Annotated in this window: 67 protein-coding genes and 3 pseudogenes (2 of these 70 only partly in view); 26 read left to right on the top strand and 44 right to left on the bottom strand. The window is 39.7% G+C overall.

The window, feature by feature from the left end; translation table 11 throughout:
• From M9949_03125 to M9949_03095, 7 genes are all read left to right on the top strand, one after another.
• On the top strand, positions 1 to 519 hold the 3' portion of the coding sequence (locus tag M9949_03125; GenBank protein MCO5250396.1) for an RNA polymerase sigma factor. It extends 9 nt beyond the left edge of the window; the window shows 519 of its 528 coding nt (coding positions 10–528); the start codon falls outside the window, past its left edge; its stop codon occupies positions 517 to 519.
• Positions 509 to 1,045 (top strand): hypothetical protein, encoded by a 537-nt coding sequence (locus tag M9949_03120; protein ID MCO5250395.1) that lies wholly within the window; start codon positions 509 to 511, stop codon positions 1,043 to 1,045. The genes M9949_03125 and M9949_03120 overlap by 11 nt, the downstream gene beginning before the upstream one ends.
• A 9-nt stretch (positions 1,046 to 1,054) precedes the next feature.
• A complete protein-coding gene (locus tag M9949_03115) occupies positions 1,055 to 1,579 on the top strand; it encodes a DUF4252 domain-containing protein (protein ID MCO5250394.1) in 525 nt (174 codons plus the stop codon).
• A gap of 731 nt (positions 1,580 to 2,310) precedes the next feature.
• Positions 2,311 to 3,591: a carboxypeptidase regulatory-like domain-containing protein gene (locus M9949_03110; protein MCO5250393.1), complete on the top strand. Its 1,281-nt coding sequence runs from the start codon at positions 2,311 to 2,313 to the stop codon at positions 3,589 to 3,591.
• Between the two features lie 131 nt (positions 3,592 to 3,722).
• Positions 3,723 to 4,049 carry a hypothetical protein gene (locus tag M9949_03105; protein ID MCO5250392.1) on the top strand — a complete coding sequence of 109 codons (327 nt, stop codon included), beginning with the start codon at positions 3,723 to 3,725 and terminating at the stop codon, positions 4,047 to 4,049.
• A 24-nt stretch (positions 4,050 to 4,073) separates the two neighbouring features.
• Entirely contained in the window at positions 4,074 to 4,364 is a 291-nt protein-coding gene (locus M9949_03100) for a transposase (protein MCO5250391.1), read from the top strand.
• A 17-nt stretch (positions 4,365 to 4,381) separates the two neighbouring features.
• On the top strand, positions 4,382 to 5,233 hold the full coding sequence (locus M9949_03095; protein ID MCO5250390.1) for an IS3 family transposase: 852 nt from the start codon (positions 4,382 to 4,384) through the stop codon (positions 5,231 to 5,233).
• Positions 5,234 to 5,594: 361 nt separating this feature from the next.
• Here the strand turns inward: M9949_03095 and M9949_03090 are convergent, their stop codons facing one another.
• Complete coding sequence (locus tag M9949_03090) at positions 5,595 to 7,793, bottom strand: peptidylprolyl isomerase (protein ID MCO5250389.1); 2,199 nt, start codon at positions 7,791 to 7,793, stop codon at positions 5,595 to 5,597.
• A 228-nt stretch (positions 7,794 to 8,021) separates the two neighbouring features.
• Here M9949_03090 and M9949_03085 point away from each other — a divergent pair, with 228 nt between their 5' ends.
• The 10 genes from M9949_03085 to M9949_03040 all read left to right on the top strand — a co-directional run bounded on the left by M9949_03085 (position 8,022) and on the right by M9949_03040 (position 17,436).
• On the top strand, positions 8,022 to 8,993 hold the full coding sequence (locus M9949_03085) for a T9SS type A sorting domain-containing protein (GenBank protein ID MCO5250388.1): 972 nt from the start codon (positions 8,022 to 8,024) through the stop codon (positions 8,991 to 8,993).
• 383 nt (positions 8,994 to 9,376) lie between these two features.
• Positions 9,377 to 10,228 carry an MBL fold metallo-hydrolase gene (locus M9949_03080; protein ID MCO5250387.1) on the top strand — a complete coding sequence of 284 codons (852 nt, stop codon included), beginning with the start codon at positions 9,377 to 9,379 and terminating at the stop codon, positions 10,226 to 10,228.
• Positions 10,228 to 10,623: a nitrite reductase (NAD(P)H) small subunit gene (locus M9949_03075; GenBank protein MCO5250386.1), complete on the top strand. Its 396-nt coding sequence runs from the start codon at positions 10,228 to 10,230 to the stop codon at positions 10,621 to 10,623. The genes M9949_03080 and M9949_03075 overlap by 1 nt, the downstream gene beginning before the upstream one ends.
• Entirely contained in the window at positions 10,623 to 11,588 is a 966-nt protein-coding gene (queG, locus tag M9949_03070) for a tRNA epoxyqueuosine(34) reductase QueG (GenBank protein ID MCO5250385.1), read from the top strand. Before M9949_03075 ends, queG begins: the two co-directional genes overlap by 1 nt.
• Before the next feature lie 94 nt (positions 11,589 to 11,682).
• On the top strand, positions 11,683 to 13,098 hold the full coding sequence (locus M9949_03065) for an MFS transporter (protein ID MCO5250384.1): 1,416 nt from the start codon (positions 11,683 to 11,685) through the stop codon (positions 13,096 to 13,098).
• Between the two features lie 13 nt (positions 13,099 to 13,111).
• Positions 13,112 to 14,284: a L,D-transpeptidase gene (locus tag M9949_03060; GenBank protein ID MCO5250383.1), complete on the top strand. Its 1,173-nt coding sequence runs from the start codon at positions 13,112 to 13,114 to the stop codon at positions 14,282 to 14,284.
• Positions 14,285 to 14,329: 45 nt separating this feature from the next.
• The gene (locus M9949_03055; GenBank protein MCO5250382.1) at positions 14,330 to 15,214 is read left to right on the top strand and encodes a DMT family transporter; all 885 of its coding nucleotides are present in this window, start codon (positions 14,330 to 14,332) and stop codon (positions 15,212 to 15,214) included.
• 96 nt (positions 15,215 to 15,310) lie between these two features.
• Complete coding sequence (locus M9949_03050; protein ID MCO5250381.1) at positions 15,311 to 15,541, top strand: BrnA antitoxin family protein; 231 nt, start codon at positions 15,311 to 15,313, stop codon at positions 15,539 to 15,541.
• Between the two features lie 60 nt (positions 15,542 to 15,601).
• The gene (locus tag M9949_03045) at positions 15,602 to 16,519 is read left to right on the top strand and encodes a restriction endonuclease (protein MCO5250380.1); all 918 of its coding nucleotides are present in this window, start codon (positions 15,602 to 15,604) and stop codon (positions 16,517 to 16,519) included.
• Positions 16,516 to 17,436 (top strand): Dam family site-specific DNA-(adenine-N6)-methyltransferase, encoded by a 921-nt coding sequence (locus tag M9949_03040; GenBank protein MCO5250379.1) that lies wholly within the window; start codon positions 16,516 to 16,518, stop codon positions 17,434 to 17,436. The genes M9949_03045 and M9949_03040 overlap by 4 nt, the downstream gene beginning before the upstream one ends.
• Before the next feature lie 95 nt (positions 17,437 to 17,531).
• Here M9949_03040 and M9949_03035 read toward each other — a convergent pair whose 3' ends face one another.
• From M9949_03035 to M9949_03010, 6 genes and pseudogenes are all read right to left on the bottom strand, one after another.
• Positions 17,532 to 18,344, bottom strand: coding sequence for a ZIP family metal transporter (locus tag M9949_03035; GenBank protein ID MCO5250378.1), 813 nt, complete (start codon positions 18,342 to 18,344; stop codon positions 17,532 to 17,534).
• Positions 18,345 to 18,406: 62 nt separating this feature from the next.
• A complete protein-coding gene (locus M9949_03030) occupies positions 18,407 to 18,997 on the bottom strand; it encodes a TetR/AcrR family transcriptional regulator (protein ID MCO5250377.1) in 591 nt (196 codons plus the stop codon).
• A gap of 154 nt (positions 18,998 to 19,151) precedes the next feature.
• The gene (locus M9949_03025; protein MCO5250376.1) at positions 19,152 to 20,357 is read right to left on the bottom strand and encodes a hypothetical protein; all 1,206 of its coding nucleotides are present in this window, start codon (positions 20,355 to 20,357) and stop codon (positions 19,152 to 19,154) included.
• 63 nt (positions 20,358 to 20,420) lie between these two features.
• Positions 20,421 to 21,910: pseudogene (locus M9949_03020) on the bottom strand (ammonia-forming cytochrome c nitrite reductase subunit c552).
• A 14-nt stretch (positions 21,911 to 21,924) separates the two neighbouring features.
• The gene (gene nrfH / locus M9949_03015; GenBank protein MCO5250375.1) at positions 21,925 to 22,512 is read right to left on the bottom strand and encodes a cytochrome c nitrite reductase small subunit; all 588 of its coding nucleotides are present in this window, start codon (positions 22,510 to 22,512) and stop codon (positions 21,925 to 21,927) included.
• Positions 22,513 to 22,580: 68 nt separating this feature from the next.
• Positions 22,581 to 23,018, bottom strand: a complete 438-nt coding sequence (locus tag M9949_03010; protein MCO5250374.1) for an Rrf2 family transcriptional regulator — start codon at positions 23,016 to 23,018, stop codon at positions 22,581 to 22,583.
• 115 nt (positions 23,019 to 23,133) lie between these two features.
• Here M9949_03010 and M9949_03005 point away from each other — a divergent pair, with 115 nt between their 5' ends.
• From M9949_03005 to M9949_02985, 5 genes are all read left to right on the top strand, one after another.
• Positions 23,134 to 24,003, top strand: coding sequence for a 4Fe-4S binding protein (locus tag M9949_03005; GenBank protein ID MCO5250373.1), 870 nt, complete (start codon positions 23,134 to 23,136; stop codon positions 24,001 to 24,003).
• A 14-nt stretch (positions 24,004 to 24,017) separates the two neighbouring features.
• Positions 24,018 to 24,350: a cupin domain-containing protein gene (locus tag M9949_03000; protein ID MCO5250372.1), complete on the top strand. Its 333-nt coding sequence runs from the start codon at positions 24,018 to 24,020 to the stop codon at positions 24,348 to 24,350.
• A gap of 13 nt (positions 24,351 to 24,363) precedes the next feature.
• Positions 24,364 to 25,995, top strand: coding sequence for a hydroxylamine reductase (gene hcp / locus M9949_02995; GenBank protein MCO5250371.1), 1,632 nt, complete (start codon positions 24,364 to 24,366; stop codon positions 25,993 to 25,995).
• A 127-nt stretch (positions 25,996 to 26,122) separates the two neighbouring features.
• The gene (locus M9949_02990) at positions 26,123 to 26,521 is read left to right on the top strand and encodes a nucleotidyltransferase substrate binding protein (GenBank protein ID MCO5250370.1); all 399 of its coding nucleotides are present in this window, start codon (positions 26,123 to 26,125) and stop codon (positions 26,519 to 26,521) included.
• Complete coding sequence (locus tag M9949_02985) at positions 26,518 to 26,835, top strand: nucleotidyltransferase domain-containing protein (protein MCO5250369.1); 318 nt, start codon at positions 26,518 to 26,520, stop codon at positions 26,833 to 26,835. The genes M9949_02990 and M9949_02985 overlap by 4 nt, the downstream gene beginning before the upstream one ends.
• 233 nt (positions 26,836 to 27,068) lie before the next feature.
• Here the strand turns inward: M9949_02985 and M9949_02980 are convergent, their stop codons facing one another.
• Together M9949_02980 and M9949_02975 are read right to left on the bottom strand one after the other, a co-directional pair.
• Positions 27,069 to 28,271 (bottom strand): aminotransferase class I/II-fold pyridoxal phosphate-dependent enzyme, encoded by a 1,203-nt coding sequence (locus M9949_02980; protein ID MCO5250368.1) that lies wholly within the window; start codon positions 28,269 to 28,271, stop codon positions 27,069 to 27,071.
• A 100-nt stretch (positions 28,272 to 28,371) separates the two neighbouring features.
• A complete protein-coding gene (locus tag M9949_02975) occupies positions 28,372 to 31,905 on the bottom strand; it encodes a vitamin B12-dependent ribonucleotide reductase (GenBank protein MCO5250367.1) in 3,534 nt (1,177 codons plus the stop codon).
• Between the two features lie 355 nt (positions 31,906 to 32,260).
• Here M9949_02975 and M9949_02970 point away from each other — a divergent pair, with 355 nt between their 5' ends.
• Positions 32,261 to 32,839, top strand: coding sequence for a phosphatase PAP2 family protein (locus M9949_02970; GenBank protein MCO5250366.1), 579 nt, complete (start codon positions 32,261 to 32,263; stop codon positions 32,837 to 32,839).
• On the opposite strand, the gene M9949_02965 is transcribed toward M9949_02970, so the two are convergent.
• The 35 genes and pseudogenes from M9949_02965 to fusA (M9949_02795) form a co-directional block, all read right to left on the bottom strand.
• A complete protein-coding gene (locus M9949_02965) occupies positions 32,805 to 33,509 on the bottom strand; it encodes an ABC transporter ATP-binding protein (GenBank protein MCO5250365.1) in 705 nt (234 codons plus the stop codon). The two genes, M9949_02970 and M9949_02965, sit on opposite strands and share 35 nt — an antisense overlap.
• A 59-nt stretch (positions 33,510 to 33,568) precedes the next feature.
• Positions 33,569 to 34,339 carry a 50S ribosomal protein L17 gene (rplQ, locus tag M9949_02960; protein MCO5250364.1) on the bottom strand — a complete coding sequence of 257 codons (771 nt, stop codon included), beginning with the start codon at positions 34,337 to 34,339 and terminating at the stop codon, positions 33,569 to 33,571.
• A 32-nt stretch (positions 34,340 to 34,371) separates the two neighbouring features.
• On the bottom strand, positions 34,372 to 35,388 hold the full coding sequence (locus M9949_02955) for a DNA-directed RNA polymerase subunit alpha (GenBank protein MCO5250363.1): 1,017 nt from the start codon (positions 35,386 to 35,388) through the stop codon (positions 34,372 to 34,374).
• A 48-nt stretch (positions 35,389 to 35,436) separates the two neighbouring features.
• Complete coding sequence (gene rpsK, locus M9949_02950; protein ID MCO5250362.1) at positions 35,437 to 35,817, bottom strand: 30S ribosomal protein S11; 381 nt, start codon at positions 35,815 to 35,817, stop codon at positions 35,437 to 35,439.
• Positions 35,818 to 35,861: 44 nt separating this feature from the next.
• On the bottom strand, positions 35,862 to 36,236 hold the full coding sequence (rpsM, locus tag M9949_02945) for a 30S ribosomal protein S13 (GenBank protein ID MCO5250361.1): 375 nt from the start codon (positions 36,234 to 36,236) through the stop codon (positions 35,862 to 35,864).
• Between the two features lie 17 nt (positions 36,237 to 36,253).
• Entirely contained in the window at positions 36,254 to 36,370 is a 117-nt protein-coding gene (gene ykgO / locus M9949_02940) for a type B 50S ribosomal protein L36 (protein ID MCO5250360.1), read from the bottom strand.
• 11 nt (positions 36,371 to 36,381) lie between these two features.
• Positions 36,382 to 36,600: a translation initiation factor IF-1 gene (gene infA / locus M9949_02935; GenBank protein ID MCO5250359.1), complete on the bottom strand. Its 219-nt coding sequence runs from the start codon at positions 36,598 to 36,600 to the stop codon at positions 36,382 to 36,384.
• A gap of 7 nt (positions 36,601 to 36,607) precedes the next feature.
• A complete protein-coding gene (map, locus tag M9949_02930) occupies positions 36,608 to 37,408 on the bottom strand; it encodes a type I methionyl aminopeptidase (protein ID MCO5250358.1) in 801 nt (266 codons plus the stop codon).
• A gap of 12 nt (positions 37,409 to 37,420) precedes the next feature.
• A complete protein-coding gene (gene secY / locus M9949_02925) occupies positions 37,421 to 38,773 on the bottom strand; it encodes a preprotein translocase subunit SecY (protein ID MCO5250357.1) in 1,353 nt (450 codons plus the stop codon).
• Positions 38,766 to 39,227, bottom strand: coding sequence for a 50S ribosomal protein L15 (rplO, locus tag M9949_02920; protein MCO5250356.1), 462 nt, complete (start codon positions 39,225 to 39,227; stop codon positions 38,766 to 38,768). Before rplO ends, secY begins: the two co-directional genes overlap by 8 nt.
• 18 nt (positions 39,228 to 39,245) lie before the next feature.
• Positions 39,246 to 39,431, bottom strand: coding sequence for a 50S ribosomal protein L30 (gene rpmD / locus M9949_02915; GenBank protein ID MCO5250355.1), 186 nt, complete (start codon positions 39,429 to 39,431; stop codon positions 39,246 to 39,248).
• Positions 39,432 to 39,463: 32 nt separating this feature from the next.
• On the bottom strand, positions 39,464 to 39,967 hold the full coding sequence (gene rpsE / locus M9949_02910; GenBank protein MCO5250354.1) for a 30S ribosomal protein S5: 504 nt from the start codon (positions 39,965 to 39,967) through the stop codon (positions 39,464 to 39,466).
• A gap of 17 nt (positions 39,968 to 39,984) precedes the next feature.
• The gene (rplR, locus tag M9949_02905; GenBank protein MCO5250353.1) at positions 39,985 to 40,356 is read right to left on the bottom strand and encodes a 50S ribosomal protein L18; all 372 of its coding nucleotides are present in this window, start codon (positions 40,354 to 40,356) and stop codon (positions 39,985 to 39,987) included.
• A gap of 33 nt (positions 40,357 to 40,389) precedes the next feature.
• On the bottom strand, positions 40,390 to 40,929 hold the full coding sequence (gene rplF / locus M9949_02900) for a 50S ribosomal protein L6 (GenBank protein MCO5250352.1): 540 nt from the start codon (positions 40,927 to 40,929) through the stop codon (positions 40,390 to 40,392).
• Positions 40,930 to 40,952: 23 nt separating this feature from the next.
• On the bottom strand, positions 40,953 to 41,348 hold the full coding sequence (gene rpsH / locus M9949_02895; GenBank protein ID MCO5250351.1) for a 30S ribosomal protein S8: 396 nt from the start codon (positions 41,346 to 41,348) through the stop codon (positions 40,953 to 40,955).
• A gap of 21 nt (positions 41,349 to 41,369) precedes the next feature.
• Complete coding sequence (gene rpsN, locus M9949_02890; GenBank protein ID MCO5250350.1) at positions 41,370 to 41,639, bottom strand: 30S ribosomal protein S14; 270 nt, start codon at positions 41,637 to 41,639, stop codon at positions 41,370 to 41,372.
• A 22-nt stretch (positions 41,640 to 41,661) separates the two neighbouring features.
• Positions 41,662 to 42,162, bottom strand: a complete 501-nt coding sequence (rplE, locus tag M9949_02885; GenBank protein MCO5250349.1) for a 50S ribosomal protein L5 — start codon at positions 42,160 to 42,162, stop codon at positions 41,662 to 41,664.
• Between the two features lie 187 nt (positions 42,163 to 42,349).
• The gene (rplX, locus tag M9949_02880; GenBank protein ID MCO5250348.1) at positions 42,350 to 42,664 is read right to left on the bottom strand and encodes a 50S ribosomal protein L24; all 315 of its coding nucleotides are present in this window, start codon (positions 42,662 to 42,664) and stop codon (positions 42,350 to 42,352) included.
• Positions 42,665 to 42,683: 19 nt separating this feature from the next.
• Positions 42,684 to 43,052 (bottom strand): 50S ribosomal protein L14, encoded by a 369-nt coding sequence (rplN, locus tag M9949_02875; protein ID MCO5250347.1) that lies wholly within the window; start codon positions 43,050 to 43,052, stop codon positions 42,684 to 42,686.
• A gap of 13 nt (positions 43,053 to 43,065) precedes the next feature.
• Positions 43,066 to 43,380, bottom strand: a complete 315-nt coding sequence (gene rpsQ / locus M9949_02870; protein ID MCO5250346.1) for a 30S ribosomal protein S17 — start codon at positions 43,378 to 43,380, stop codon at positions 43,066 to 43,068.
• Between the two features lie 10 nt (positions 43,381 to 43,390).
• Positions 43,391 to 43,603, bottom strand: coding sequence for a 50S ribosomal protein L29 (gene rpmC / locus M9949_02865; GenBank protein MCO5250345.1), 213 nt, complete (start codon positions 43,601 to 43,603; stop codon positions 43,391 to 43,393).
• Between the two features lies 1 nt (position 43,604).
• Positions 43,605 to 44,021 (bottom strand): 50S ribosomal protein L16, encoded by a 417-nt coding sequence (gene rplP, locus M9949_02860; GenBank protein MCO5250344.1) that lies wholly within the window; start codon positions 44,019 to 44,021, stop codon positions 43,605 to 43,607.
• A 27-nt stretch (positions 44,022 to 44,048) separates the two neighbouring features.
• A pseudogene (gene rpsC, locus M9949_02855) lies at positions 44,049 to 44,678 on the bottom strand (30S ribosomal protein S3).
• Between the two features lie 11 nt (positions 44,679 to 44,689).
• Positions 44,690 to 45,085, bottom strand: coding sequence for a 50S ribosomal protein L22 (gene rplV, locus M9949_02850; GenBank protein ID MCO5250343.1), 396 nt, complete (start codon positions 45,083 to 45,085; stop codon positions 44,690 to 44,692).
• A gap of 15 nt (positions 45,086 to 45,100) precedes the next feature.
• On the bottom strand, positions 45,101 to 45,388 hold the full coding sequence (rpsS, locus tag M9949_02845; protein MCO5250342.1) for a 30S ribosomal protein S19: 288 nt from the start codon (positions 45,386 to 45,388) through the stop codon (positions 45,101 to 45,103).
• A gap of 13 nt (positions 45,389 to 45,401) precedes the next feature.
• On the bottom strand, positions 45,402 to 46,241 hold the full coding sequence (gene rplB, locus M9949_02840) for a 50S ribosomal protein L2 (protein ID MCO5250341.1): 840 nt from the start codon (positions 46,239 to 46,241) through the stop codon (positions 45,402 to 45,404).
• A 29-nt stretch (positions 46,242 to 46,270) separates the two neighbouring features.
• Positions 46,271 to 46,576 (bottom strand): 50S ribosomal protein L23, encoded by a 306-nt coding sequence (rplW, locus tag M9949_02835; GenBank protein ID MCO5250340.1) that lies wholly within the window; start codon positions 46,574 to 46,576, stop codon positions 46,271 to 46,273.
• A gap of 15 nt (positions 46,577 to 46,591) precedes the next feature.
• Positions 46,592 to 47,218, bottom strand: coding sequence for a 50S ribosomal protein L4 (gene rplD, locus M9949_02830; GenBank protein MCO5250339.1), 627 nt, complete (start codon positions 47,216 to 47,218; stop codon positions 46,592 to 46,594).
• 8 nt (positions 47,219 to 47,226) lie between these two features.
• Positions 47,227 to 47,850, bottom strand: a complete 624-nt coding sequence (rplC, locus tag M9949_02825; GenBank protein MCO5250338.1) for a 50S ribosomal protein L3 — start codon at positions 47,848 to 47,850, stop codon at positions 47,227 to 47,229.
• A 16-nt stretch (positions 47,851 to 47,866) separates the two neighbouring features.
• Positions 47,867 to 48,175, bottom strand: a complete 309-nt coding sequence (gene rpsJ, locus M9949_02820; GenBank protein ID MCO5250337.1) for a 30S ribosomal protein S10 — start codon at positions 48,173 to 48,175, stop codon at positions 47,867 to 47,869.
• Between the two features lie 56 nt (positions 48,176 to 48,231).
• Positions 48,232 to 49,437, bottom strand: a complete 1,206-nt coding sequence (gene tuf, locus M9949_02815) for an elongation factor Tu (protein MCO5250336.1) — start codon at positions 49,435 to 49,437, stop codon at positions 48,232 to 48,234.
• A gap of 51 nt (positions 49,438 to 49,488) precedes the next feature.
• A complete protein-coding gene (gene fusA, locus M9949_02810; protein ID MCO5250335.1) occupies positions 49,489 to 51,543 on the bottom strand; it encodes an elongation factor G in 2,055 nt (684 codons plus the stop codon).
• Positions 51,544 to 51,585: 42 nt separating this feature from the next.
• A pseudogene (gene rpsG, locus M9949_02805) lies at positions 51,586 to 52,052 on the bottom strand (30S ribosomal protein S7).
• Positions 52,053 to 52,076: 24 nt separating this feature from the next.
• Positions 52,077 to 52,478, bottom strand: a complete 402-nt coding sequence (rpsL, locus tag M9949_02800) for a 30S ribosomal protein S12 (protein MCO5250334.1) — start codon at positions 52,476 to 52,478, stop codon at positions 52,077 to 52,079.
• Between the two features lie 138 nt (positions 52,479 to 52,616).
• Positions 52,617 to 54,704: an elongation factor G gene (gene fusA / locus M9949_02795; protein ID MCO5250333.1), complete on the bottom strand. Its 2,088-nt coding sequence runs from the start codon at positions 54,702 to 54,704 to the stop codon at positions 52,617 to 52,619.
• A 262-nt stretch (positions 54,705 to 54,966) separates the two neighbouring features.
• On the opposite strand from fusA (M9949_02795), the gene M9949_02790 reads away from it, so the two are divergent.
• The 3 genes from M9949_02790 to M9949_02780 all read left to right on the top strand — a co-directional run.
• Positions 54,967 to 56,661, top strand: coding sequence for a RecQ family ATP-dependent DNA helicase (locus tag M9949_02790; protein ID MCO5250332.1), 1,695 nt, complete (start codon positions 54,967 to 54,969; stop codon positions 56,659 to 56,661).
• 94 nt (positions 56,662 to 56,755) lie between these two features.
• Positions 56,756 to 57,112 (top strand): hypothetical protein, encoded by a 357-nt coding sequence (locus tag M9949_02785; GenBank protein ID MCO5250331.1) that lies wholly within the window; start codon positions 56,756 to 56,758, stop codon positions 57,110 to 57,112.
• Positions 57,113 to 57,178: 66 nt separating this feature from the next.
• A protein-coding gene (locus M9949_02780; protein ID MCO5250330.1) for an efflux RND transporter periplasmic adaptor subunit crosses the window boundary here: on the top strand, positions 57,179 to 57,671 show its start. It continues 1,013 nt past the right edge of the window; 493 of the gene's 1,506 nt are visible here — the first part of the coding sequence; the start codon lies at positions 57,179 to 57,181; its stop codon lies off the right edge, out of view.

The raw sequence follows: 57,671 nt of genomic DNA, 5'->3' as shown, positions 1-57,671 counted from the left end.
AACGAGTTTACGGCAAAGGTTATGCCGGTAAAAGACAGGTTGTTCAGATTTGCTAAGCGAATGTTGAACAATCATGACGAAGCTGAAGACGTGGTCCAGGATGTAATGATGAAATTATGGATTAACCGCGAATCTTTAGAGAAAAAACAGAGCGTGGAGGCGTTTGCTATGGCTATGACCAAAAACTTATGTATTGACAGATTCAGAAGCAAGCATTTCCAGACCGTACACTCGGGGTTAGACATTACGGAGTTAAATTTGCAGGAAAAAGATATATCGCCGCTCAGAAAAGCCGAATTAGCGGATGCAGTCGAAATTGTAGGAAAAGTAGTCGAACAATTGCCGGAGAATCTAAAGATGATTGTACAACTTAGAGACATCGAGGGACTCAGCTACCAAGAAATTGCCGAGATTATGGACATGAACATTAACACTTTGAAAGTAAATCTTTCCAGAGCAAGAAAAAAAATAAGAGAATTTTTGAATAACAATTATAATTATTACTACAATGAAGCATAACATTGATGAAATCAAGCTGTTGCTTGTAAAATTCTACGACGGCGAAAGCTCTTTGGAAGAAGAGAACGTCATCAACGAATTTTTTGAACAGTCAGAAGTTCCTAAAGAACTTATGACTGAAGCCGCACAGTTCAGATTCTACAAAGCCGAATCTGCAATTGTTGCTCCCGGAGATGACTTCGAAAAACGACTAATCAATTCGATTAACAGTTACGAAGCAACTTCGAAGATTGTAAAATCTCGCAACTATATGTACTATTCGAGTGCCGCCGCAGTCGTTCTGATAGCTGTTACCTTGTTCTTTACTGTTTTTCAGCAAAGTAAGGATTTGGAAAATGTCTATCACAACGAAAGCGACCCCGAACAAGTATATTACGAAACGGCAAAAGCTTTGCAAATAATTGCAGAGCGTATGGATGCCGCTACAAGCGACCTCGACAAATTGAATATGGTCGAGCAAGGTCTTATGGGATTGGGAACATTCTCACTTGTCAATTTTGACGATAATAATTTCAATAATAATTAAGGGGATTTCATGACAAAATTAATACACATTGCTTTTTTCTTTTTCTTTGCCACACTTTTTGGGTACGCTCAAAACGAATCGTTGGATAAATTAATCGAGAAATTTGGCTCCAAAGAGGGCTTCACTACGGTTAGTTTGAACGACCCTGCAGTAATGCTTTCGGAAATGTCGGATGTAAAAGACCAAGGAGCTCTCAAAAACGCCTTGGCAGGAGTCGAGAATCTTAAAGTGCTTTCGTTTGCCATCGGGAAATCAAAAAAGCCCGGTGAAGGTCTTTTATTTATCAAAGATGTCCGGAAATTCCAGCCAGGTGCAGGCTTTAGTACAATCATGAATATGAATGACAAAGAAAGCAACATCAAGGTAATGGTCAAAAAACAGGGCGAAAAAATCTCCGACTTCGTGATGACCGTTGCAGGACCACAAGAAGCTGTCATTATCTGGATGAACGGTACAATCAATCTCAAACAGATTTCGACCATCGGCAAATTGCTCAACATCAAGGGAGCAGACAAGATTAAAGATTTGGAGTAATTTTTTTTTTGCTTCTTTCAAATCTCAAATTTAAAGGTACGGCTTCCGTACCTTTTTTTTTGTGCGAAAACCCAAGAAACCTCACCCCGACATTCTCCGAAGGAGAGGGAGAAAGACAAACATAGCCCACGGTTTTAACCGTGGGTGATGAAAAAGCTGCTCCTTTGAATCCCTCTTGACTCCGAAGGAGTCATATGTTTATAGCAAAACGTTAATTATTTAAATTCGACCTCTACGAGGTCGCATCGAACCGAACATCAATCATCATTTCTATAAACATGTAACCTCTTCGAGGTTAAGATGTTCCGGTTTTGTTAAAGACGGGACGGAAAAAACTTTCCGGAGAAAAGATTCTCCCTAAATGTATAGACAATCGAAATTGTCAAATTTACAGAAAAAAACACTTTTTATATATATGATGACACTTCAAACCCAAAAAAGGAACAAAATATTTAGATTTTTTTTGTTTAGTCCTAAAAAAAGTTGACAAAAACCAAATACAAATCCCCCTTAATCCCCCTTTGAAAGGGGGAAAGCGAGCTTGCGAGCAGGGGGATTTTTATATTTTTCTCACCCTGAGATTTTTTTGCTGTTCATGTGTCATAGTGTATAGATAGCTGATTGTTTTTTGAAATATAGTGCATTTTGAGTTCATGAAACTGTCTAAATTCAGAATATTCATTATATTTGAAAGAAACGTTGGATTCAAACATATTTTTACGGGATTTTATATGAGAAAATTTTATACACTCGTACTGCTGGCTTGTCTATATGTGACATCGTGTATTGATGAGCCTGTTGTTGAAGCACCGATAGTTGCTGATGGCAAGATTGTTGGGTATGTGCATGATAACAAAACTCTGGAACCGCTGCAAAATGCCTTAGTATCCTCGGAACCGGCAACAGAATCGGTTCTGTCTGATAGCGAAGGATATTTTTATCTGGGCAACGCCAGTCCCGGAACATATAGAATTATCGCGACTAAGGAAGATTACTACCTTGGCAATGTCAGTATTAGTGTCAAATCCGACAAGGAAACCCGCGCCTACGTGAAGCTAACAGCCAAAGTTGATGCAAATAATGCTCCCGAGCTGCCAATCATTGAATTTCCGGCAAGTGGTGCCTTGGTCTATGACGACACAACAAATATTGTTTGGAGTTGTATAGATATTGACGGCGATAAATTGACATATGATGTCTATTGCGACACGGTCAATCCTCCGATATACAAAGTGGCAAATAGAATAAGCAAAAGCGAATTTCATGTGGAAAACCTTAAAGATTCGATGAAATATTATATTAGAATTGTAGCCTACGACATTTACGACGCAATGACAGAAAGCGACGTCTCGCATTTTACAACAAGGTTCAGAACACAATTTGATTTAAATGATGTCGAACTCTACCTATCATTCAACGGTCATACTTTAGACCAAGGGAAATATTTGCTCCAAACCGCACCTCACAATATTCAATTTGCTCAAGACCGCAACGGTGTTGAAGATGGTGCTGTCTATTTTAATGGTACATCGTCGAAAATATCAATACCGAGCGATTTGACAAATATTGGCGAAGATTATACCATAATGTTCTGGATATTTCCTGATAACTCAATGGGTAAAACTAATAAAACCGATAACAATATCTTTGGTAAATGGGGACCGATAGCTCCGGCAAATGCAAGCTATGTTTTCTACATTTACAGCACAAATACATTTTATTTCAGAGTGTGTGATGGCGAAAGTTACGAAAGTCATGTAAAGGCGCCAATACCCGCAAAAGCTATTTGGACGCATATTGCCATAGTTTCAAATAAGGGGAGAATGGTTTTATATGTAAATGGAAATATGATTTCAGAAATTGTATCCGGTAATCCGCAAAAATCCGGGCTACCATTGGTAATAGGCGCAAGCGACGACGGCTCCTCATATTTCAGAGGTAGAATTGATGAATTTTATATGCTCTCGAAACCACTTGACCATGTATCAATCAAAAAGATGATGCAGTATTAGATTTGGGGAAACAGAGTGAGAGATGGGTCTGAACTATGAATTGTATGATTGATATGATTTTTATGATTACATTTTGTTCCGTCAGGTGTAACACCTGACGGGACGAAGAAAGTATATAATACGGAGTAGTTATGAATTTAAATTTTTTGCTTTTTATTTTATTAGTTACACTAATCGCTTCATGTGATGAACTTGTAAATTCTTGTGATAGCAAGCAATTTATAATATTTGGAAATGATTATGGTATAATGAGCGATCCTAACAGTTATTCTAAATTAAATAAGACCCAAAAAGGAAACATAATAGACGGAGATATAGTAAAATATGGAAACAACTCGGATTTTATTGTAGCTATTCAAAAACCTGTTTATGAAATTAAAGATAAACTACGTGAAGAATACCGACCTGACCTTCCCCCAATAGAGTGGACATTAGGAAAAGAGATGAAAACTAGTTAGATTTGAGAAAAACGGAGGTCAAAAATGGAAAAAGTAAAAAGAACATACGACAAAGAATTTAAAATAAATACTGTAAAACTGATATTAAGCAAACAAAAGCGAATATCGGAATTATCAAGAGAACTTGGTATAAACGAAAATACCTTGCATCTCTGGAAGCAACGGTATTTGAAAGATGCTGAAGGTGCATTCCCCGGTAAAGGACACCAAAGCCCTATAGATTCAGAGCTTACAAGGCTTAAGCGAGAGAATCGGGTTTTAAAAGAGGAGCGAGACATATTAAAAAAAGCACTCGGCATATTTTCAAAAGAATAGAAGATAAATACTCCTTTGTGGAAAAGCACTGCTCAGAATATGCAGTATTGAGAATATGCCGGGCAATAGGAGTATCAACGAGCGGGTACTATAAATACAAGCAAGGTAAAACAAGCAATCGAAAGAATGCAGACAAATTAATTAATAAAGAAATAAAGGAGATATTTGAAAAGAGCCGCCAAGTTTACGGGTCGCCCAGAATAACACAGGCATTGCGTCGTAAAGGCATCATGATAGGTAAGAACAAGGTTGCAAGACTGATGCGAGAGCAATCTTTAAAATCAGTCGTAAAGCGAAAATTTAAAGCAACTACCAATTCAAATCATAGTCTTCCGGTGGCTGAGAATCAATTAAAACAGAATTTTACAACAATAAGCCCAAATAAAGTATGGGCATCGGATATAACATATATCTGGACACGAGAAGGCTGGCTTTATCTAGTCGTTGTAATTGACATATTTACAAGACAGATAATCAGCTGGCGAGTTGACACAAGATTAAGCAAAGCGTTTGTACATTCTGCGATAGAAAAGTCAATCACGGAAAGGAAGCCCAAGCAAGGATTGATTTTTCACTCAGATAGAGGTGTGCAATACGCAAGCAACGAGGTACGCAATCTGCTTGAAAATAATCATATATCGCAAAGTATGAGTAGAAAAGGCAATTGTTATGACAATGCAATAACAGAAACATTTTTCCATACATTAAAAATGGAATTAGTTTACCAAACACGATTTAAAACAAGGAGTGAAGCTGAGATGATGATATTCGAGTATATTGAAGTGTTCTATAACAGACATAGGATGCATTCCAGTTTGAATTATTTATCTCCGCTAGAATTTGAACAACAATTTTTTAGTAACAAATAATCTCTTATATTTGTGTACACAAAACTGGGGGAAGATCAACCTTTAAAATTTGATGTTAAAAAAACTTTAGTAAGACAAAGCAAACTTTACTATTACTGGATTGTGGAAATACATACTGATAAAGTACATGGTCCAATGAATCTTGAAGAATTTGCTATCAAATGCAGGGAATTAGGTGTCCCAAGAGATATTAAATTGATAAAATTAAGTGATAATTGATAATGAGAGCAGAATGAAGCATACAAAAGAAAACGCAAAAAACGCGAAGAAGCCCCATGTCTTGTCCTGAAATAAGTTGACAAAAAAAAAGGGGTTGATTTGCATCAACCCCGTTTTTGTATATTGAAATGCTGTCCAAATCTTAATATTCGGGATAGAATTTGCTACGACTGTCAACAATTTTAGCGTCTTCTTTCACTTTTTGGAACCATTGGAAAAATACAGCACCCTTTGTGGCAACTTGCAATTCAGCTTTGTATTCTTTCATTGCCGCTGTGATTTCTTCGTCTGTTGGCTTGGTGACATTTTCGACTGATATAATATAATAGCCGTTTTCGCCGCGGAAAGGACCAATCAGTTTGTTAGTTTCGGAATTAAAGACTGTTGCAGCAAAAGCCGCATCTTGACCAAATCCGGGAACAGTAGGAGTGTTATTGAAAGCACTCAAAGTTTGAATTTTACCGGCTAATTCTGTATCTTGTTCAGCAGCAGCTTGAAGCCCGCCGAGTGCTTTAATTCTATCAAAATATGGAGCAATTTGTTCGGCAAGCATGTCTAATTGTTTCTTTTTGATAATCTTGCGTGAAATTTCTTCGCGGACATCATCCAAAGCTTTGATGCCAATTTCCTTAGCATCAGCAACTTGCGCCAAAACAACACCGTATCTTTCCATTTCGACAGGTTCGATTACAAAGCCAACCTCTTCAGAGAAAGAAATATCGGATAAGCGTTTTGAGCCTAACACAGGAATGTTGGCTTCAAAATATTGGCTTTCTTTCACTTCCAATCCCAATCTTACTGCTACTGTATCGAAGGAGAGACCGTCTTGAACTTGGCTCTTGATTGAATGAGCGTCACGGAATAACTGAGATTTCGTGGCTGTACTCAATGTTGGCGACAATCTCAACTCGCTATATTTGAGTTCTTCTGAGCGTTTATCGTCAACTTTGATTATATGAAATCCGAACTGAGATTCGACCGGACCGACAATATCTCCGACTTTAGCAGCAAATGCAGCAGCTTCGAACTCAGGCACCATGCGTCCTTTGCCGAAAAATCCAAGGTCGCCGCCACGTTGTCCGGAGCCCGGGTCTTTTGAATATTGCATTGCAAGAATAGCAAAATTATTAGGATTGCTTCTCGCATCACGCAATATGCGATTAGCTTCAGCTCTTGCACTATCTTTGTTATTGTCAAAATTTATCAGAATATGACTTGCTTTGACCACTTCGTTTTCGCCACTTCGGACATCATCTACTCTTAAGAAGTAAGTTCCATCGGGGCGATTAATCGGACCGGCTACTTGACCGGGTTTGAGTATGCTCAATATGCCATAAACTTGCGGGTCAATTTCTTCGACCATCAAATAGTTGTGAGTCGTACCATTATACTCGCTCAATTTAATATCGAATATGCTATCTTTTGCGGCATCAGTTCCGGCTGCCATCAATTCATCAGATACGTTTTTAGCTCTGCGTTCCGAACGAGCCGAATCCTCAGTCGAAGGTACTAAAGGCATCACAATATATTTAATTTTGCGTTGTGGTTTCTGTTTGTATAATTTTTTGTTCTTGTTATAATACTCTTCGATTTCCTCTTTTTTGGCTTCCATAGCTTGTTGGGGCAAATCTCTGATTGTCAATGGAAAAAATCTCACATCTGCAGTACTGTTTTCTTGGACGAATTTCATACGTGCATATTCCGAAGAAATAATTGAACTACTTGTTGCTACTGCAGCCGTCAATTCTTCTTGTTTCAAAACTTGCTCAACGTATTTTTGGATACGGAACAAATCTTTACGGAAATTGCTTACTGCTAATTCTTTTTCAGCAACCGGAATTTGAGTTGGGTCGCCACCCATATAATTAACATAATTTTCAGGTTTGGTAACCAGTTCAAGATATGTAGCACGCATGAAGTTGCCGGCACTATCCGAAAACATTTGCTTTAGGAAATCGGGCGGATTGTCTATCAATTGCTCTCTTATTTGATTATCGGTAATCATTATACCGAAATTCTTGATTTGTTGTTCGAGTAGAGCTTCATCAACCAAAGCTTGCCAAACACGTTGGCGGATAGCATTTGCATCTGACGTTTGACCTGATTTTTCGGCTTCACGCTTTGCATTTTCTTCCTCGTCTTTGATTCTCTGTTCATACTCAAGGTAATAAATTGGTGTCCCGTTTACTGTTGCAATTACTTGAGTTGTCGGATCACCGGTTGTACCTCTGACACCTTCAATTACTGTAGGGTCACCGATAGTAAAAAAGGCAACCAGTAAAACCGCAAAAACTCCAAATACATACGGCGACATTCTTCTTATGTTTTGTAACGTTCCCATCAGTTCGTTATCTCCATTTTATAATAATTTTATAATCTTTCTAACAAAAGCATTTTAATTCAATCTACAAAACTAATACATAGTAGCTTAATAACCAATTGTTATTAGACTAAATATAAAAAAAATATTTTTATTGAGTAAATTTGAAAAAATAATTTGGATAGTATATAATAATTTTGTATATTACTTTTAGCAGAAAACAAAAGCTCAATAAGTGGAGGAACAGAAATGAAAATCTCTATGTATGCACCCAAAGCTATAATCGCAATAGCACTTAGCTTAGTTCTGACATTGACACTAAACAGCCAAGAGCGACCACAAATCAACTTAAATTCTTCACAGAATGAGATGAATACTGATTTGAACGTTGGTTTCATCACTTTCGATTTTGACTTGTCCCAACAAAATTTCCTACAATTATACACCGAACATTACGAATTTGACTACTACGTCCCGAACAATAAAGGAATTTCAATTACACTTGAAGAGATAGAATTCGAGCTGCTATACGACAAAGACTACACTTTTCTCGAAGACGTTTATAATAAGTTCTATGAAATGAATTCGCAGCAGAGCGGGGTTCATTTTGACTTTTCGCGAATTGACTTTACCGATTTTTACAAGACCAAAAGCATTGATGAATTTGAAAAGCTGCTCGAGAAGTCAAAAACGGAATTCAATCTTGCGAACATTGACTTTGCATCCTTCATGAAAAACGGATTCGACGAAAGCAAATTTGGTGTTTATAATATCTTTGCTTTCAATCTCAACGACCAAGACTTCAAACATTTGTATTGCACTGCTTTCGATAAGGCTTTAGTAGCCACAAAAGGTGAATTCAAACTTTGCAGAGAGATGATTGAAGATGCAATCAAATCACAATTCTCGTCAGAGCAATTGGCGATGGTCGAAAAATTTTCGCAAATCGAAAACGATACAGAGAAGGTTTACCTGAGAGTCAGCCCTAATCCTGTTTCTTCGGTTGCAAATATTTTTTATGAAGTTGAAACAATATCTCAAATCGTTATTCGTGTTTATTCATGTGTTGGTTATGAGGAGGCTGTAATAGTAAATGAGTATTCAGCTCCGGGCTCAAAACAAGTGAGTTTTAACGTATCGAGTTTAAGTAACGGCGTTTATGTGTTGCAAATGATTATGGATTCGAGGGCTTTCAGCACTAGACTTATAGTAGCTAATTAAAAATCGCCGCATAGTATTTTGGGTTCAGACTTTTTGGATTTATGTTTTACGTTTTTTGGATTTATGTTTCACATATATTAGAATCTTGTTTATGTACTTTTGAATCATGTCTCATGTTTTTAGATTTATGTTTCATTTTTCTATATTTATGTTTCATTTTTTTGGATTTTGTTTTACGTATTTGCTTTTTTTCTCTATTACAGAATACTATGCGGTTTTTTATTTCTTGTAATAGTTGAATTGAAATCTCAAAGATTGATTTAAAATAGGTTTTAATAGGTTAACCGTACAGTATGAAAATGCTGTACGGTTTTTCTTTTATATGATAAATTCGAGATTGTTTCGTTGTACTATACATATTTGTTAACCAATCGAGAACGAAATTGAAAATAGGCAAATTTGAATTAAAGTCACTTGATACTGGCTTGTTTGCATTAGATGGCGGGGCTATGTTCGGAGTGATACCAAAAAATCTTTGGTCTAAGAAATACAATCAGGGCGACGAGTTCAACCGCATTCCACTCGCATCGCGCCCTTTAGTCATCACTTTTGACGATAAAAAAATATTAGTTGACAACGGCAACGGAACAAAATATGACGATAAGTTCGTTTCGATGTACAACATTGACCTTGAAAAATCCGAGATTCGCAACACACTGACCCAATCCACAGGCATTAAAGCCGAAGAAATCACCGATGTAATTCTGACTCATTTGCACTTCGACCATTGCGGTGGTTCGACTGAAATGGTAAATGGTGAGGCTCAACCAGTATTCGGCAATGCCAAATATTATGTTCAGAAAAAGCATCTCGAATGGGCAAAATCACCTTCGGTTAAAGATAGAGCTTCGTTCATGCCAGAAAATTACCAACCCTTAATAAATGAAAATGTCTTGGAATTTACTGACGGTGAAGGAGAAATTTTCCCCGGTATCAGCGTAATACCAATTCATGGGCATACAAGTTTTATGCAAATGATAAAGATTACCGATGGGGGCGAGACCTTGCTCTATTGTGCCGACTTAGCTCCTACAACGGCTCATTTGGGAATTGCATACGGAATGGGCTACGATAATTTCCCGCTTACGACAATCGAGGAAAAGAAGAAATACTTCACTCAAGCGGCTGAGGAAAATTGGATTATTTTTTTCGAGCATGACGCATTCACTCAAGCGGTCAGAATCGAAAACGGACCCAAAGGATTCGTTGTCAGAGAAAAAGTGCAAGGATTTTGATGGATATCGAACTAAATCACCCCAAAACTGTTAACATCGGTGGCGAAAGCTTCGTTGAGATTTGCCGCGTTGATGAAATCATCGACAACAAGGGCAGAAAAATCCAATTTACGGGCGACGATGATTTCCAACTTGCACTGTTTAAAATTGACGGAATTTACTATTGCGTTGATAATATTTGCCCTCATCGCCATGCAGACCGTATTCACGAGGGAATCATCAAAGATTTGACCGTGATGTGTCCTTTGCATGGATGGACATATTCGCTTGATACAGGGAAAAACGTTGATATACGGCAAGGAATCAAGAATTTGAACACTTATAAAGTGGAAATTATTGACGATATGATTTATGTCCAAAAGCCAAGTTTCCAAATCCCACTTTGGAGACGATAATGTCGTTCGAAACAATCCTCAAAAACAAGATAAAGTTTCACGCTTCAGAGCTTGGTTTTTTGGATTTGAAAATCGCACAAGCTACAGAATTACTCGCCGAATCGGCTAATATGCAAAAATGGTTAGAAGACGGTATGCACGCAGATATGCAGTGGCTCGAACGAAACCAAGACAAGAGACGCAACATTGGGCTTGTGCTCGAAAATGCAAAATCTGTAATAGTATTGAGCCATTCTTACTTCACAGGTGTTGATTATCCGCAATCCGAAATCGAAGCCGGTAAAGCAGGAAAAATTTCAAGATATGCTTGGGGCGATGATTACCACGATGTTTTGATGCCGAAAATTAAACAAATCGAATCGGTCATAAGCCAAGATTTCCCCGATTCAAAGAATCTTTGCTACATAGATACCGGTCCAATACTCGAAAAACAGTGGGCTGCAAGAGCAGGAATCGGATGGCAAGGCAAAAACAGCCTTGTGCTATCGCCGGATTACGGCTCATACTTTTTTCTGTGTGTAATCATTTCTACAGTCGAATTCGAGCCGGATACTGCAATTGCGGACAAATGCGGAACATGTGTCAAATGTATAAAAGCCTGCCCGACAGATGCAATTGTTGCGGACGCAGTCATTGATTCGCGAAAATGCTTGTCGTATTGGACAATCGAAGCAAAGCATCATATAGATATTCCGACCGAGATTTCCGAAAAAATGGAGGGCTGGATTTTCGGTTGTGATATTTGCCAAGAAGTTTGCCCTTGGAATAAAAACAAGCCCAAAATAACAGACTTCGCATCCTTTTTGCCACGCGGAGGCAGTACAGTATTGCATCATGACGAAGTTGTACAGATGACCCAAGTCCAATTTAGCGAGAGATTTCGGAAATCGCCAATCAAAAGGTTAAAACTGCTCGGTTTGATACGAAATTCAAAAACTTTAAATTTATCGGATAATATAAAATAATCAAAAAAAATTAATTCTTGATTTCACACTTTTTATTAATTTAGTAAGCCGAAAATTTTGGAATCGGCTTTTTATTATAAAAATTAGTAAAATTATGAATTCAGAATTAAAAAAGAAGACTTCATTTCGGGATTTCCCCCCCACGTATTGGGTAGTTATAGTATTTGAATTTTTCGAGCGAGGCGCCTATTACGGCGTTATGAGTATTTTATCAGTATATTTGACTGATATGCTCGGTTTCTCCAAAACCGAAGTTGGAACGATTAAAAGTACAATTCAACCCTTGCTTTACTTCTTGCCGATTTTATCGGGTGCAATCGCCGACAGATTGGGCTATCGTAAAACTTTGATGGTGGCATTCACACTGCTTGGTATCGGATATTATCTCACTGCACAGGTAACTGATTATCTTGCAGTATTTGTATTTTTAATCATAATGGCTTTCGGCGCCGGTACTTTTAAACCGATTATTTCGGGTACAATTGCAAAAGTCACAGACGAAGGCAATAGCGCCCTTGGATTTGGCATTTTTTATTGGTCAATCAATCTTGGTGCTTTTATTTTTCCATTAGTAGTTGTACCCTGGCTCAAATCAATGGATTGGTCTTATGTGTTGATTATGGCAGCAATTGTAACTTCATTAATGCTTATACCAACATTGTTCTTGTATAAAGAGCCCGAAAGAGAAAAAATTGACGATTCGGATAATTCCATATTTGCAATTTTCGGCGATATTGGAAAGAAAATCGGCTTAGTTTTCATGGACTGGCGCTTTATGCTTTTCATCTTTATCTACTCATGGTTTTGGATTTTATACTTCCAAATGTTTGATTCAGTCTTGTGGTACGTCCAACAATTTGTTGACGCTACGGCTCTGAATAACTTCGTACATTCCGTTACGGGATTGGATTGGAAATTTGATGTAGAGCACGTTACCGTTGTGAATGCTTTTACGATTATCGTGTTGCAACTGTTAGTTTCATCAATAGTTAAAAATACAAAGGCTCTTCCCACCTTAATTGTAGGGATTTCGATGGGAACTGTTGGTATGGCAATATTGGCTTTCAGCAATAATATTTGGGTCTTCTTAGCCGGTATAATCTTGTTTTCAATCGGCGAAATGACCGCACATCCTAAATATATATCGTATTTGGGTCTGATTGCTCCCAAAGATAAAAAAGCTACTTATATGGGATTTGGATTTTTGTATGGATTCTTCGGTTCATTCGTCGGTGGCTATTTAGGTGCATGGTTATACGTTAAGTTAGTTGACAATCCGATGATTGCATTCGTTCGTAATAGTGTGCCTAGTGCTAATATAAGCGATGATATTAAAATTCCTAAATTAATAGAAATAGCCGAAGGTGCAGGAATCACGAAAGATCAAGTTTCAGCACATGCACATACTGCAGAATTGTGGTTGCTTTTCAGCGGAATAGGTGTATTTTGCATAATAGGATTGCTTTTGTATCAAAAATTCATAGGTGCGCGTGAGTCATCTAACTTTTAAAATGGGAAATAGTTTGAATTTAATAAAATCTGTGCTTCTTTTAACAATAGTTATCATTCTTTCTTCTTGTTCCGAAAGCCGTAAAGGAGAATCGGAAGAATATGAAGATGAAATTAGTGAAAAATTAGACAAAGCTCATAGAGATTCGGTCGAATTAGCTGAATTAATCGCTAAACACGATATATACCCGCTTATAGAGTACGAGCATATTGTGATTCGCGACAATAAGCATTTGGGTGAAATTCGTGAACAGTTCAAATTAGACAAGGAGAACCCATCTATAAACAAAGCATTCTTGACGCTTAATCGAAAAGAGAGGCGCTTCGTGAAAGTTGGAGATACAATTGTCGTCCCTAAGGAATATTTCGATGACATGTGCGCATATTCGGTTTTTCCGCAATATTATCACGGAGCTCGCGATATACCCAAGTTAATTCTGGTATCTAATCGTTGGCAAGCTTATGCTTGTTATGAAAATGGTGTGCAAGTGAGGTTTGCTGCTGCAAATACCGGCAAAGAAAAAACACCAACTTTTCCCGGGAGATACGCTTTAGTTTGGAAACAATTAGTTCGGAAATCATCTTTAGACAGCACTTGGATTATGCCATTCACATGGAATTTTCACCGTTATGCCGGAAGTGCCTTCCATAAATTTGATATGCCGGGCTATGCTGCATCGCATTCATGCGTAAGGCAATTTCTTGACGATGCTGAATGGCTCTACAATTGGGGGCAACGCGGCAAATTGGATTCGAATAATCATTTCATCCACTTGACCGGAACACCGGTTCTGATACTTGATGTATTCGATTTTACACGTCCGAAAACCGGTCCATGGTTCGCACTCAAATCCAATAAAGATTTTATAATTAAGGTGCCCGAAAACCCGATGGAATTTGAAGAGGCATATATTCCGATACAGCAAATACCTAAAACTTCACGCGGAATTTTACCTGACAGAAACAGATACATTGTTGCCGAAGATACTTTGCGAGCCAGAGGTCATATCCGAGAAGGAGTGAAATTGACAGAATCTGTTGACTTCAACGAAGTAAGACGCAAGAAAAAAGCTGCAAAACTAAAAAGCGAAGCAGAGAAAGCAAAAGAAGCCGAAGAAGCAGATTCGAAATATGACTCAGACCCTGAATTCAACCGGCAAGCGCAAGATTCTAATTCAGTTAGATAAATTGCGTACTTTTGTAGTTTATAATTTTTCCGGAAGCTACAATTAGTGAAATCTTGGAAAGCAGAGTTGATGCTATTCTCGGCAACCTTAATTTGGGGAGCTACATTTATTTTCACAAAGGTTGGGCTTGACGATTGCCCGCCATCACTATTTGTAATTTTGCGATTTTGCATTGCTCTGCTTCTTTCATTAGCATTTTTCGGAAAGCATCTCAAATCAATTGACCGCGTAATTTTCAAACGAGGAGCAATTCTCGGTTTGCTTTTCGGAGGTGGATTTTTGCTCCAAACATATGGATTGAGCTATACAACTGTATCCAAATCCGCATTTATTACCGGCATGACTGTCCCGATTACTCCATTCGTATTTTACCTGATACAACGAAAACCAATTCAGTTATGGTCAAAAATTGGTGTCGGAGTGTCGTCAATCGGCTTGTACATTTTTACCGACCCAAGCATAGACAACATCAATTTCGGCGATTTCCTCACGCTGCTCTCCACATTCTTTTGGGCGTTTTACATCACATTGATGGATAAATATACCAAGAACAATCGCGGATTCAATCTTACGGCTGCTTACGTTGTAATGCAATTCGTAGCCGCAACACCGCTTGCGGTAATTTCCTTTTTCATACTTGATTTTGGCGATGTTTATTTCAATCCTACAAAAGACCTCTTCATCGCACTCGCTTTCAATGGCATTCTTGCATCATTTTTTGTGACCTTCATACATACCGGCGTCCAAAAATACACGACACCTATCAAAGCGGCATTGATATTCTCACTCGAACCCGTAATCGCCGGGTTCATAGCAGCACTTACACTGCAGGAATACTTAAACCTTCGCGAATATATCGGTGCTTCAATCATGATGGCAGGACTTTTCATTTCCGAAATCGGCGGCTTCTTTGAAAAACGGCGGAAATAAAATTGAGTAAACTCTATTCAAATATAAATTTAAAGCTAACGTTTTTTCCAAGTATAAGGGCTGATTCAGATGCAAGAATAGAGGAGATTAAAATATATGAAAGCTCAAGAATTTGACAAAAAATTTGACGATGGGGAAGACCTCACGTCTTATTTGGATATTAAAAAGTCGAAAAAAACATCTCGTGAGATGAAACGAGTAAATGTTGATTTGCCACTTTGGATGATTGCTAAACTCGATGATGAAGCAAATCGGCTCGGAGTTACTCGCCAATCAATAATCAAAGTATGGCTTGCAGACAAGTTAGAAAGTAATTTGCAAGAGTAAGATTTTATATTTTAATACTAATGCTCGGTAAAGTTCTACATTTTTAACTACATTTGAATTATGAATTTAGACGAAAAAAATAAATATAAAAATGACTTCAAAAGTGAGCTTGACAAATTTGCCGACAAGCTTGAAAAATATGTTTCGACTGACAATGGCGACTGGACAGTAAAAGGATTTATTGACGTATACAAAAACATCTATACAATTTCTTCAGACACCAAAATCGTTTCTAAAATTCTTGAAATACATATTTTCCCTCAAATCTTACAGTTTGCCGATAGTATCGGTTACAATATTATTCTTGCTGAGAAGCAAAATTGGTATCCCGACCTTACTTTTGTAAACAAGAAGAACGAGGACGTCAAATTCGCTCTTGACATCAAAACAACTTTCAGACGAAACAACAAAACAGCTGGTTTTACACTTGGAAGTCACGGTGGCTATTTCAAGGAAAGAGACAAAGACAAAAACATACAGTTTCCATACAGCCAATACACAGGTCATTATTGTTTAGGTGTAATTTACACTCGGACGGACTTTGCAGATGACATTTCAAACACTGAAATTTATCAAGTTAAAGAACTTCAAGAGGAATATGAAACACCAAACAAAAAAGTTGGACAACGGGAAGTAACAACTGTAAAGAATTTGAAATCTATAACCTCAGTAATCAAGAACTTCGACTTTTTCGCAGCAGAGAAATGGAAAATTGCAAGCGACAAACAAGGTTCCGGGAACACTGCAAATATTGGCTCAATTTTGGACATTGACGACTTGAAAAATGAGAATGGAATTTTCAGTCAGTTGGGTGAAGAATGGTTTGACGAATATTGGATAAATCACGGTACTGCCACGATGGTAAAAGACGGTGTCGCTACCAAAATCACGACACTTAAAGCTTTCTTGGAGTTTAAAGGAAGAACTGACCTTTGGGATAAAATTGTTTCAAGAACCTCAAGGGCAAAATCGAAATGAAAGTATTCGTCCCACCAATAAAAAGTCAGGGAATAAAAACTAAGTTAGTCCCTTGGATTATGGAACTTGCACCAAAGGTTAATGGCAAATGGATTGAGCCATTTTTGGGAACCGGAGTAGTAGCTTTCAATTCCGGCTACAAAAAGGCAATTCTTAACGACACGAATCCTCATATCATTAATTTCTACAAAGGTGTTCAGCAAAAGACAATCACTGCACCTTTGATGAAACACTACCTCGAAAAAGAAGGCGAGCTTTTATTCAAAGCCGACAATAATGGCTATGAGCATTATCTGAAAGTCAGGACAAGGTTCAATAGTGGAGAATTTTCACCTTATGACTTTATTTTTCTTTCCCGTGCAGGTTTCAATGGTATGATGAGGTTTGGTAGTAAAGGAAATTGGAACATTCCGTTTTGCAAAAAACCTGAAAGATTTGCTCAAGCATATATTACTAAAATAACTAACCAACTTGCGACAGTTTCGCAAATTATTCAGCCCGAACCGGACTGGACTTTTTACAACAAGTCATTTGAACATATTATTCCACTTGCGACAAAAGACGATGTTATTTATTGCGACCCACCATACTATGGCAGACACGTTGATTATTACAACGGATGGACAGAACAAGATGAAGAACTTTTGTTTAAGCTATTGACTGAAACAAAAGCAAAGTTTATCCTTTCAACTTGGCATCATAATGACTGGCGCGAGAATGAAATGATAAATAAATTTTGGAGTAATTTCAACATTGTAACTAAAGACCATTTTTATCATAACGGTCCTAATATCGAAAACAGACGTACAGTTGTAGAAGCGTTAGTTTGTAATTTCGATACAGACCACATCACTTCACATAATCACGGCTTGAAAAAGAGACCTGAACAATTAGCATTGCAACTTGTAGTAGCTTAATTCCGCCTATTCAAAATCACATCAAAACTTTCTCCGCACATTTTGCGGAGATTATTTTGTTTTTGCGGAGAATAATGAATCCCCCCTACCCATCCCTACCCCAAAGCGACATCCAAAAGCATCATTATAGCAAAACCGAGCATCGCGCCAATCGTTGAAGTGTCGGTGTCGTTTCCTTGCTGCGATTCGGGAATCAACTCCTCCACAACAACGAAAATCATAGCTCCTGCGGCAAAAGACAATGCAAAAGGCAATATTGAGGAGAATGAAATAACAGCCAAAGCGCCAATCACGGCGGCAATCGGTTCGACAATTGCAGATGATTGACCATACATGAAAGCTTTGAGACGTGAAAAGCCTTCGCGACGCAATGGAACGGATACCGCAGCACCTTCAGGGAAATTCTGCAATCCGATACCCAAAGCTAAAGCCAAAGCTCCGGTCATTGAAGCGCCCGGCATATCCGTTGCTAAAGCCCCAAATGCAACACCGATTGCAAGTCCTTCGGGAATATTATGCAATGTAATTGCCAAAACGAGCAATATACTCCTGTGCCACGAGGTTTTTATACCCTCTGCTTGAGTCGGGGGCAAACCCAAATGCAAGTGAGGCAATATTTTATCAATTAAAAATAGTGCCAAACCTCCGCTCAGAAAGCCTGCTACAGCCGGAACCCAAGGAATCATTCCCATTGCTTCAGCCATTTCGATTGCGGGATTGAGCAATGACCAAAATGATGCAGCTATCATGACTCCGGCTGCAAATCCCAACATAGCATTCAGTACGCGTTTGTTAATACTTTTGAAAAAGAATACTGTGGCGGCACCCAAAGCTGTTATGCTCCATGTAAAAAGTGATGCGTACAATGCCAACATCACAGGGTCTTGACGACTTGCCCATTCTAACATAATATTTCACCGTTTTTTTTTCGTAACGTAATATAAATATTTCAAATGACAATATTTTTGAATTAAAAATTCAAAATTTCATTTAATAATGATTCAGTTCTTTGCGAAAATTCATCAAATGATTGAGGATTATGCCGATTAAGATAAAAAATCAACATTCCCACAACCATGTTTTTTGTTATTTCAGCTTTCACTCGGGCTTGCTGTTTGCTCAAAGCACCTTGCTCAACTAAATACTTCCATTCATCACGGCATAATTTATCCAAAAAGGAATAAATCATCTCGAAAGTAGGCTTTTTGTTGCCGACATCATTAGCTCGTTCCAAAAAGAATAATTCGAAAATTCCCGGATATTGAACAAAGTAGTACATATAGAATTTGACAATTGCACGAAGTTTGTCTTTTCCCTGTGACTGAGTTTTTGTTCGTTCTTCGATAAAATCTCGACACTCAGTTTGGAAATCTTCCACACATATAAAAATCAGTTCCTTAACATCGTCAAAATAATTGTACAATGTTCCAAATGAGTATCCGGCTCTATCGGCAATATTACGCACACTGATACTTTTAAGCCCTTCGCCTTTCAGCAACTCCTTTGTAGCATTGATGAAATACATCTTCATCCTTTGCTCTTGGATTTCTTTCTTATTCATCTTTAACACCTTTAATATATTTTACAATATAAATATTCTATATTGCAAATATAATTAACGCTGTTAAATTATGCAAATTTTTGACAATTTTAACAAAAAAAAAATCAACCATTGTCATAAATGGTTGATTTCATTTTGCAAAGTTAATTTTGGATTAGAAGAATAATATTGCCGCTAAAAGTACGCGAATGTTCATTACATTGTGAGTGTTTTCGTTAACCCCTTTTACAGTAGCTCTTGTTCCGTAAGCAGCTTGAGTAACTTCAAATTCAGTGGAGAATTGTGTCATACCGGTGCGATATGAAAGCCTTGGTGAAATGCGGAGGACATTATCAATATTTGCACCGCGACCATAGGTATTGCCGACAATATCTTTGTCAGCACCGAGATTCATTGTATAGCCTCCCAAAAAGCCGATTTTCCAAACTTTACCGTATTCCATATCAATAAAACCGGAAAAAGTGTTCAAAGGAGTGTATTCCCACATGCCGTTGCTCTCGTCAATCGCAGTTACAGCATAGCCGCCAAGCATCGTTAATGCCGAAGTGTTTTGACCGTATAAACCCTGCAATGTTACGAAGAAATCCTCTTCGTAATACTTAATCGCACCATTGAAAGTCATTGCATTAACTTTGTTTTCGTCAATATGATTCTTTTCGGTTAACAATCGTGGGCGGATGGATTTGTAATTTGCATTTGCTGCAAAAAGCATATTCCCGGTATTGTATTTCAAGCCAAAATTCAGAACAGGGAGAACCGCATTACGCAAATAAGTTGACGTTTCGCCGTCAGGACCAGTTGATGCAAAATCGCGTTCCGAGTAAGCAGCTACGTTTACGTGGAATTTATCGGCTTTGAATGTGTAGCGGATTTGAGGATTGCGAGCAAATGGCTGAAACGGTGTTCCGGTATTGAACGAAATAGATTTGGCAAAGGCTTCATCAATAAAAAGTGGCGTCCAATATTGCCCAATCAACAGTTCAGATGTACCCCAATCCAAATTCAAAGTTGCATGGCGCAATCTAAAACCGTTAATATCTGAATTAGTATGCCCAAAAAATGCACCTTCAATCATACCTGTAGTTTTTGCTCCAAGGAAGTCAGGTGCAGTGATTTTGCCTGTAATACGTGATTGGATGGACAACATGTTGAAATTCATTGTCTCATTGACATCGCCGCCTTCAACTTCATCTACATCCATTGGAAAAAGGAGAAAATGTCCTTCGCGGGCAGTTACATTCTGGCGCGTGTCAAACATCGCATCAGTTTTGACAAATCCGTTAAATCTGATTCCCCAATCTTGAGCACTCATGATATAAGGAAAAATAATCAATAAAAATAATAAAGTAAATTTTTTCATTTAACCCTCTGTTAAAAAGTAGTTCGTAATTTCTTAGTCAAAATTCAAAATTATAATGAAAATTTATTTGTTCAATTTATAATCAATCAAAGTACCTTGTCTTTTCAAAGCTTCTTTATCCCACTCTTTGACAACTGTTTCCAAGAGCTTGATTTTATCCTTTTTCAATGCGTCAATATCAAGTCCGATATATTTTTGAGCCAATTCTTTTGCTGAAATATCGGGCATCGGAATAGAAGCGCACACTTAATCTTACAAGAACAAGAGCGTTTTGAGCACGCGCGCTTGTTCAGCTTGGATGGAAGTGCCAAGCACTCTGAGAGCTTCAAACGGGTGAGTGGAATCCCACGCCATTAGCAGCAGCAACCCAACTTCATCTCCATTGAGCGTGGCGGATAAGTTTGAGCACCGGCGCCATTTTAAGCTTCGTAGCACCTGCATCCCACGATGCTTTTAGCTTCGATATGAGCAGCTGCGAGTGACTTTTCAGCCAAACGTCTGAGTTCCAATACTTTATCTTGGCGCGAGGTCACATCTTTAATCAGCTGCGCTTCGCTTTCGCGGTGACAAACTTGGCACGAAGCCGCAACGTTTCTGAGTGGGCTGCTTAAATGGTGGTCTGTGAATTTAACGCCGCCTTCCATTTTGTATGGCATATGGCAATCCGAGCATGACACGCCTCTTTCGGCATGAACACCGGTCATGAATAATTCGTAATCCGGGTGCTGTGCTTTGAGCATAGGGGCGCGACTCAGTTTATGAGTCCAATCGCTAAAATCTATTTCGTCGAAATAGGCTTCCATATCGTCAGCCGAAAAACCTTTGTCCCATGGGAAAGTGAGATAATTGCCCGGTTTTTTAAAATAATATTCAACGTGGCATTGAGCGCAAACAAGCGAGCGCATATCTTGATGCGAAAATTCCTTAATATCTTTGCCTTGACGTTCAAATGCTTCAATCAAAGCGGGTCTAGTGATTCGCAAACTCATTGTTTTCGGGTCGTGGCAATCTTGGCAACCAATTGGATTGACAAATTCATGCCCAACTTCAATCCATTTTTTATCGTAATATTCTTTAACACCGATTTCTGCCATGACTCTCGGCACGTCGGTACTTTTGCAAGTCCAACAAGTCGAAGGCAATGGAGAATCTTCAACACCGCCTGTTCGCAAAGTCTTACGGATATTATTAATAGCATTCGCATGACCTTGTCCTTGGTTATAGTCTTTTGAAAAGGCATAACCAGCCCACAGAATCACGAGTTCGGGGAATTCTTCGAGATAATCAATTTTTGATGAGCCACCGTGAGCACTTGTGAAATTTGTGTCCAAAGTTTCGCGATAAGTTTCCCATTGTCTGGGGAAGTTTTCGCCCCAAACCTCGTTACGAGGCTCGTATTCCGGTAATTCGTGAATAATTTGGAATCGTGCTACTTTTTCCGCACGGCGTTCCATGATTTGAGCAGTGAAAATTCCTACAAGGAATACGACAACAACTGTGGCACCAAATAATGCCCAATTGACCCAATGTTTTCTTTTTGGTTGTTCTGACATTTTAAACCTCGATATTATTTAACTTGCAATTTTTTAATCCATTCGGGAATGGTAGTGTTTTGGTCCGGAATTTTCGCATAAGGCGTAGCAGTTTGGCTGTTGATTCTTCCGTGTGGGATTTCTCTGTGGCAATCCCAACAAAGTCTGTCTCCGCCATGGCTGAAACTACGTTCTGAAAAAATTCCTGCAGTAACAGAATTGATTTGGTGGTCGTGGCAACGTTTGCAATTTTCCTGAACGACAGCAATGCCTGCTTCTTTGATAGCAATTATTTCGGGTTCGGTACGCGTTGTGAACACATATGCGTGTCTCATGCCATCTTTTGCCTTGAAATAGTAGGTGTTGAAAATATTATCGTGAGGCACATGGCAATCATTACAGGTAACTTTACCGCCATGGCTGCCTTTCATCCAAGTAACATAATGCGGTGTCATCAAATGGCAATTCACACAAGTCGTTGGGTCATCATACATATATGAAGTAAAATTAGACAAATGGAATGCTGTTGCTCCAATACCTACCAACGCTCCAAAGGCGATAGCTACTGCCATTCGCCAATTATAGGGTGGAATAAGAGCCCTTATTATTTTTTTAGCTTGCATATATCTTTTTTATAATCAGACACCAATATCTTTTATCAAATGTATGAAAAAATATTTAATGTGACAAATCATTTCTTTAGAGAATTTATTTTATTTACAGTTATGTCACGTAATTCTGCCAATGTCTGATTACTAAGCATTGTATATGTTTCATTTCGCAACTTACCCCAAGTTTCATGCACGGGGCAAGGTTCGTCCACGCTACATCCCGGAAAGCCAAGCACACAGTTACGAAACAAGTCTAATCCGTCAATTGCTGATACAATGTCAATCAGTCGGACAGAGCCCGGGTCAATTTTGAGATAAAATCCGCCGCTGTTGCCTTTTTTAGAGCCAACAATCCCCGATGATGTAAGGGTTTGCAAAATTTTGGAAACAAACTCTTTTGGTGCATTTATTTTCTCTGATATTTCCAAAGCTGAAAAAAGAGTGTTCTTAGGGAAAGCCGAAAGATATAAGACTGCTTGAAGCCCCAGCTCGCATTTTTTTGAGAAGATGACAGTCATTTTTTAATTTCCTATTAAATATTATGACAAAAATAAAAAAAAATTTGCAAATAAGAAAATTTTGTCTTATTTTTGTTTCAGAGTTTTTTGTCTGATTAAGAAAAGATTACACAAAATGATTAGAAAGGTAATAAAAATTGACGAAGATAAGTGCGACGGATGCGGAATATGCATTCCATCATGCCACGAAGGTGCTATTCAAATAATTGACGGCAAAGCAAAACTTGTCAAAGACTCCCTATGCGACGGATTTGGAGCATGTATCGGCGAGTGCCCCTTGGGAGCTATTACTTATGAAGAACGCGAAACAGAAGCTTATGACGAAATCGAAGTACTGGAGAGATTGCTACACGAACCGGACGCCGATATCAAAGCTCATTTGTTGCATCTTTTTGATATGGGCGACTTGGATAATTTCAATTTAGCAGTGCATTATCTCGAGGAAATAGGAATCAAAATCAATATCATTAACAAAGGCGGAGGGCACGATATGCCGACAGAACAAAGTGGTGGCGGATGCCCGGGCAGTGCACAGAAGAAGATATTCAAACCATTGAATGTAATCGAGGACAAATCAAGCAATCAAAAGAAATCGGACAATAATTCCGAATTGGAACATTGGCCCGTTCAGTTGCATTTAGTAAATCCCGGTTCTGATTTTTTGCAAGGCAAAACACTCATTCTTATGTCCACATGTGCTCCTGTGGCATATGGCAATATTCAGCAAGATTACATCAAAAATAACGCCGTCGTTCTTGCGTGTCCTAAATTAGATTATACTGAGCCTTATCAGAACAAATTAGCCCAAATTATTGCGACGGCTAATCTCGAAAAAATCATTGTACTTCGAATGGAAGTGCCATGTTGCTCAGGGCTTACAGACATTTTGAAAAAAGCATACAATGCAGTCGGGCAGCATTTGCCAATCGAAGAACATACAATTGGAATCAATGGCAGCAGTGCCAAAATAAAATCTATTAATTAATAAGAGGTAAGAAAATGGAAAACAATTCAGAACAAAAAGCATTAGTATTCCCATTCGCAGAAATGGTGGATTACAACGAAGGCTCAATCGTGAGCAAAATTATCAAGCATTTTGACAATTTAAAAGTTACTCTATTCGCATTTGATGCAGACCAATACATCAGCGAACACTCAGCACCATACGAAGCATTTTTCTATGTAATCGAAGGGAAAGTTGATTTCACGGTTTCAGGTGATGTTAATCATCTCAAAACGGGCGATTTGCTTATTATCCCGTCGAAGGCTCCGCATTCGTTGAAGACTTTGGAAAAATCCAAGGCATTGTTGTTGATGAAAAGGTCAAATTAATTAAGGAATAAACATGTTTTGCTATCAATGTGAACAAAATGTACGATTTAGATGCATGGACAATATGGGCGTGTGCGGCAAAGATGATTTGACTTCCAAGTTGCAAGATATTTTGCAGTATGCCACTCAGGGCTTATCATTTTACACACACATACTCAACCAAAATAATATCAATACCGAAAAATATGATAAATATGTTATAGAAGCATTATTTACAACTATGACAAATGTCAATTTCGATGCGTTGAGAATCAAAGATATGGTGGTTGAAGTTTGCAAGGCTCGCGATGAAGCTAAAAACATCGCACTACAAGCTAATATAGCCGAAGAAGAAACATTGCCCGATTACGCCACTTTCAATTTTGTTGATGACTATCAATTTATTCAAGAAGCCTGGTACAAAACTTCAATTCCTGCAAAACAAGCAACATTCGGCAAAACTATTACCGGATTGCAGGAATTAGCGATTTATGGATTGAAAGGTGTAGCAGCATATTTAGACCACGCTCTTATGCTGGGATTCAAGGATGAAGAAGTATATAAATTTTTCCATGAAACGCTATCAAAAGTAAGCATATCCGACGACCCTACAGTTTTGCTCAAAATGTCAATGGATGTCGGGCGGCAAAATCTGAAGGTGATGGAATTGCTCGACAAGGCTCACACAAGCAAATTTGGCAATCCTGAGCCATCAAAAGTAAGAATTACACCTATAAAAGGAAAAGCTATTTTAGTTTCGGGGCATGACTTGAACGATTTGTACAATTTACTCCAACAAACTGAAGGCTTAGGAATCAACATTTATACTCATGGTGAAATGCTTCCTGCTCACGGTTACCCCGAATTAAGGAAATTCAAACACCTTGCCGGTAATTACGGCGGCGCTTGGCAAGACCAACAAATGGAATTCGACAATTTCCCCGGGGCGATTCTGATGACCACAAATTGCATCCAATTCCCATTGCATACATACGCAGAGCGCCTATTTACCACAGGTTTAGTCGCTTGGCAAGGAATCAAGCATATTTCCAATGGAGATTACTCGGAATTAATTCAAGTTGCACTCGAAGCGCCGGGATTCCAAGAAGATTCAGCTGAAAAATTCATCTTTACAGGATTTGGACATAATGCGGTATTGAGCAATGCGGACGCTATTGTCGAAAAAGTAAAATCAGGCGAAATCAGCAGATTCTTTTTGATTGGCGGTTGCGATGGCGCCCGTAGCGGACGCAATTACTACACAGATTTCGCACAATCGGTGCCCAAAGACAGCATAATATTGACACTTGCTTGCGGTAAATATCGCTTTAACAAGCTCGAATTTGGTGAAGTAGCAGGATTGCCGCGATTGATGGACGTCGGGCAATGCAATGATGCATATTCCGCAATCAAAATCGCAACTGCATTAGCTGAAGCACTCGATACAGATGTCAATTCGATGCCGCTATCGTTCATTTTGTCATGGTACGAGCAAAAAGCCGTGGCAATCTTGCTGAGCTTGCTCTCATTAGGAATCAAGAACATTCGTCTGGGTCCGACTTTGCCTCAATTTATTGAGCCGGAAGTTCTGGAATTTTTAGTCCAAAACTTCGGTATACAACCGATAACAACGGTCGAACAAGACCTTCATGAAATATTGGGATAAGCTACACCCAATATACATGAACTGCAACTCTTTGAAATAAGGGTTGCAGTTTTTTTTGTAAATAAAAATTAACTAAGTTGATTACTCGTCTCTGCGATAAATAGTTTATTTGCAATCAGGTAGAGCCATGAATCAAGACATAAGATGGAAGCAACGATTCTCAAATTACGAAAGTGCATTGAGCCAATTAAAAGAGTTCATTGAGCATGGTGAATTGAACAAATTTGAAGAACAAGGATTGATTAAATGCTTTGAATATACATATGAACTTGCGTGGAAAGTCATTCGCGATTATTTCATATATCAGGGTTCTGTGGAAATCAACGGCAGCCGCGATGCTATTCGAATGGGATTTAACAAAGGACTTATTTCTGATGGAACTAATTGGATGAATATGGTTGATGATAGGATTAAAACTGTCCATACATACGACGAAGAGCAAGCCGCCCAAATTCATGACAATATTGTAAATATTTATTACAAACTGTTTCTCGATTTTGAAACAAAAATGAAAAGCTTATTATGATGTTCGGGCTTGAAAATAATGTAATTGCAGCAATCAACTCAGTATTTGAAAAGATTCCTGAAGTTGAGGAAGTGATTATCTATGGTTCACGAGCCAAAGGCAATTACCGCGCAGGCTCGGATATTGACCTCACTCTAATAGGGAAGGACTTGGATTATTCGATACTAACAAAAATAAACATTGAAATAGAGGAATTACATTTGCCGTATTTGTTTGATATTTCAATTTTTCACAAAATAAAATCCACCGATTTGATTGAGCATATCAATAGGGTAGGGGAAGTATTTTATGAAAGAGCATCCTTACTAATCTGAATTTGATTTACGAAACAGGCTTTACAAAATTACTTTTGAAAACATAGCCCACGAATTCATTCGTGGGATGCAGTTTATGTTTTTTACTATTAAACACGGTTTTAACCGTGTAAGTTTTCATTTATTAAAACCATTAAAATGGTTTTAAATTTGATTTTCATTTCCATTTTCCCACGGTTAAAACCGTGGGCTATGTTTGTCAACTTTTTTCAGGATAAGACAGTCTAATTAGTTTAGTCGTTATTACGGTAATAGGAGTAAAATTCGGCTATTAGCGCAAAAGCCTTTGTCAGAACTTCTTCTTGGGGAAGCGTAACGATTCTGAAATGCGAAGTGCCGGGACGTTGCCCAAAACCTGAGCCCGGAACCACGATTACGCCGGTTTCTTTGATTAGCTGAGTTACGAAGTGATTGTCATCACGCACTTTGATAGTCGGGAAAGCGTAAAAGGCGCCTTCGGGTGGCACAAGGTCAATTCCGTCAATTTTCGCCAAGGCATCAATCATCAAATCGCGGCGGCGTTCAAGTCGCGACACCATTTCAACGAGATGCGATTGGTCGCCTTGAAGAGCGGGTACGATTGCGTATTGTTCGGGATGATTCGACGAAACTCGCGAGCGCAATAATTTGTTGATAGCTTCTACATAATCACCCAAAATTTCTTGCTTTCCACTCACAACTCCCCAGCCGATTCTGAATCCCGGAGCGACGTAATTCTTGGATAAGCCCGAAAAAGTGATGCAAGAAACTTCATCATCAAGTGCAGCAATCGAAGTCATTTTTTTGCCGTCAAAAATCAATTTGTCGTAAATTTCATCTGCAAGTATCACAAGATTATGCTCTTTAGCCAATTTTACGATTTCGAGCAAAGTCTCAGGTTTGCAAATCGAGCCTGTTGGATTGTTCGGATTGATAAGCACAATTGCACGAGTGCGTGAATTGATTTTGCCTTTGATGTCCTCGATATCCGGTTGCCAGCCGTTAGATTCGTCCAAGTAATAGGGATTTGGTTCTAACTCCAATTTGCTTTGGACTGCTGTGTAGAGTGGATAGCCCGGTGTCGGCATCAAGAAATTTTCGCCTTGATTGAGCAATGCAGTCAAGCAAATTTCGATTGCTTCACTCGCACCATTTGTTACAAAAGCATCAAGAATATTGAAAATGCCCTTATTGTTAGCATCCAGCCTGATAGCATCGAGAGCATCTTTGATGCCTGATGATGGTGCATAACCGTTTTTATTGCTTCTGATAGCCTCGCAAGTAGCATTTACAACAGTATCAGGAGTAACGAAGTCATAAATATTCGGGTCGCCAATATTGAGATAATACATTTGCTTGCCGGTTTTTGCTACCGAATCAGCCAAAGCAATAATATCACGAATCGCATATTTAACATCATTAGTCTTGTGTGCGGGAATAATTTTTTTCAAAGCCATTTTGTTTCTCCAATATAAAAAGAAATAATCGGTTTTGTGTTTTTAGCACAAATACCGATTACAAAATTACGAAGAAATTACTTAATTTATTTAAAATTCCTTATGAGCAACCGCTTGTCGAACCACAATCTTCACAAACCGTACAACTGCCATTGCGTTTGACTCTCATCGAGCCGCAATTTGAACAATGTTCGCCGGTATAGCCAAAAGATTGGGCTTCGGAGACCGAGCCGACTTTGATTTTGAGCATCGAACCATTGCCATTTGAAATAGATGAAGTATTGCCGCTAACACCAACTGCTATATCCGACATTTCAGGTGATGAATCAATATTATTAGGAGCAATTTCGGGTTTTGCTTCGATAGTATCTTCAGTTGGATTAGTTTTGCTTTCTAAGGGCAAATCTTTATTCCCGCCGTTCGGTTCCGGCACTTCGTCAATTGCTTTGACGTGAACAAAATCATTTCTACCGAGATAATCATATCCGAGTGAACGGAAAACGTAATCGAGAATAGAAGTCGAATTTTTAATCGCTTCGTGCCCTTCGACGATGCCTGCGGGTTCAAATCTTGTGAATGTGAATGTATCCACGAGGTCATCCAAAGGAACGCCATATTGCAGTGCCTTCGATGCCAGAATAGCGAAACTATTCAACAATCCGCGGAATGATGCGCCCTCTTTGTACATATCAATGAAAAGTTCGCCGATTTTTCCATCTTCATATTCGCCTGTACGCAAGAATACTTTGTGACCGCCAACTACAGCTTCACGAATATGACCATCGCGTTTTTTGGGTAATTTATGACGCACAAGTTTGTATCTTTGGCTATCGGCAATGATTTCCTGAACTTCTTTCGGTCCCTTAGTTTCATCAAGAGTATATTCGTCGCCCAAGGTGACCACTTCGTCTAAGCCTTTGTAATTGGACGAATTGAGCGGTTGGGACAATTTCGAGCCATCGCGATAAATCGCAATTGCTTTTAGCATCATTCTCCATGATTTGACATGCACTTCGCTGATTTGACCAACGGTAGCATGTGCCGGCATATTGACAGTTTTCGATATTGCACCTGAAATAAAAGGCTGAGCTGCTGCCATAATACGGATATGAGCCATATAGTCAATATATCTTGTGCCTTTTTTGCCACATTTGTTTGCAGTATCAAATATCGGGAGGTGTTCCTTTTTCAAGTGAGGAGCACCTTCAATCATCATCGTACCGCAAACGTAATCATTTGCAGCATCAATTTCCGATTCGGTAAATCCGATTCGTTTCAGCAAATCAAATCCTGCATCTTCGTATTCATCTTTTGTAATGCCGATTTTTTGTAAGAAATCTTCACCCAAAGCCCATTTATTCATAGCGAATTTAATATCGAAAACATTATCGAGTTGCTTTTCGACTAATTCGATTTTTTCGTCTGTGAATCCCTTTTCTTTTAGCGATTTTTTATTAATTGACGGGCAACCTAATAAAGTTCCGCTGCCTTTGCTGTATTTTTCGATGTCTTCAATTTGTTGTTCCGAGTATCCGAGTTTAGCCAAAGCCTTGCGGACGGATTGATTAACAATTTTGAAGTAACCGCCACCTGCAAGTTTCTTGTATTTGATGATTGCAAAATCAGGCTCAATACCTGTTGTATCGCAATCCATCACCAGACCAATAGTTCCGGTTGGAGCGATAACTGAAACTTGCGCATTACGGTAGCCAAAGTTTGAGCCGATTTCCAATGCTTCGTCCCAAGATTCTTTTGCAGCTTCAACCAATTCAGCAGGGCAAAATTTGGGATTGATACCCATCGGGCGAACTGTTAAATCTTCAAATTCAGCAGGAGGAGCATTATATGCGGCGCGACGGTGATTTCGGATTACGCGGAGCATAGCATCGCGGTTATCTTCATAGCCCGGGAATGCACCTAATTCTTTAGCCATTTCGGCAGATGTAGCATATGATTGACCTGTCAAAATAGCAGTAATAGCGCCAGCCCAACTCAAAGATTCAGGCGAATCATATGGAATGCCGTTTACCATCAGCAATGTACCAAGATTGGCATATCCGAGACCCAAAGTGCGGAATTTGTAGCTCAATTCAGCGATTCGAGCAGATGGGAATTGCGCCATCAATACTGAAATTTCGAGCACAATCGTCCAAAGTCGGACACCATGACGGAAATCTTCAATTTTGAAAGTTGAAGTTTCTTCATCGTAAAATTTCATCAAATTCAAACTTGCCAAATTACAAGCCGTATCATCGAGGAACATGTATTCGCTGCAAGGGTTGCTGGCATTGATTCTACCCGAATTAGGGCAAGTATGCCATTCGTTGATAGTAGTATCAAATTGCAAGCCCGGGTCAGCACTTTTCCAAGCCGAAAGATTGATTTTATCCCACAAATCCCTTGCACGAACAACTTTTGCTGTATCATTTTTAGCACGCCATTTGAGTTCCCACATTTCGTCGTTATCAACGGCATACATAAATTGGTTAGTGACGCGGACTGAATTATTTGAATTTTGTCCACTAACTGTTATATAGCCTTCGCCTTCGTAATGAGTATCGAATACGGGGAAATCAAGCGAAGTGAAACCTTGATTGACCAAATCCAAAACGCGTTGAATATGATTTAACGGTGTACCGCGATTAAGCGTTTTCTGTATTAAGTCGCGAAGTACTTTATTGGTGTTTATATCAGCGCCATTGGTAATTGCTTCTTCCATGATAGCTTGCATGAATGCTGCATTTATGCGCGAACCCGCCACCAATGCTGCTACTTTTTCTTCTTCTTTAGCTTTCCATTCGATAAATTCTTCGATATCGGGGTGGTCAATGTCAACGATGACCATTTTAGCCGCTCTGCGAGTAGTCCCACCGGATTTAATCGCACCTGCAGCGCGGTCAAATATTTTGAGGAAGCTCATCAGACCTGATGAATAGCCACCGCCGGAAAGTTTTTCGCCACCTCCGCGGAGATTAGAAAAATTGGTGCCTGTCCCACTGCCATATTTGAAAATACGTGCTTCACGAGTTGCTAAATCAAATATTCCGCCTTCACCGAGCAAATCATCATCTATGGATTGGATGAAACAAGCGTGCGGTTGCGGACGTGTATATGCATCAGTTGATTCGGTCAGCTTGCCTGTTTCAGGTTCGATGTAATAATGACCTTGTTTGCTTCCTGTGATGTCGTAAGCAAAATTCAACCCCGTATTGAACCATTGCGGCGAATTTGGAGCACACATTTGTTTCAAGAGCATGAATGCAATTTCATCATAAAAAATGCGAGCATCTTTTTCGGAATCGAAGTATTTATATTTTTCTCCCCAATGTCTCCAAGCACCGGCTAAACGGTGAACCACTTGCTTGACAGATTTTTCGGGTCCAAGTATAGCCTCACCCTTGGCATCAAGCAAAGGCTTGCCGTTTTGATCTAATTGTGGAACGCCTGTTTTGCGGAAGTATTTTTGTGCCAAAATATCAGTCGCAAGCTGAGACCATTGAGATGGCACTTCGATATCGTTCATTTCGAATACTAATGAACCGTCCGGATTACGCAAAACAGAAGCTCGTTTCGTGTATGTGAACATGTCGAAGGGGCTTGTCCCTTCTTTTGTAAATCTTCGTAAGATTTTCATAGAACATCCATATTTATAATATATTGTAAGTTTCTAAGTTCAGACAGGGGTGTAATGATATAGTGTGAATCTGCGATTCCCCCGTTTATGATATTTCGTATCTTTTGCGACTTTGTCTTTATGCTTATATGCAAATTAAGAAATAATTTGAAAATAAGCAAATGAAATAGCTTATACTAAGAAATTATTTTGCACTGCCCTGATTATCACAAAAATAATTTTGTTTCGGTGACATTCATAGAAATAAATCTAAGCATATTATTTTATGCTACAAAATTTTACTTTTCCACATTCTTCAAATCAATTTTTAATTATTTTAGATATAAAGATTTATACAAATATTAATATAAAATAAATGTTTCAACAAATTGACGAATGGCTTTTTTATGCAATCAATCATGGTTGGGCAAATCCTATTTTCGATAAAATGATGCCTTTCATAACCCAAGTAGATAGCTGGTTGCTACTGTATTTGTTAGGCTTTTACATACTTTTTTTCAGAGCAGGCAGAGCCGGACGAGTTGCAGCAGTTGCTCTCATTCTCACCATTATCGCTTCTGACCAAATTAACAGCTCATACCTAAAGGAAATGATTGGAAGAATCAGACCCTGTCACGTTTTAGATGATGTCAGACTCTTAATGCCATGCGGTGGTGGCAAATCCATGCCGTCATCACATGCCGCAAATAATTTTGCAGCGGCTGTAGTGTTGGTTTCATTCTTTCGTCGCGAGGCAATCATTTTGTTTTTAGTTGCATCGCTTATGGCTCTTTCGCGAGTATATGTCGGTGTTCACTATCCGATGGACATTTTGGCAGGTGCTGCATTTGGTACTGTCGTAGCACTAATCGTGACTTTTATCGTGAGATATATTGATAACATAATATTCAGAAAATCGCTCAAATCGCAGAATTATGATGCTCGTCCACGATAATTCCATCGCCCATAGTGCAAATTCTATCGGCAAAATTTGCTACTTCGCGGCTGTGAGTAGCGATTATCATAGTTAGCTTGTATTCTTGTCTGATTTGAGTAAGCAAATCAAGCACAGCAACAGAATTGGCAGAATCAAGATTTCCTGTCGGCTCGTCGGCAAGCATGACCACCGGATTATTAATCAAAGCTCTTGCAATGGCAACGCGTTGTTGTTCGCCACCGGATAGTTCCGAAGGTTTGTGCTCTAAGCGATGTTGCATTGAGACTTTTTCTAATAATTCAATAGCTCTTGCTTTAACTTTTTTGCGATTATTTCCGGCAATAATACCCGGAATCATCACGTTTTCAAGAGTTGTGAATTCGGGTAGAAGGTGGTGGAATTGGAAAATGAAGCCGATAAATTTGTTCCGAAAATTGGACAATTTATCATCATTCATTGCTAAAATATCGGTCACACCAGAATCGGAAAAATAGTTGATGCTCCCGGAATCAGGTTTATCCAAAGCTCCCAAGATGTAGAGCAAAGTGCTTTTCCCTGCACCCGATGGACCCATCAAAGCTACAGATTCGCCTTTAGCCACGTCAAAATCTAAGCCACGTAGCACTTCAATGCTCGAATCTGCTTTGAGTTTGAATGATTTGTTTATATTTTTTGAAGTCAGTAACATAAAAAAAGACTTTCCATTTCTGAAATAGAAAGTCCCTATAATTTATTCAACAGAATTTACTAATCTTTCTTAGCTTCGTCTTCGCTTGGAGCTTCATCATCAGTCTTAGCTTCGTCTTTAGGAGCTTCGGTTTCGGCAGCAGGAGCTTCTTCGGCAACTACTTCTGCAGTTGGTTCTTCAACCACCGCTTCAGCAGTTGGTTCTTCAGCTACTACTGTTTCTTCGACAGCTACAACTTCTTCGGCAGCTACTGTTTCATCAACCGGAGCAACTTCTTCGGCTACAATGATTGGCTCTTCTGCAACTTCAACTGGCGCAACTTCTTCAGTTTTAGCAACAGGAGCTACGGCTTTAGTCTTAGCTTTCGCTACAGGTTTAGCAGTACCTTTCTTTTTCTTCGTAAATGAGAAGGCGCCATCTTGAGGGGTCGAGAAATCAACCAATTCAATGATTGCAGTTCTTGCTGCGTCGCCTCTGCGAATGCCTGTTTTGATTATTCTGGTATATCCGCCGTTGCGAGTACCAATTGCCGGAGCAATACTATCGAATAATTCTTGCAAAACTGCTTTGTCACGAATAAATTTGCCGACTACTCTTCTGTTGTGAATATCAATTGTTTGACCTTCGTGCAAATTGCCTTGTTGCTCATTTTGCAAAGCGTGAACCGCCTTGGTAATAAGTCTTTCGGCGAATGGTCTTAACTCCTTAGCTTTAGCTTCGGTAGTATGAATTTTTTTATGTTCGAAAAGAGCAGTAGCCAAATTGTGAAGCAGTGCCTTTCTGTGACTGCTGGTCCTATTGAGTTTTCTGCCCGATACTTGGTGTCTCATATCTTTTCTCTATCAATTAATTTTATATATTTCTAATCAAGGTTAATGATTGGTTTAACGTCCTCTTTCAGGTATTGCTCAACGCTCATGCCAAATTCTAATCCGCTATTCAAGACAACTTCGGCTAATTCAGCCAAAGATTTTCTACCGAAATTACGGAATTTGAGCAATTCTGATTCTTGGAGCTGAACCAATTCAGCTAAAGTCTTAATATTTGCTGCTTTCAAGCAATTGTGAGCACGAACCGAAAGTTCGAGTTCATCAACAGGAGTCAAGAGTATTTTTCTAATTTTGTTGCGCTCTTGATTTTTCAATTCTTCTTCTTGCGATTCGACCGATGGTGGTTCTTCTTCAGTAGTTTCGATATTAATGAAATATTTTACATGGTCTTGCATGATTTTTGCAGACAAGTGAACTGCTTCTTGGGCAGTAATCGTTCCATCAGTTCTGACGTCCATAATCAATTTGTCGTAGTCGGTACGTTGACCAACGCGATAAGGTTCAATTGTGTAAATCACATTTTGAATAGGAGTGTAAATACTGTCTAAGGGCAACATTCCAAGCGGATAATCAGTAATAACTTGCTCGTCAGCAGGAACGTAACCTTTGCCTCTGCCAAGTCTGAGTTCCACATCAAATTCTCCGTCTTCGGCGATAGTGCAAATATGATGGTCGGGGTTCATTACTTCGAGAGTTGGCACTGCATCTTGAATATCCTTTGCAGTCCATGTTCCCGGACCTTTGAACTGTAAATTCACCTTCGTTAATTTCTTATCTTCTGCCCTCATACGGACTTCTTTTAGATTCAGAATTATTTGCGACAAATCTTCAACTACACCGTTTATAGTTTGGAATTCGTGCAGCACGTCGGAAATTTTAACTCCAATGATTGCAAGCCCCGGAATTGATGACAAAAGAATTCGTCTGAGCGAATTACCAATAGTCACTCCGTAGCCGGGTTCTAACGGCTGAAGTATAAATCTGCCGTGATATTCCGAAGTTGTCTCTTCGATTATTACCCTCTCGGGCATTTGCATCTGAGTATTCATAAATTATTATATCTTTTTTTCAACAAATTTTTATTACCTAAGGGAGAATTAGACTCTACGTCGCTTAGGCGGACGACATCCATTATGCGGAATCGGTGTTTTGTCAATGATGGTATGAATCTCAAGACCGGCTTGTGATAAAGCTCTAATAGCAGCTTCACGACCTGAACCCGGACCTTTGACAAACACATCAACTTTGCGCAATCCCATATCAAAAGCATCTTTTGCGGGTTTCTCGGCTGAAACTTGGGCTGCATAAGGCGTATTCTTCTTAGAGCCTCTGAAACCGTTTTTGCCTGCAGTTGACCAGCAAAGTGTATTGCCGTACATATCGGTAATAGTCACCTGTACGTTATTAAACGTAGCTCTGATGAAAGCTTTCCCGTGTACGTCGGAAACCGTCTTTTTCTTAATTTTCTTTTTTGCCACAGTAAATACCTGTAATAATAATTAATTACTTACTTATTTATTTATTATTTAGTAGCTTTCTTCTTTCCGGCTACAGTTTTCTTACGTCCCTTACGGGTACGTGCATTAGTTTTTGTACGCTGACCTCTTACGGGTAAGCCTCTACGATGACGCAATCCGCGATAACAGCCGATGTCCATCAAACGTTTGATGTTCATCTGAATTTCAGACCTTAGTTGACCTTCAGTTTTGAAGTTATCAAGCACCAATCTGAGACGGGCGACTTCATCGTCAGTCCAATCCGAAACCCTTTTATCAAAATCAATACCGGCTTCGGTCAAAACTTTCTTACTTGTAGTGGGACCTACTCCGAAAATATAAGTCAGCCCTACAAATCCTTTCTTATTTTTTGGCAAATCAATACCAGCTATACGAGCCACAACATCACTCCTAAATTTTAACCTTGTCTTTGTTTATATCTTGGGTTCTTTTTGTTAATTACATAAACCCTACCCTTGCGACGTACTATTTTGTCGTCGGGGTGTCTTTTTTTCACTGATGCTTGTACTTTCATCTCAAACCCCTTTACTTATATCTGTAAACAATTCTACCTTTGGACAAATCGTAAGGCGATAGTTCTACTGTAACCTTATCACCTTGCAAGATTTTTATAAAATTCATTCTCATTTTGCCCGAAATATGAGCCAAGACCTTGTGACCATTTTCCAGTTTGACCACAAACTGAGTGTTTGGTAATGTCTCGTCTATAACCCCGTCAACTCTTATTAAATCTTGCTTTGCCATAAAATAATTAACTTCTTAATGTGAATATAACAGCTTTGTTGCCATCTATCATAACCGTGTGCTCAAAATGAGCTGCTTTCTTCCTATCCTTTGTAACTACCGTCCAACCGTCTTTTAATACTTCTATGGCTTTGTTGCCAATATGTACCATAGGTTCGATTGCTATTACCATGCTATTCAACAAAGTTGAATTTGGCATTGATTTTCGATGCAACAAGGGCGGTACAAAATTTGGGACAGATGGATATTCGTGTAAACTTTTCCCCAATCCGTGCCCTGTAAACTCCCTTGTCAGACTGTAGCCTTTCGATTCTACATAGCTTTGTATTGAGCCTGCTATATCATAAACTTTATTTTGATGAACAGCATTATCAATACCAATTTCAAGTGCATTTTTAGTTGTTTCCAACAATTCTTCATCTTCCTTGCTCAACAAGCCTACAGAAAACGTAGTAGCACTATCACCGTAATATTCGTTTTTCAACACTCCGCAATCTACGGAGACAATATCTCCTTCTTTCAACTTTCTGTTTCCTGGAATTCCGTGAATAATTACCTCGTTTACAGAGATACACAAAGAATTCGGAAACGGATTGTTTGAAGGTCCGTAACCTTTGAATGCCGGGATGCCGTCTTTGCTTCTGATATAATCTTCGGCAATTCTGTCGAGTTCGATAGTCTCGACTCCGGGAACAACATACTTTTCGACTAAGCTCAAAGTATCGGCGACAATTCTGCAAGATTCTTCAATTTTGCGTATTTCGTCAGCCTTTTTAATTGCTCCTTTTGGTATCCTGAAATTCTGCATAATTGTCAATGATTAGAATCCGCCAACACTGCCGGCTCTACCTCTGATTTTTCCGCTCTTCATAAACCCGTCATAATGACGCATAAGCAAATGAGATTCGATTTGTTGTAAGGTATCTAAAGCGACACCTACGATAATCAACAAGCTCGTGCCTCCGAAAAACGATGCGAATAAGGGGTTGACGTTGAAGAAATTGGACACAAATGTCGGAATAATAGCAACCAATCCCAAAAAGAGCGACCCGGGTAATGTAATTCGAGTAAGCACCGTTTCAATATATTCTGATGTATTATTCCCCGGTCTGATACCCGGAATAAAGCCACCTTGTTTTTTCATGTTATCGGCAATATCTTTCGGATTGAAAATAATCGCCGTGTAGAAATATGTAAAGAATACAATCATTGTGAAGAATACTGCTGCATAGAAATATGATTGGAAGTCGAACAATCTTGAAACTGTCAAGAAGAATGAACTTTCCGGGAAAAAGCTTGCAATAGTATTCGGAATGAACATCAATGATTGAGCAAAGATGATAGGCATTACACCGGCAGTATTAATTCTCAGAGGAATATACTGAGTAGTACCTCCGAATACTTTTTTCCCGATTTGCCTTTTAGCATATTGCACCGGTATTCGCCGAGCCCCTTGGGTCATCAATACGATAGATGCAATAATACCAAGCAATAGAGCAATGACAACCAATTCAACTGGCCACAAACGCGACCCTGCCCAAATCAAACTCCATTCATTCATCAAAGCTGCAGGCAATTGTGCGATAATACCAATCATGATTATTAAAGATATACCATTACCAATACCACGTTCGGTAATTTGCTCGCCGAGCCACATCATGAATATTGTACCACCGGATAAAAGCACCATAGTAGAGATAAAGAACAAAGTTCCGGCATCAGGCACGACGGGCAATCCCGCCCCGGCTTGTTGGTAGGAGAGTTTTACTGCTATCCCCCAGCCTTGCAACAATGCAATAAATACAGTCAAAATACGAGTGTATTGTGTAATTTTTCTTCTACCGTCTTCACCTTCTTTCTGAATTTTTTGGATTTCGGGAATAACTACACCAGCCAATTGGAATATAATCGATGAAGTGATGTAGGGCATAATCCCTAAAGCAAATATTGCGGCATTAGAAAATGCACCGCCAACAAAGAGGTCAAACAATCCGAATAAAGTATTAGCATCCGAATTTGCGATAGACATCTTTAGGGCTACAACATCAACGCCCGGAAGCGTGATGTGAGCACCTATTCTCACCACAACTAAAATCCCAAGAGTAAAGAGAATTCTATCTCTTAACTCTTCGATTTTAAAGATGTTCTGAATTGATTGTATGAATTTACTCATTTACCGTTACCTTTCCCCCGACTGACTCGATTTTTTCTTTAGCCGTACGCGAAAATCCGTGTGCGGTAACTTCCAAAGCTGCAGTCAATTCGCCGTTACCCAAAATTTTGAGTGGAACCCGCTTTTTGGATATGACGCCGAGATTAATCAAAGTATCGAAATCAACTTTGTTAGATTCGAATTTGTTTTCATCAACCAAACGTTGAAGTGTATCAAGGTTGACGATTTGGTACTCGACTCTGAATCTGTTGAAGAACCCGAATTTCGGTAGTCTTCTGTTGAGTGGCATTTGACCGCCTTCGAATCCGATACGTATAGTAGCACCGGAGCGAGATTTCTGCCCTTTGTGCCCTTTAGTTGCAGTACCGCCGTGACCCGATCCGACACCTCTGCCGATTCTCTTCGATTTGTGTTTAGCGCCATCGGCGTATTTTAGATTTCCTATATGTTTCATTTTAATGCCATTAATTTATTAGTCTGAAACTTCTTCAATTGTTACTAAATGCTTCACAACCTCAATCATACCGCGAGTTTGCGGATTGTCGGGAAGTGTGTTGGAATAATTCGGACGTCCCAAGCCTAAAGCTTCTATAGTTTTTTTCTGCTTAGACATTCTCTTTATTACACTTTTTACTTGGGTTACTTTCAATTTACTCATTATTTTACCTTTCAATTATGGTTATATAAAAATCAACCATGAATTACTTTTTCGACAGAAATATTACGGCGAGCCGCAACTGAATTTGCATCTTCGAGAGATTCTAATGCACGCAATGCCGCTTTGACAGTATTGTGAGGATTAGAAGAACCCATACTTTTTGTTAGTACGTCTTGGACGCCTGCAAGTTCTAAGATAGCACGAATACCACCTGCGGCAATCACACCTGTACCTGCTGATGCGGGCTTGATTAATACTTTCGCAGCACCGTACTTACCGATAACTTCATGCGGAATAGTGTTTTTGGACAATCTAACCTTTACGACGCTTTTTTTAGCCGCTTCTGTAGCTTTAGTAACAGCATCAACAACTTCACTGGCTTTGCCAAGTCCGAAACCTACGTGCCCTTTGCCATCACCTACGACGACCAATGCAGAGAAATTGAAACGTCTGCCACCTTTTACAACCTTAGCGGTTCTACCTACATATACTAATTTATCGCTTAAATCAAGATCTGATAATTTGAAGTTTGCCACTTATCGCTCCTTTCTGATTAAAATTCCAAACCGGCTTTTCTCGCGGCGTCAGCAAGTGCCTTGATTCTACCGTGATAAATATAGCCGTTTCTATCGAATGCTACTTTTGTTATTTGAGATGCTAAAGCTCTTTTGGCTACTTCACTTCCGACTAATTCGCTCAATTGGACTTTAGTCATTTCCGGAGTAATTTTCGCCTTAATATCCTTGTCAATCGAGGATGCCGATACCAGCGTAACGCCATCAACGTCGTTAATCACTTGGGCATAGATATTCGATAAACTTCTATAGACGGTCAATCTCAGTCTGTCAGGAGTACCGAAGATACTTTTACGCACGTGTTTTTTGCGTCTTTCTTTGCGTTGTGCTCTTAATTTTATTATTTTCATATTTTTCTCTTGCTAATTGATTAAGATTTTCAATTACTTAGCCGAAGTTTTACCTGCTTTACGGCGTATAAACTCACCTTCGTAACGAACGCCTTTGCCTTTGTATGGTTCGGGTGGGCGCATTTTTCTAATTTTTGCGGCTATCATCCCGACTAATTGTTTGTCTATGCCCTTAATTTTCAAATTTGTAGGGCTTGCCAACTCGAAAGTAATTTCCGGTGGGGGAATTACTAATATCGTATGCGAAAAACCTAATGTCAACAGCAATCTATCGCCTTTCAACTCGGCTCTGAAGCCGACACCTTCTATAATCAATGTTTTTGTGAATCCGTTAGAAACACCTTCGATTATATTGGCAGTCAAGGCACGTGATAAACCGTGCAAAGCTCGGACATGTTTTTCGTTGCTCCCTCTGTCGAACGTCAAGACGTCGCCTTCAAGACTGAACTTGATAACATCGGGCACTTTAAACTCTAATTCGCCCAATGGACCCTTGGCTCTGATGAGTTGATCATCAATAGTGAGCTTTACCTTTGCAGGTACGGGTATGGGCATTTTTCCAATCCTCGACACAATATACTCCTAATTTAAAAAAATTACCAAACTGTACAAAGAATTTCGCCACCGACATTAAATTTTCGGGCTTGTTTCCCGGTCATAACACCTTTGGATGTAGATACAATAGCTATACCTAAGCCGTTGTAAACACGGGGCAATTTCTCTACCGGGGCGTAAACTCGCCTTCCGGGTTTTGAAATGCGGACAACTTTTTTGATAACGTGCTTTCTCTTATAGTATCTAAGCTGAACACGCACTAATCCTTGCGGACCTTCTTCAATTTTTTCGAAGTCTGCAATGAAACCTTGGTCTTTCAAGATTTCGGCAATGGCAAGTTTCATCTTTGAACATGGCGCATCTACATATTTGTGCCCTGCTTGCCCTGCGTTTCTGACTCTTGTTAAAAAGTCTGATATTTGATCTGTAACCGGCATATTAACTAACCTGAATAAATTTTACCAACTTGCCTTACGCACACCTGGGAGTTTCCCTTCGAGTGCCATTTGTCTAAATACATTTCTGCAAAGCCCATATTTACGATAGACAGCTCTGCCTCGTCCGGTGACTGTACAACGACTTACTACTCTTGTCGGTGCACTGTTTCGCGGAAGTTTTTGTAAGCCTTCCCAATCTCCTGCGGCTTTAAGTTCATCGCGTTTAGCTTGGTATTTTTCTACCAATCTTTGTCTTTTGCGATTTCTTGCTATAACCGAATTTTTTGCCATAGATATTATTACTTAAATATTATTAATTTTGTTTCTTTTTGAATGGGAAACCGAATTCACTTAGCAAAGCGTGCGATTCTTCGTCCGATGCCGAGCGTATTACGAAAGTTACATCAAAACCCGTGATGCGATTTACTTTATCTACATCAATTTCAGGGAATATAATTTGTTCTTTGATACCCAATGTATAATTACCTCGTCCATCGAAACTTTTGTCGGGGAACCCTCTAAAGTCGCGGATACGTGGTGAGGCGATATTGATGAATCTGTCAAGAAATTCATACATTCTTGGTCCACGTAGTGTTACCATACATCCGATAGGCATACCTTGACGAAGTTTGAAGTTCGAAATCGCCTTTTTGGCTTTTCGGACTACAGGACGTTGACCTGCAATCAATTCAAGCTCATTGATAGCATTTTGCAACAACTTCAAATCTTGAGTTGCATCGCCAACTCCGATGTTGAGGCAAATCTTTTCGAGTCTTGGAACTTGCATGATGGATTTGAATTCAAATCTTTTCATCAATACAGGTATTACCGAATCTTTATAAAATTCGAATAATCTCGGTACCGGAGGCTTACCCGCCGGAACATCTTCGAGCCGTTTGCCTTCGGGCGTGAAGTCGCCTTTTTTTGCGGCGGCTTTTCCGGTTTGCGCCGGTTGTGCTTTCTTGTTTACTGCCATTTTAATTCACATTCTCAATTATTTCTTAAATAGCTTTACCGTTTGTTTTGGCGATACGAACAACTTCGGTTCTATTGCCTTTAGTTTCTCTGGCAAACCCTACGCGAGTAGGATTTTTGTCAGAATCGAGCAGCATTACATTAGAGTAATGAACAGGGAATTCCATGCTTGTCCTGCCACCTTGTTGGTTGCGTTGGTTAGGACGTTGATGTTTGATATGAATGTTGATGCCTTCTATAAGGACAGTCTTTTTCTTAGCATTCACATCAAGAACTCTGCCTGATTTGCCTTTGTCGTCGCCCGTAATTACCATTACAGTATCATTTTTCTTAATTTTTATCTTCATTTGGTCACCTTTCTTAGATTACTTCAGGAGCTAAAGACACAATTTTCATATAATTTCTTTCGCGTAGTTCACGTGCTACCGGTCCGAAGATACGAGTACCACGTGGTTCGCCTTTATCGTTAAGAATTACAGCCGCATTATCATCAAATCTGATATACGAACCGTCGCGTCTGCCGACTTCCTTAGCTGTACGAACGATAACTGCTTTGACTACTTGTCCTTTTTTGACAGCCCCATTGGGGATAGCCGATTTTACAGCCGCTACAATCACATCGCCGAGTGAAGCATAGCGTTTGCCATGACCTCCTAAGACGCGGATTACTCTAATTTTTTTTGCTCCAGAGTTATCAGCAACTATCAGATTAGTTTCTTCTTGTACCATTTTTCACTCCTGATTATTTAGCGCGTTCAACAATTTCAATTAGAGTCCATCTTTTCTTGGCGCTCAAGGGACGGCACTCCTTAATTTTCACTATATCGCCCGGTTTGCAAGTGTTCTCGGGGTCGTGAGCCATAAATCTATTTGTCCGTTTATAATACTTTTTATAAAGCGGATGTATGATTTGGCGAACTACACTAACGATGATAGTTTTGTCGGCTTTGTTCGAGCTAACTTTGCCCAGCAGTATTCTCTTATGAGTTTTATACTCGGCGTCACCGCTTGGAGCAGTTTGGGCAATTACTTCGTTGCCGCTTGTAGCTGTCAACATTTCTTCGTTATTATCCATCTTGATTCGCTCTATTACGTTCATTTAAAATAGTGTTTATCCTTGCAACATCTCTACGAAGCACTTTCAGATACGAAGTATCGTGAAGTTGTTTCAGAGCGTGCTGAAAAGTTTGCTTAGAAAGCGTTTCTCGCGACTCATCGAGGAGCATCAAAAGTTCCTCAGGCGTTAATTCTTTCAAATCAGCGGCTTTACGTTGTTTCATATCAAGCCAAATCTATACGTGTTACAAATTTTGTTTTTATAGGCAATTTATGTGAAGCCAATCTCATAGCTTCTTCGGCGGCTTCGCGGGTTACACCGTCCACTTCGAACAATATTCTGCCCGGGCGAACTACTGCTACCCAACCTTCAGGGCTACCTTTACCCTTACCCATACGTGTTTCCGCCGGTTTTTTCGTGTAGGGTTTGTCGGGAAATATTCTTATCCAAACTTTACCGTCGCGTTTAAGGTAACGATTGATAGCAATACGAGCTGATTCAATCTGGCGATTGGTTAGCCAATGTGGCTCCATCGCTTTGAGACCGAATGAACCGAATGTTACTGTCGAACCCCTGAAAGCTTTACCTTTCATTCTGCCGCGAAACGTCTTACGTCTTTTAACTCTCTTTGGTGAAAGCATGATTTTATCCGTCTATTTATCTGACTGTTGTTTTCCGATTATTTCGCCTTTGCAAATCCAAACTTTGATACCAATGATACCATAGATTGTTAGTGCTTCAGCTGTGCCGTAATCAATATCGGCTCTTAAAGTATGAAGGGGTATTCTGCCTTCTTTGTATTGCTCAGTACGAGCCATTTCTGCTCCGCCCAATCTTCCGGCACACATGATTCTGATTCCTTGTGCTCCCATTCTCATTGTCGAAGAAACTGATTGTTTCATCGCACGACGGAATGATATTCTGCCTTCCAATTGTTGGGCTATGTTTTCGGCTACAAGCAAAGCATCTAATTCCGGGCGTTTAATTTCGCTGATTAAGATTTTGACATCTTTGCCTGTCAATTTTTTCAATTCTTCTTCTAATTGAGTAATATCCTTTCCTGAGCGACCTATGATAACACCGGGGCGTGAGGTATTGATAGTTATTCTCAACTGTTTTGCAGTCCTTTCGACTAAGATTCGCGAAATGCCCGCTTTTTTCTTACGATTACGAATATAGCTGCGAACTTTGATGTCTTCCGACAATTTTTCGGCAATATTTCGTTCGTCGAACCAATTGGCATCCCAACCTCGGATTATACCTAATCTTAGACCTATCGGATTTGTCTTCTGTCCCAATTTATAACTCCTTAGTTTGTATCTTTGTTATCAGACAAAGCATCTAAATCATCGACGACTTCGGGTACAGCAACCACGATTGTCAAGTGATTAGAGCGCTTTTTGATTCTGTAAGCACGTCCCATTGGTGCGGGAAGTACTCGTCTCATGCTTGGTCCTTGGTTTACATAAACTTCTTTTACAAAGACCTCATCGTCATTAATCGTCGTTTCGGCTAATTCGGCTTTAACATTTAAGTTAGATATAGCCGACCTGAGTGTTTGCTCAGCAACTTTAGCGGCATGTTTCGGAGTAAACCGAAGTATAATAAGCGCTTCAGCTGCATTTTTGCCGCGAATTTGGTCAATCACGATTTTCATCTTTAACGGCGATGACGGTATATATCTTTTCAAAGCTCTGGCTTGCATTTTTCAGGTCCTTTATTATTTCTTTGCAGAACGTTGTTCTTTTCTGTGGCCCGCATGGCCTCTGTAAATTCGAGTAGGAGAAAATTCGCCGAATTTATGACCTACCATATTTTCTGTAACGTACACCGGGATGAAATTCTTGCCGTTATGCACAGCTACAGTATGTCCCACAAACTCCGGTGTGATAGTCGAGGCTCTCGACCAAGTTTTTATTACTTGTTTTTTGTTTTGAGCATTCAAAGCATCAACCTTTTCTACCAGCTTGTAGCTTATGAAAATACCCTTTTTAAGTGAACGTGACATTACTTATCCTTGACTATTTTGATTTTCTTGAACGAACTATGAACTTATCGGAAGCATTACGCTTACTACGAGTTTTCCCACCTTTGGCATACTTGCCCCAAGGCGAGCGTGGATGTTGACGACCACCGCCTGATTTTGATGCACCTTCGCCGCCGCCCATTGGGTGGTCAACGGGGTTCATCGCCATACCGCGAGTTTGAGGGCGAACACCTTTCCAGCGTAATCTGCCGGCTTTACCCCAAAGTATGTTTTCGAACTCTGCGTTTGATACCGTTCCGAGCGTGGCATAGCATGTATTTAGAATCATTCTAATTTCGCCCGATGGCATTTTAACTTGAGCATATTTTCCATCGTTGGACACAAGTTGCGAAGACGTGCCTGCACTTCTTGCAATTTGGGCACCCTTACCGGGTTTGAGTTCAATATTGTGTATGAACAATCCGACCGGAATTCTGCTGAGTGGTAAAGCGTTACCGTCTTTATACTCTACGTCCGGACCTGCTTCTATAATATGTCCGACTTTTATTTTATCGGGAGCGATAATATATCTTATATCGCCATCGGTATATTCGACTAAAGCTATTCGAGCGTTACGATTCGGATCGTATTCGATCGTTTTAACTTCTGCTTTGATACCGCGTTTGTCCCTTTTGAAGTCAATTATTCTATATCTTCTTTTATGCCCGCCGCCACGGTGCCTCGAAGTAATCTTGCCGGTATTATTTCTACCGCCTGATTTTTTCAAAGGCTCGGTCAACGCTTTATGGGCTTTATCGGTGGTGATTTCATTGAAAGCACTTACCGAGTAAAATCTCGTTCCGGGCGTTATTGGTTTTAGTACTCTGATTGCCATTTCTTAAATCTCTTGATTTTTTTCAAAAATTATTCAGTGTCTGAACCGACACCTGATACGAGTTCAATCTCTTGTCCTACTGCGAGCGTAATATAAGCTTTCTTCTTCAGCGAAGTCTTGCCACGCATCATCCCGCGACGCGTCATTTTCGTTTTGTTTTTACCTTTGATGTTTGTAGTTCTGATTGAAATTATATTTACTTCAAACATTTCCTCGAGTGCTTTCCGAATCTGAATCTTATTAGCACTTGGATGAACCTCAAAGACGTATTGTCTTTGGCTTGCCAAATTCATGGCTTTTTCGGTTATCAAAGGTTTTTTTATTAACTGTATCATTTCTCTTATGGACCTTTAATTATTGAAAGTCTTTTCGATATTACTAAGTGCACCTTTGAAGAGCAATATCTTCTTATGATTTAAAATATCGTAAGTTGATATCTTATCCACAGGCTGAACTGTCAGATTGGGGATATTACGTGCCGACATATAAACATTGTTGTCTGTGTCGGTCATTAGTACCAAAGATTTATCTGTATCAACTTTCAAATTTTTCAGCACTTGTGCCATATTCTTTGTTTTAATTTGCTCGAAAGTGAAGTCCTCGACTACAATCAAGTTATCTTCCGACAATCTTGCTGCAAAAGCTGACTTACGAGCCAATCTTGCGAGTTGCTTGGGCATTTTGTATTTATAGTCATGAGGTTTAGGACCATGAATGGTACCGCCTCCGACCCATATTGGTGACCTAGTCGAACCGGCACGAGCTGTACCGCGTCCTTTTTGTCTCCATGGTTTTTTACCGCCGCCCGAAACTTCGCTTCTAATTTTAGTCTTACGAGTACCCTGTCTGCGATTTGCCAAGTAAGCAACAACTGCTTGGTGCATGGCGTTCTCGTTGGGAGTAATCCCGAAGATATCGTCGCTCAGTTCGATTTGACTGCTTATTTGACCGTCTTTATTATATACATCTACTGTCATTTTCAGCCTTATAACTTAACTATTTGAATTACTGAATTGTTTGGTCCGGGAATACTGCCTTTCAACAAGATAATGTTTCTTTCCGGCAGAATATCAAAGACCTGGATATTTCTTATCGAAATTCTTTTGCCACCCATTCTTCCAGCCATCCGCATACCTTTAAATACGCGAGAAGGATAGGACGATGAGCCGATAGAGCCCGGGTGACGTTGTCTGTCGCTTTGACCGTGCGTTCCCATACCGACACCACCAAAGTGGTGACGTTTCATTACGCCTTGGAATCCGCGTCCCTTACTTGTAGCAACGACATTAACCTTATCTCCAATTTCAAATTGTCCGACAGTTAATTCTTGCCCAACTTCGTAAGTATTTTGAGGGTCACGAAATTCTTTTAACATTTTGACAGGGTCAACGCCTTGTTTCGCGAAATATCCCTTTTTTGGTTTATTTAGTTTGTTCTCACGAACTTCGCCATAACCAATTTGTACAGCTTTGTAGCCATCACGATCTATCGTACGCAGATTAACTACCGTGCAGGGTCCGGCTTCGATTACGGTAACCGGTACTTGAGTACCGTTTTCCGTAAAAACGCTGGTCATCCCTATTTTCTTTCCTAAGATTGCCGATTTCATTTCTGCTCCTTCTACTTTACACTTTTACTTCAACATCTACACCTGCGGGAAGCTCAAGACGCATCAAGGCGTCAATTGTCTTCTGGGTCGAGCTGAAAATATCAATCAATCTTTTATGGACCCTGGTCTCAAATTGCTCACGTGATTTCTTGTCAACATGAGGAGAACGATTTACCGTGTAAACGCTTCTTCTTGTCGGCAATGGGATAGGTCCGGAGACCACTGCTCCCGTTTGCTTAACCGTACGAACTATACGTTCTGATGATTTGTCGATTAAGTTATGGTCGTAAGACTTTAGCTTAATTCTAATTCTTTGTGTTGCCACGTTTATATCCTTGACAATTATTTATTTCAACCAGCTTGATCCGGCTTGATTCAATATTATTCTAAAATTTTTGTTACGACACCGGCGCCTACTGTACGACCACCTTCGCGAATAGCGAATCTCAATCCCTCTTCCATACCTACGGGAGTAATCAATTCGATTTCGATGCTGTCTAAGTTGTCACCGGGCATAACCATTTCTACGCCTGCGGGCATAGTTAGTGAGCCTGTTACGTCTGTTGTTCTGAAGTAGAATTGCGGGCGGTAACCCGAGAAGAATGGAGTGTGACGTCCGCCTTCTTCTTTCTTCAAAACGTAAACCTGTGCATTAAATTTATGGTGTGGTTTGATTGAACCGGGTTTTACGATTACCATTCCACGTTCGAGTTCATTTTTGTCAACACCGCGAAGCAACAAACCTACGTTATCGCCTGCACGACCTTCATCCAACAACTTACGGAACATTTCTACGCCGGTACAAGTTGTTTTCTTTTGCAAACCGAAACCTACGATTTCAACTTCTTCGTTTACTTTTACGATACCGCGTTCGATACGTCCTGTTCCTACTGTACCACGACCTGTAATTGAGAACACGTCTTCGACGGGCATCAAGAATGGTTTTTCGGTTTCACGTAATGGAGTTGGGATATATTCATCAACGGCTTTCATCAATGCCCAAATACAATCAAATCTTGGGTCATCAAGTGGAGCATCTTCAGCGCCGGCATCCAAAGCATGTAATGCGGAGCCGGGGATTATAGGAATTTCGTCACCCGGGAAATTGTAGCTTGTCAATAATTCACGTAATTCCATTTCGACAAGTTCCAACAATTCAGGGTCAGCAATATCCACTTTGTTCATAAACACAACGATACGAGGTACACCTACTTGGCGAGCCAAGAGGATATGTTCGCGTGTTTGTGGCATAGGTCCATCTGTTGCGGCACATACTAATATCGCACCGTCCATTTGAGCAGCACCTGTAATCATATTCTTGATATAATCGGCGTGTCCGGGACAATCAACGTGAGCATAGTGTCTTGCTTCTGTTTGGTACTCTACGTGGGCTGTAGCAATAGTGATCCCGCGTGCTTTTTCTTCCGGTGCGTTATCTATCGAATCAAATGTTCTCTTTTCGCCACCTTGTTGTTTCGACAACGCCATTGTGATGGCTGCTGTTAATGTAGTCTTACCGTGGTCAACGTGACCAATTGTTCCTACGTTGACGTGGGGTTTACTGCGATCAAATTTTTCTTTTGCCATTTCTAAATCGCTCCTAATTTGATAAATTAAATAAAAAAAGTTATATTTCTGTTAAAAAGTCTGTTTCGTAACTGATTGTTCATAATGCGAAAATATCATTGAGTAACTCGCTCTGCCTTGGCTTATAGACCTTAGCTTTGTTACGTAGCCGAACATTTGCGAAAGAGGTGCTAAACCCTTTACTACCTGCAATTTTTTGTTATGTTCGATTCCATCTATTCTTCCGTGTCTTTGGCTCAAATCTGCTATGATGTCGCCAACATATTCTTCAGGCGAAGTTACTTCTACCCTAAATATAGGTTCCATCAATACCGGATTTGCCTTTCTACAAGCTTCATTAGCTGCCATCGAAGCAGCAATTTTACATCCTATTTCACTCGTTACATCAATTTTGTATTCCGAATCAATCAATTTAACGATTACATCAATCATGGGATAGCCTTGCGGTCCCACATTCAAACCTTCACGAACGCCTTGCTCGAGAGCCGATACAAAGTTTTCGGGAAGTTTACCCTTGGGTATGTGATTTTCGAAGATTATGCCTTGAGATGTTTTTGCAGGTTCGACGCTTACAACGGCATGACCGTATTGGTTTTTGCCGCCCATTTGGCGTTCGAACAATGATGATTCTGTTGCGTTTGAGCTAATACTTTCGCGGTACGAGACCTGTGGTTTGCCCACTCTTGCAAGCACTTTAAACTCACGTTGGATTCTGTCCACCATAATTTCGAGGTGCAATTCGCCAACGCCTGAGATGATAATTTGACCACTATCGTTATCGTAACGATAACGAAAAGTTGGGTCTTCATCACTGAGTTTTTCGAGCGTTTCTAAGAGTTTTTCTTGGTCAGCAAGTGTTTTAGCTTCCACCGCTTGATTAATGACGGGTTCGCTGAAGTTGATTTTTTCGTATAGAATAGGATGTTTGATATCGCAGAGCGTGTCGCCGGTGCGAGTGAATTTCAAACTTGGGACGGCTATGATGTCGCCTGCGAAGGCTTCGTCAATTTCGTCACGCTTGTTTGCATAGACTTTCATTATCCTTAATATCTTCTCCTTTTTATCGGAAGAAGTATTCTGTACTGATTGACCAACCTTAACGGAACCTGAGTAAATTCTTATAAAGGATAATTTTCCTATATACGAATCACTTAGAATCTTAAACGCTAATGCCGAAAACGGCTCATCGTCATTGGGTTGTCGTTTTAGCCTTTTTTCATGATTTCCCACATCAAAGCCTTCGGTGTATTTCACATCTAAAGGTGATGGCAGATAATCTATCACGGAATCTATCAATAATTGTACTCCAATATTTTTGAGAGATGACCCGCATAAAACAGGTACGGCTAAAAGCTCAAGAGTGCTTTTGCGGAGAGCGGATTTAATACTGCTTTCGTCAATTTCCTCGCCTGCAAAAAAGCTTTCGAGAATACTATCGTCAAAATCAGCCAAAAATTCAATCATTGAACTTCTGTATTTTTCAGCTTCGGGTAGATATTTTGCCGGTATTTCTTTTTCTAAAAAATCCAAACCTAATGATTCGACATCGAAAAAGTAGGATTTCATTTTAATTAGGTCAATCACACCTTCAAACTTATCTTCTGCACCCATCGGAATTTGTATTGCTACAGGAAAAGCACCAAGTTGGTCACGCATCATTTGCAAAACTTTTGCAAAATCAGCACCGACTCTGTCCATTTTATTGACAAATGCCAGTCTTGGGACTGCGTATTCATCTGCCTGACGCCAAACTGTTTCCGATTGTGGCTGAACACCACCTACTCCACAGAATAGAGCTATTGCTCCATCAAGAACCCTGAGCGACCTTTGCACTTCCGCGGTAAAATCAACATGTCCGGGAGTATCAATTATATTAATACAATATTCTTTCCACAAACATGTAGTTGCTGCCGACATTATCGTAATCCCACGTTCTTTTTCCTGGTCCATGTAATCCATGAACGCTGTACCGTCGTCAACTGCACCTAATTTGTGCAGATAACCGGAATAGAATAGAATTCTTTCAGTGGTTGTAGTCTTACCGGCATCAATGTGAGCCATTATACCGATATTTCTAAATTTTGATATGTCAGTCTGCCGCGGCATCGCTTCAATCAGTTACCAATTGCCAAAGAACATTAGATTCAGTTACCATTTGAAATGCGCAAAAGCCTTGTTGGCTTCAGCCATTCTGTGCGTATCTTCGCGTTTTTAACGCTGGAGCCTTCGCCTTTCGAAGCTGCTATAAATTCTGCAGCTAATTTTTGTGACATTGATTTGTCTCTTCTGGATTTTGAATAAGTCTTCAGCCATCTGATAGCTAAAGCCAATCTTCTTTCTTCACGGACATCAACAGGCACTTGATAAGTCGCACCGCCGACTCTACGCGAACGTACTTCGACCATAGGTGCTACATTTGTAAGAGCTTTTTTGAAGACTTCCAAAGGGTCTTCGCTAGTTTTCTCGCGAATAATATCAAACGCTTCGTAAATTACTTGGCGAGCGACATTCTTTTTGCCGTCCAACATAATGTTATTCACAAACCGAGTTACAATTTTATCATTGTATCTTGGGTCCGGTATTAACGCTTTCTTCTCTGCTCTTCTTTTTCTCATTTCTAAATTATCTCAATTATTTTTTTATTTCTTTTTAGCTACTGTTGGTTGACCGGGCTTAGGTTTCTTAGTCCCGTATTTCGATCTGCCTTGTTTACGTCCATCAACACCTTGAGTATCGGCAGTGCCTCTCACGATATGATAACGAACACCGGGAAGGTCTTTTACTCTACCGCCACGAACATATACAATTGAGTGTTCTTGCAAATTGTGGCCCTCTCCGGGAATATATGCCGTAACTTCAAATCCTGATGTCAATCTTACACGTGCAACTTTTCTCAAAGCAGAGTTTGGTTTCTTAGGAGTAGTTGTATATACTCTTGTACAAACGCCTCTTCTTTGCGGGCACGAATTCAATGCCGCAGACTTACTTTTGTAAGTTACTTTCTTTCTTCCTTTCCTAACTAACTGCGAAATTGTTGGCACAATAAACTCCGATTTTTATAAATTTTTCATCTCTATCGTAATAGAGCTTACAAAAATAACTATTTTTTTTTTACTACCAAAATATTTTTCAACATTTTTGAAAATATTTTTTTTTGGCATCATTTCTGATGATTTAAATTACTTAGCGGCTTCTTTTTCTTTGTAATCTTTTATGATTTCTTCCTGAATCCCCTTAGGCACAGTCACGTATTTGAGGAATTCCATTGTAAATTCACCTTTGCCTTGAGTAGCCGAACGCAAATCACTCGAATATCCAAACATTTCTTTCAAAGGTACTTCAGCTTCGACAACAACATATCCGGCTTCGACTTTTGATGAGTGAATTATTCCGCGACGTTGGTTTATTTGACCGATTATCACGCCTTGGAATTCTTCAGGTGATGATGTTTCCAATTTCATGAAAGGCTCGAGTATTACAGGTCCGCATTTAGCAATAGCTTCTTTCATAGCCTGTTTTGAAGCAATCTTGAATGCCATATCCGAAGAGTCAACCGCATGATAAGCACCGTCGTTCAAAGTAACTTTCACTCCGACAATCGGCTGATTAATCAACAGACCATCAGACATTTGTTCGTGAAATCCTTTATCACAAGCCGGAATGTACTCTTTTGGTATCGAACCGCCGACTATAGAATTGACAAATTCGTACGGTTCGGGTGAATCGAGCGTCAAAGGCTCAATTTTGCCCGCTACGCGTGCATATTGCCCGGAGCCACCTGTTTGTTTCTTATGAGTGTAATCGAAGTCTATAGGTCTCGAAATAGCCTCTCTATAAGCTACTTTTGGTTGACCGACTAATACTTCGCAATTATATTCACGTCTGATGCGTTCGATATAAATTTCGAGATGAAGTTCGCCCATTCCCTTGATAATTGTCTCGCCACTTTCTTCGTCACGAGCCACTTTGAATGTCGGGTCTTCCTTTTGGAATCTGTTCATCGCTTTCGAGAAATTCACTTGTCCGGTTTTTTCCTTTGGTTTTACCGAAAGCTCGATAACAGGGCTGGCAACAAACATCGAAGTCATCGAATAATTTACGTTGCCGTCTGTGAATGTATCGCCCGATGAGCAATCTACGCCAAACATTGCGAAGATGTCTCCTGCTGCTACTTCTTCGATATCATTCATCTCATTAGCATGCATTCTGACGAGGCGAGGAATCTTAACTCTTTTACCGTTTGCAGTATTGATAATTGTATCGCCTTTTTTAAGAGTTCCTTGATACAATCTCATATAAGTCAACTGTCCGTAACGACCGTCTTCGAGCTTGAATGCCAATGCTACAGCAGGCTTATTAGGCTCGGACAAAAGGTCAACTTTTTCTTCATTATTATCTCTATCTAAAGCATAATTTGCTATTTCGTGAGGAGCAGGAAGATAAGCACAAACAGCATCAAGCAATGTTTGGATGCCCTTGTTCATTTTTGCAGTACCTACAAAAACCGGAGTGATGTGCAAAGCAATAGTTTGCCTGCGAATAGATTCCATCAACTCTTTGACCGGCACTTCTTCTTCCATAAGGAATTTTTCGGCAATATTGTCGTCGTGGTCTGCCAAAATTTCGACCATTGTGTTGCGACGCAATTTCGCTTCTTCTACCAAATGCTCGGGAATTTCTCTCTCAATAACTGCGTCACCTTGGTCACCTTCGTAATAAAGTGCTTTCATTTTGAGCAAATCAACAACACCCTCGAAACGGTCTTCAATACCGATTGGCATCGTAATCATAACCGGATGAAGATGCAATTTATCGCGAAGTTGGTCGAATACGCGGTCGGGGTTTGCCCCGGCGCGGTCAACTTTGTTGATAAAAGCGATACGGGGTACGTTGTAACGACGCATTTGGCGGTCCACCGTGATAGATTGGGACTGAACACCGGCAACAGCACAAAGCACCAATACAGCACCATCTAAAACTCTCAAAGCACGCTCTACCTCTACGGTAAAGTCAATGTGCCCGGGAGTATCAATCAAATTAATGTTGAAATCTTTCCAGGTTGCAAAAGTAGCCGCTGATTGGATAGTAATACCCTTTTCGCGTTCCAAGTCCATCGAATCCATTGTAGGACCCGCTCCGGTCTTGCTTCTTACTTCGATTATTTGATGGATTTTGCCTGTATAAAACAAAATTCTTTCACTAAGAGTCGTCTTGCCCGAATCAATGTGTGCGGCAATACCGATGTTTCTTAATTTTGACATATCCATAACGTGATACCAATATATTTGTTAATTTTTGTAATTTCTAAACTGTATAGAATAGCAAAAATAACACTATTTTGTTAATTTACAAAATATTTTAGGTTAATATAAAATCAATTTGAATTGAGAACTATTGAAAACCTTGATTGATGCGTATATCTTGAAAACTTGTGGGAAAAAATACCAACTTATACCTAATGCAAAATTCTTCAATCATAGCTTTTTAGCTATATTTGAGAATTAAAATCATAAAGAAATCCATAAGACATTGGAAAAAATACTAAAAACACGCTTCGGACTAAAAGAATTTAGGAAAGGGCAGAAGGAAATTATCCAATCTGTGCTGAAATGCAAAGATACACTTGCCGTCATGCCCACAGGAGGCGGCAAATCGCTCTGTTACCAGCTTCCGGCTATCATAATGCCCGGCACTGCAATTGTAATTTCGCCTCTAATCGCTCTGATGAAAGACCAAGTTGACCAATTAATAATGCGAGAAATCCCTGCGGCTTTTATAAATAGTTCGCAAAATCAAGACGAAATTCAGGAAATTTTCATTCATGCTCGACAAGGCGGTTATAAAATCATTTATGTCGCTCCTGAACGCCTTGCATCACGGCAATTTATCGAATTACTCCAAGATATTAATCTCTCATTTATCGCCGTGGACGAAGCCCACTGTATATCCGAATGGGGACACGATTTCCGTCCGGCATATTTGAAAGTAAACAATATATTTACCCTCATAGAACGAGTCCCAATCATTGCTCTGACGGCAACGGCAACTCCTGATGTTCGGCAAGACATCATCAAACAACTCAAGCTCCAATCGCCCGACGTTTATATTCGCGGGTTCGACCGTAACAACTTACGCTACAACTGCATTCATTCTAAGGATAAATTAAGCAAACTTGTAAATATCTATCGTTCGATGAATTTAGGTTCGATGATAGTTTATGCAGGCTCACGCAACAGAACTATCGAATTCAGCACAGGATTGCAAAAGCTCAACGTTCCGGCAGAGTTCTATCACGGCGGTATGAAATCTGTCCAACGCGAATCAGTTCAGGAGCGCTTCATCAGCGGTCAAACGAAGGTAATCGTAGCCACAAATGCCTTTGGAATGGGAATAGACAAGGCAGACGTCCGCCACGTAGTCCATGTAGATTTGCCCCAAACAGTCGAAGCCTACTACCAAGAAGCCGGGCGTGCCGGAAGAGACGGCTTAGATGCTGAATGCACATTAATTTACCACCCCGAAGATTTGAAATTGCAAGACTTTTTCATCCAATCCACTTATCCGCCGAAACGAGAAATAAGCAAATTTGTGTCAAAAGTTGAATTATACAACGAAAAAATCTCCGACAACCGTTCGGGATTCAACATCATACCCGAAGCAGCCGACATTGCAAATTATTCGGGGATGCCACTAACAATCGTCAACGCAATAATCGGCTTTTTGACACGGCTCGAAATCATCAAACCCGGCAACAGCTTTGGAGAATCACAAATCCGCTTCACCCGTAGCCGCGAGCAAATCCGCGAATACTACGAAACCACCACCGATGAACGGCGAGAAGTACTTGATGCCATATTGCGTTCGGTGGGCTCGGAAGCTTTCACCACATTTTGTGAACTAAGCATAGCCCAACTAACAAATCGGCATTACATTAACCCTGCAATACTCGGGAAAGCGATTTCGGCATTCCAATTTGCAGGAATAATTGATTTCAGGGGGACACATGCCGAAACACGCTACTATTTAGACAAAACTCTGCTGAAAAACGACAATTTCGACGTGGAAGTAAAGCATCTCGAAAGACGCCGCATACACGCTTCCGAAAAGCTAAAAGCAATGCAACTATACGCCGAAACGCTCCGCTGCAAACGCCACTATATACTCTCCTACTTTGCCGACCAAGACGTCGCCGAAAAATGTGGCAACTGCTCCTCGTGTGGGTGAGGGAAATATAACATTTTCATACTATATTCGTATTTGGAAATACAAATAATCACATATGCTTTTATTTACACAAATACATATAACACTGATTTTCTTGTCGTATGCACTCAATTTTGCACACGATTTGATTCCGCATGACCATTTGCATGAGTCGGGTGCTATATGTGTAAATCAAAACCATAATATTGATGAAACTGACCATCATTGCCATTTTCATTTTGGGCTTTTCGACCACGAACATATCAGCCAAACCCATAATACACAGTTCAGAGCTTTGTCTAATGTGAATATCATTAATGAATACACATTTGATATAAATTTGCCGATAGTTTATAAAAATTTTGAAATTGACTATAAAATAAAGCTCCTTGCATACTTAGCTTTGATTTATGCCTTATCCGACAATGACAGAATTTCAAACATATCTGACCGTGCTCCTCCAATAGCCTGATTATAACCTTTACTCAAAATCGCCTTTTTTAAATTTTGAATTATTAACTTTAATCAGGAAATTCCTATGTATAATAAATTAGTTATTTTGCTTTTGGCAGTTTTTATAGTTTCATGCAACAAGCATGACCACGACCATGAAAATGGACACGACCATGGCGATGAACACGGGCACGAACATGCCGATGTAGCACACAAATTTTCGCTTTTTGGCAATCATTTCGAATTATATGCCGAAGTTGGCAATCCCATCGCCGGTGATGAAACAGAATTTATCCTTCATTTCAACACATTACCTTCTTGCGAAGCAGTAACGGATGTCCCTTTATTGTTCAATATCAGCGGAATCGAAAGCCATAGAGTATCTTTCGCCAAAGTCGATAGAAAGGGCATTTATACTCTCTCTGTAAAATTTGCAAATCCGGGTATGATTTCGCTCGAATTCATAATCGGAACAGATGACACTCGCGACACTCTCAGAATGGATGATGTTCAAATATTCTCTGACCCACATGAAGCCGAGCACGCTCTCGAGGTGGCTGACGAGGGTTATATAGGTT

It is taken from the genome of Candidatus Kapaibacterium sp. (assembly GCA_023957315.1).
GTDB lineage: Bacteria > Bacteroidota > Ignavibacteria > Kapaibacteriales > UBA2268 > PGYU01.
Note: the sequence above shows the minus strand (reverse complement) of the source record. Positions and strands in the feature narration are given on the sequence as shown.

Coding starts and splice junctions, on each gene's coding strand:
- M9949_02970 (MCO5250366.1), top strand. CDS start 32,261: ATGTTTCAACAAATTGACGAATGGCTTTTTTATGCAATCAATCATGGT.
- secY (MCO5250357.1), bottom strand. CDS start 38,773: ATGAGTAAATTCATACAATCAATTCAGAACATCTTTAAAATCGAAGAG.
- M9949_03000 (MCO5250372.1), top strand. CDS start 24,018: ATGGAAAACAATTCAGAACAAAAAGCATTAGTATTCCCATTCGCAGAA.
- M9949_03075 (MCO5250386.1), top strand. CDS start 10,228: ATGGATATCGAACTAAATCACCCCAAAACTGTTAACATCGGTGGCGAA.
- M9949_02990 (MCO5250370.1), top strand. CDS start 26,123: ATGAATCAAGACATAAGATGGAAGCAACGATTCTCAAATTACGAAAGT.
- M9949_03085 (MCO5250388.1), top strand. CDS start 8,022: ATGAAAATCTCTATGTATGCACCCAAAGCTATAATCGCAATAGCACTT.
- rpsS (MCO5250342.1), bottom strand. CDS start 45,388: ATGTCACGTTCACTTAAAAAGGGTATTTTCATAAGCTACAAGCTGGTA.
- rpmD (MCO5250355.1), bottom strand. CDS start 39,431: ATGAGTAAATTGAAAGTAACCCAAGTAAAAAGTGTAATAAAGAGAATG.
- M9949_02965 (MCO5250365.1), bottom strand. CDS start 33,509: ATGTTACTGACTTCAAAAAATATAAACAAATCATTCAAACTCAAAGCA.
- M9949_03005 (MCO5250373.1), top strand. CDS start 23,134: ATGATTAGAAAGGTAATAAAAATTGACGAAGATAAGTGCGACGGATGC.
- M9949_03010 (MCO5250374.1), bottom strand. CDS start 23,018: ATGACTGTCATCTTCTCAAAAAAATGCGAGCTGGGGCTTCAAGCAGTC.
- M9949_03065 (MCO5250384.1), top strand. CDS start 11,683: ATGAATTCAGAATTAAAAAAGAAGACTTCATTTCGGGATTTCCCCCCC.
- fusA (MCO5250333.1), bottom strand. CDS start 54,704: ATGGATATGTCAAAATTAAGAAACATCGGTATTGCCGCACACATTGAT.
- rplQ (MCO5250364.1), bottom strand. CDS start 34,339: ATGAGACACCAAGTATCGGGCAGAAAACTCAATAGGACCAGCAGTCAC.
- rpsN (MCO5250350.1), bottom strand. CDS start 41,639: ATGGCAAAAAATTCGGTTATAGCAAGAAATCGCAAAAGACAAAGATTG.
- tuf (MCO5250336.1), bottom strand. CDS start 49,437: ATGGCAAAAGAAAAATTTGATCGCAGTAAACCCCACGTCAACGTAGGA.
- rplP (MCO5250344.1), bottom strand. CDS start 44,021: ATGCTTTCACCAAAGAGAGTTAAAAGACGTAAGACGTTTCGCGGCAGA.
- M9949_02980 (MCO5250368.1), bottom strand. CDS start 28,271: ATGGCTTTGAAAAAAATTATTCCCGCACACAAGACTAATGATGTTAAA.
- M9949_03115 (MCO5250394.1), top strand. CDS start 1,055: ATGACAAAATTAATACACATTGCTTTTTTCTTTTTCTTTGCCACACTT.
- queG (MCO5250385.1), top strand. CDS start 10,623: ATGTCGTTCGAAACAATCCTCAAAAACAAGATAAAGTTTCACGCTTCA.
- nrfH (MCO5250375.1), bottom strand. CDS start 22,512: ATGCAAGCTAAAAAAATAATAAGGGCTCTTATTCCACCCTATAATTGG.
- rplD (MCO5250339.1), bottom strand. CDS start 47,218: ATGACAGTAGATGTATATAATAAAGACGGTCAAATAAGCAGTCAAATC.
- M9949_03105 (MCO5250392.1), top strand. CDS start 3,723: ATGAATTTAAATTTTTTGCTTTTTATTTTATTAGTTACACTAATCGCT.
- M9949_03045 (MCO5250380.1), top strand. CDS start 15,602: ATGAATTTAGACGAAAAAAATAAATATAAAAATGACTTCAAAAGTGAG.
- M9949_03100 (MCO5250391.1), top strand. CDS start 4,074: ATGGAAAAAGTAAAAAGAACATACGACAAAGAATTTAAAATAAATACT.
- M9949_03025 (MCO5250376.1), bottom strand. CDS start 20,357: ATGAAAAAATTTACTTTATTATTTTTATTGATTATTTTTCCTTATATC.
- M9949_03050 (MCO5250381.1), top strand. CDS start 15,311: ATGAAAGCTCAAGAATTTGACAAAAAATTTGACGATGGGGAAGACCTC.
- M9949_02975 (MCO5250367.1), bottom strand. CDS start 31,905: ATGAAAATCTTACGAAGATTTACAAAAGAAGGGACAAGCCCCTTCGAC.
- rpmC (MCO5250345.1), bottom strand. CDS start 43,603: ATGAAACAACGTAAAGCCGCTGATTTGAAAGAATTAACGCCTGAGGAA.
- rplN (MCO5250347.1), bottom strand. CDS start 43,052: ATGGTACAAGAAGAAACTAATCTGATAGTTGCTGATAACTCTGGAGCA.
- rplC (MCO5250338.1), bottom strand. CDS start 47,850: ATGAAATCGGCAATCTTAGGAAAGAAAATAGGGATGACCAGCGTTTTT.
- M9949_03040 (MCO5250379.1), top strand. CDS start 16,516: ATGAAAGTATTCGTCCCACCAATAAAAAGTCAGGGAATAAAAACTAAG.
- rplB (MCO5250341.1), bottom strand. CDS start 46,241: ATGGCAATCAGAGTACTAAAACCAATAACGCCCGGAACGAGATTTTAC.
- M9949_03090 (MCO5250389.1), bottom strand. CDS start 7,793: ATGGGAACGTTACAAAACATAAGAAGAATGTCGCCGTATGTATTTGGA.
- ykgO (MCO5250360.1), bottom strand. CDS start 36,370: ATGAAAGTACAAGCATCAGTGAAAAAAAGACACCCCGACGACAAAATA.
- rplW (MCO5250340.1), bottom strand. CDS start 46,576: ATGATACAGTTAATAAAAAAACCTTTGATAACCGAAAAAGCCATGAAT.
- M9949_03120 (MCO5250395.1), top strand. CDS start 509: ATGAAGCATAACATTGATGAAATCAAGCTGTTGCTTGTAAAATTCTAC.
- rpsQ (MCO5250346.1), bottom strand. CDS start 43,380: ATGTTGACAGCTACAAGCGGCAACGAAGTAATTGCCCAAACTGCTCCA.
- M9949_03030 (MCO5250377.1), bottom strand. CDS start 18,997: ATGAATAAGAAAGAAATCCAAGAGCAAAGGATGAAGATGTATTTCATC.
- M9949_03035 (MCO5250378.1), bottom strand. CDS start 18,344: ATGTTAGAATGGGCAAGTCGTCAAGACCCTGTGATGTTGGCATTGTAC.
- hcp (MCO5250371.1), top strand. CDS start 24,364: ATGTTTTGCTATCAATGTGAACAAAATGTACGATTTAGATGCATGGAC.
- rpsH (MCO5250351.1), bottom strand. CDS start 41,348: ATGCCGGTTACAGATCAAATATCAGACTTTTTAACAAGAGTCAGAAAC.
- M9949_02985 (MCO5250369.1), top strand. CDS start 26,518: ATGATGTTCGGGCTTGAAAATAATGTAATTGCAGCAATCAACTCAGTA.
- M9949_02955 (MCO5250363.1), bottom strand. CDS start 35,388: ATGAATACTCAGATGCAAATGCCCGAGAGGGTAATAATCGAAGAGACA.
- rplR (MCO5250353.1), bottom strand. CDS start 40,356: ATGAAAATAATAAAATTAAGAGCACAACGCAAAGAAAGACGCAAAAAA.
- rplO (MCO5250356.1), bottom strand. CDS start 39,227: ATGAAACATATAGGAAATCTAAAATACGCCGATGGCGCTAAACACAAA.
- infA (MCO5250359.1), bottom strand. CDS start 36,600: ATGGCAAAGCAAGATTTAATAAGAGTTGACGGGGTTATAGACGAGACA.
- fusA (MCO5250335.1), bottom strand. CDS start 51,543: ATGCCGCGGCAGACTGACATATCAAAATTTAGAAATATCGGTATAATG.
- rplE (MCO5250349.1), bottom strand. CDS start 42,162: ATGAAAAGATTTGAATTCAAATCCATCATGCAAGTTCCAAGACTCGAA.
- map (MCO5250358.1), bottom strand. CDS start 37,408: ATGCAGAATTTCAGGATACCAAAAGGAGCAATTAAAAAGGCTGACGAA.
- rplV (MCO5250343.1), bottom strand. CDS start 45,085: ATGCAAGCCAGAGCTTTGAAAAGATATATACCGTCATCGCCGTTAAAG.
- M9949_03110 (MCO5250393.1), top strand. CDS start 2,311: ATGAGAAAATTTTATACACTCGTACTGCTGGCTTGTCTATATGTGACA.